At 41.6% G+C, this 57671-nt stretch carries 42 protein-coding genes and 1 tRNA gene (2 of these 43 only partly in view); 29 read left to right on the plus strand and 14 right to left on the minus strand.

Annotated features, from left to right (window positions below; all coding sequences use genetic code 11):
- The 4 genes in view from ABZP26_RS01110 to cysG are tightly spaced (at most 43 nt apart) and all read right to left on the minus strand, a layout consistent with a single transcriptional unit that may run on beyond the window.
- Positions 1–842, minus strand: the beginning of a protein-coding gene (locus ABZP26_RS01110; RefSeq protein ID WP_368485242.1) for an SLC13 family permease. 883 nt of this gene lie to the left of the window's left edge; the window shows 842 of its 1725 coding nt (coding positions 1–842); it begins with the start codon at positions 840–842; its stop codon lies beyond the left edge, outside the window.
- Positions 843–876: 34 nt separating this feature from the next.
- Positions 877–2301, minus strand: a complete 1425-nt coding sequence (cysN, locus tag ABZP26_RS01115) for a sulfate adenylyltransferase subunit CysN (protein ID WP_368485243.1) — start codon at positions 2299–2301, stop codon at positions 877–879.
- On the minus strand, positions 2301–3200 hold the full coding sequence (cysD, locus tag ABZP26_RS01120) for a sulfate adenylyltransferase subunit CysD (protein ID WP_013463837.1): 900 nt from the start codon (positions 3198–3200) through the stop codon (positions 2301–2303). The genes cysN and cysD overlap by 1 nt, the downstream gene beginning before the upstream one ends.
- Before the next feature lie 43 nt (positions 3201–3243).
- The gene (gene cysG, locus ABZP26_RS01125) at positions 3244–4665 is read right to left on the minus strand and encodes a siroheme synthase CysG (RefSeq protein ID WP_016900055.1); all 1422 of its coding nucleotides are present in this window, start codon (positions 4663–4665) and stop codon (positions 3244–3246) included.
- A 264-nt stretch (positions 4666–4929) separates the two neighbouring features.
- On the opposite strand from cysG, the gene deoC reads away from it, so the two are divergent.
- The gene (gene deoC, locus ABZP26_RS01130) at positions 4930–5682 is read left to right on the plus strand and encodes a deoxyribose-phosphate aldolase (protein WP_028835951.1); all 753 of its coding nucleotides are present in this window, start codon (positions 4930–4932) and stop codon (positions 5680–5682) included.
- On the plus strand, positions 5666–6166 hold the full coding sequence (locus tag ABZP26_RS01135; RefSeq protein ID WP_024602216.1) for a hypothetical protein: 501 nt from the start codon (positions 5666–5668) through the stop codon (positions 6164–6166). The genes deoC and ABZP26_RS01135 overlap by 17 nt, the downstream gene beginning before the upstream one ends.
- A gap of 56 nt (positions 6167–6222) precedes the next feature.
- Here ABZP26_RS01135 and ABZP26_RS01140 read toward each other — a convergent pair whose 3' ends face one another.
- A complete protein-coding gene (locus tag ABZP26_RS01140; RefSeq protein ID WP_290191524.1) occupies positions 6223–7353 on the minus strand; it encodes a CsgG/HfaB family protein in 1131 nt (376 codons plus the stop codon).
- Between the two features lie 133 nt (positions 7354–7486).
- The gene (locus ABZP26_RS01145) at positions 7487–11476 is read right to left on the minus strand and encodes a two-component regulator propeller domain-containing protein (RefSeq protein ID WP_368485244.1); all 3990 of its coding nucleotides are present in this window, start codon (positions 11474–11476) and stop codon (positions 7487–7489) included.
- A gap of 165 nt (positions 11477–11641) precedes the next feature.
- Here ABZP26_RS01145 and ABZP26_RS01150 point away from each other — a divergent pair.
- The 17 genes from ABZP26_RS01150 to modF all read left to right on the plus strand — a co-directional run bounded on the left by ABZP26_RS01150 (position 11642) and on the right by modF (position 35275).
- Positions 11642–11718: transfer RNA gene (locus ABZP26_RS01150), tRNA-Trp, on the plus strand.
- A gap of 130 nt (positions 11719–11848) precedes the next feature.
- Positions 11849–12226, plus strand: coding sequence for a preprotein translocase subunit SecE (secE, locus tag ABZP26_RS01155; RefSeq protein ID WP_013463843.1), 378 nt, complete (start codon positions 11849–11851; stop codon positions 12224–12226).
- Positions 12227–12230: 4 nt separating this feature from the next.
- Positions 12231–12788: a transcription termination/antitermination protein NusG gene (gene nusG / locus ABZP26_RS01160; protein ID WP_013463844.1), complete on the plus strand. Its 558-nt coding sequence runs from the start codon at positions 12231–12233 to the stop codon at positions 12786–12788.
- Between the two features lie 217 nt (positions 12789–13005).
- Positions 13006–13434 carry a 50S ribosomal protein L11 gene (gene rplK, locus ABZP26_RS01165; protein ID WP_008108462.1) on the plus strand — a complete coding sequence of 143 codons (429 nt, stop codon included), beginning with the start codon at positions 13006–13008 and terminating at the stop codon, positions 13432–13434.
- A gap of 4 nt (positions 13435–13438) precedes the next feature.
- Complete coding sequence (gene rplA, locus ABZP26_RS01170) at positions 13439–14143, plus strand: 50S ribosomal protein L1 (protein ID WP_013463845.1); 705 nt, start codon at positions 13439–13441, stop codon at positions 14141–14143.
- 320 nt (positions 14144–14463) lie between these two features.
- The gene (gene rplJ / locus ABZP26_RS01175) at positions 14464–14958 is read left to right on the plus strand and encodes a 50S ribosomal protein L10 (RefSeq protein ID WP_013463846.1); all 495 of its coding nucleotides are present in this window, start codon (positions 14464–14466) and stop codon (positions 14956–14958) included.
- Positions 14959–15032: 74 nt separating this feature from the next.
- Positions 15033–15395, plus strand: coding sequence for a 50S ribosomal protein L7/L12 (gene rplL / locus ABZP26_RS01180; RefSeq protein ID WP_013463847.1), 363 nt, complete (start codon positions 15033–15035; stop codon positions 15393–15395).
- 269 nt (positions 15396–15664) lie between these two features.
- Positions 15665–19690: a DNA-directed RNA polymerase subunit beta gene (gene rpoB, locus ABZP26_RS01185; protein ID WP_024602214.1), complete on the plus strand. Its 4026-nt coding sequence runs from the start codon at positions 15665–15667 to the stop codon at positions 19688–19690.
- Positions 19691–19794: 104 nt separating this feature from the next.
- Positions 19795–23967, plus strand: coding sequence for a DNA-directed RNA polymerase subunit beta' (gene rpoC, locus ABZP26_RS01190; protein ID WP_013463849.1), 4173 nt, complete (start codon positions 19795–19797; stop codon positions 23965–23967).
- Positions 23968–24161: 194 nt separating this feature from the next.
- Positions 24162–24536, plus strand: a complete 375-nt coding sequence (gene rpsL, locus ABZP26_RS01195) for a 30S ribosomal protein S12 (protein WP_002958885.1) — start codon at positions 24162–24164, stop codon at positions 24534–24536.
- Between the two features lie 97 nt (positions 24537–24633).
- Complete coding sequence (gene rpsG / locus ABZP26_RS01200) at positions 24634–25104, plus strand: 30S ribosomal protein S7 (protein ID WP_010392135.1); 471 nt, start codon at positions 24634–24636, stop codon at positions 25102–25104.
- A gap of 27 nt (positions 25105–25131) precedes the next feature.
- Positions 25132–27246: an elongation factor G gene (fusA, locus tag ABZP26_RS01205; RefSeq protein WP_013463850.1), complete on the plus strand. Its 2115-nt coding sequence runs from the start codon at positions 25132–25134 to the stop codon at positions 27244–27246.
- Positions 27247–27308: 62 nt separating this feature from the next.
- Positions 27309–28493, plus strand: a complete 1185-nt coding sequence (gene tuf / locus ABZP26_RS01210) for an elongation factor Tu (protein WP_013463851.1) — start codon at positions 27309–27311, stop codon at positions 28491–28493.
- 726 nt (positions 28494–29219) lie between these two features.
- A complete protein-coding gene (locus ABZP26_RS01215) occupies positions 29220–29582 on the plus strand; it encodes a hypothetical protein (protein WP_013463853.1) in 363 nt (120 codons plus the stop codon).
- Positions 29582–31912, plus strand: coding sequence for a fatty acid cis/trans isomerase (locus ABZP26_RS01220; protein ID WP_368485245.1), 2331 nt, complete (start codon positions 29582–29584; stop codon positions 31910–31912). The genes ABZP26_RS01215 and ABZP26_RS01220 overlap by 1 nt, the downstream gene beginning before the upstream one ends.
- 119 nt (positions 31913–32031) lie before the next feature.
- Entirely contained in the window at positions 32032–33756 is a 1725-nt protein-coding gene (locus tag ABZP26_RS01225; protein ID WP_368485246.1) for a response regulator, read from the plus strand.
- Positions 33757–33823: 67 nt separating this feature from the next.
- Positions 33824–35275, plus strand: a complete 1452-nt coding sequence (gene modF / locus ABZP26_RS01230) for a molybdate ABC transporter ATP-binding protein ModF (RefSeq protein ID WP_368485247.1) — start codon at positions 33824–33826, stop codon at positions 35273–35275.
- Positions 35276–35281: 6 nt separating this feature from the next.
- On the opposite strand, the gene ABZP26_RS01235 is transcribed toward modF, so the two are convergent.
- The 4 genes from ABZP26_RS01235 to ABZP26_RS01250 form a co-directional block, all read right to left on the minus strand.
- Positions 35282–36160: a TraB/GumN family protein gene (locus ABZP26_RS01235; RefSeq protein WP_033104319.1), complete on the minus strand. Its 879-nt coding sequence runs from the start codon at positions 36158–36160 to the stop codon at positions 35282–35284.
- 100 nt (positions 36161–36260) lie between these two features.
- Positions 36261–38195: an LTA synthase family protein gene (locus ABZP26_RS01240; RefSeq protein WP_013463858.1), complete on the minus strand. Its 1935-nt coding sequence runs from the start codon at positions 38193–38195 to the stop codon at positions 36261–36263.
- Positions 38186–38557, minus strand: coding sequence for a diacylglycerol kinase (locus tag ABZP26_RS01245; protein ID WP_008112748.1), 372 nt, complete (start codon positions 38555–38557; stop codon positions 38186–38188). The genes ABZP26_RS01240 and ABZP26_RS01245 overlap by 10 nt, the downstream gene beginning before the upstream one ends.
- A complete protein-coding gene (locus ABZP26_RS01250) occupies positions 38554–40227 on the minus strand; it encodes a phosphoethanolamine transferase (RefSeq protein WP_036955742.1) in 1674 nt (557 codons plus the stop codon). The genes ABZP26_RS01245 and ABZP26_RS01250 overlap by 4 nt, the downstream gene beginning before the upstream one ends.
- Before the next feature lie 529 nt (positions 40228–40756).
- On the opposite strand from ABZP26_RS01250, the gene ilvG reads away from it, so the two are divergent.
- From ilvG to ABZP26_RS01290, 8 genes are all read left to right on the plus strand, one after another.
- Complete coding sequence (gene ilvG / locus ABZP26_RS01255; RefSeq protein ID WP_368485248.1) at positions 40757–42406, plus strand: acetolactate synthase 2 catalytic subunit; 1650 nt, start codon at positions 40757–40759, stop codon at positions 42404–42406.
- Positions 42403–42645 (plus strand): acetolactate synthase 2 small subunit, encoded by a 243-nt coding sequence (gene ilvM / locus ABZP26_RS01260; protein ID WP_028834467.1) that lies wholly within the window; start codon positions 42403–42405, stop codon positions 42643–42645. The genes ilvG and ilvM overlap by 4 nt, the downstream gene beginning before the upstream one ends.
- Before the next feature lie 101 nt (positions 42646–42746).
- Complete coding sequence (gene ilvD / locus ABZP26_RS01265; RefSeq protein ID WP_013463862.1) at positions 42747–44603, plus strand: dihydroxy-acid dehydratase; 1857 nt, start codon at positions 42747–42749, stop codon at positions 44601–44603.
- 2 nt (positions 44604–44605) lie between these two features.
- Positions 44606–46159 carry a threonine ammonia-lyase, biosynthetic gene (gene ilvA, locus ABZP26_RS01270; protein ID WP_368485249.1) on the plus strand — a complete coding sequence of 518 codons (1554 nt, stop codon included), beginning with the start codon at positions 44606–44608 and terminating at the stop codon, positions 46157–46159.
- Positions 46160–46303: 144 nt separating this feature from the next.
- Entirely contained in the window at positions 46304–47287 is a 984-nt protein-coding gene (locus ABZP26_RS01275; protein WP_368485250.1) for an ABC transporter substrate-binding protein, read from the plus strand.
- Positions 47288–47420: 133 nt separating this feature from the next.
- Positions 47421–48605: a methyltransferase gene (locus ABZP26_RS01280; protein ID WP_368485251.1), complete on the plus strand. Its 1185-nt coding sequence runs from the start codon at positions 47421–47423 to the stop codon at positions 48603–48605.
- A 10-nt stretch (positions 48606–48615) separates the two neighbouring features.
- Positions 48616–49281, plus strand: a complete 666-nt coding sequence (gene can, locus ABZP26_RS01285) for a carbonate dehydratase (protein ID WP_024602124.1) — start codon at positions 48616–48618, stop codon at positions 49279–49281.
- 1 nt (position 49282) lies between these two features.
- A complete protein-coding gene (locus ABZP26_RS01290; RefSeq protein ID WP_368485252.1) occupies positions 49283–49927 on the plus strand; it encodes an NAD(P)H-binding protein in 645 nt (214 codons plus the stop codon).
- Between the two features lie 48 nt (positions 49928–49975).
- On the opposite strand, the gene ABZP26_RS01295 is transcribed toward ABZP26_RS01290, so the two are convergent.
- A complete protein-coding gene (locus tag ABZP26_RS01295; RefSeq protein WP_008112735.1) occupies positions 49976–50239 on the minus strand; it encodes an accessory factor UbiK family protein in 264 nt (87 codons plus the stop codon).
- Positions 50240–50352: 113 nt separating this feature from the next.
- Here ABZP26_RS01295 and rep point away from each other — a divergent pair, with 113 nt between their 5' ends.
- Positions 50353–52371 carry a DNA helicase Rep gene (gene rep, locus ABZP26_RS01300; RefSeq protein ID WP_016899315.1) on the plus strand — a complete coding sequence of 673 codons (2019 nt, stop codon included), beginning with the start codon at positions 50353–50355 and terminating at the stop codon, positions 52369–52371.
- Between the two features lie 13 nt (positions 52372–52384).
- Here rep and ABZP26_RS01305 read toward each other — a convergent pair whose 3' ends face one another.
- The 3 genes from ABZP26_RS01305 to elbB all read right to left on the minus strand — a co-directional run bounded on the left by ABZP26_RS01305 (position 52385) and on the right by elbB (position 56387).
- On the minus strand, positions 52385–54949 hold the full coding sequence (locus ABZP26_RS01305; RefSeq protein WP_013463870.1) for a diguanylate cyclase: 2565 nt from the start codon (positions 54947–54949) through the stop codon (positions 52385–52387).
- Between the two features lie 174 nt (positions 54950–55123).
- The gene (locus ABZP26_RS01310; RefSeq protein WP_024602126.1) at positions 55124–55516 is read right to left on the minus strand and encodes a cytochrome c5 family protein; all 393 of its coding nucleotides are present in this window, start codon (positions 55514–55516) and stop codon (positions 55124–55126) included.
- A 223-nt stretch (positions 55517–55739) separates the two neighbouring features.
- A complete protein-coding gene (elbB, locus tag ABZP26_RS01315) occupies positions 55740–56387 on the minus strand; it encodes an isoprenoid biosynthesis glyoxalase ElbB (protein WP_368485253.1) in 648 nt (215 codons plus the stop codon).
- 510 nt (positions 56388–56897) lie between these two features.
- On the opposite strand from elbB, the gene polA reads away from it, so the two are divergent.
- A protein-coding gene (gene polA, locus ABZP26_RS01320) for a DNA polymerase I (RefSeq protein WP_368485254.1) crosses the window boundary here: on the plus strand, positions 56898–57671 show its start. 1962 nt of this gene lie beyond the right edge of the window; 774 of the gene's 2736 nt are visible here — the first part of the coding sequence; its start codon is at positions 56898–56900; its stop codon lies beyond the right edge, outside the window.

Raw genomic sequence — 57671 nt, forward strand, 5'->3', positions numbered from 1 at the left:
ACTTTTAAGCCGTCAAAGCGAGTGAGCAAAGGTACCGACTTTATATCGCCTACAAACAGCAGTATGTCGTCTTGTTGAATAATATGTTGGGGGGTCACGGCGCAAATGCGATTGCCATCGCGAATAATTTCAGCCAAAAACAAGTCTTTTAAATCGCGTAAACCGTTTTCTTCTACGGTGCGGTTTATTAGTTTAGAGCCGGTTTGTACTTTCCCTTCTAAATAAAAAGGCACCACCTCTTGGCTATTTTTGCCGTTGTCGGGCAGGCATTTTAGCATCACTAAAATAGTGATTAAGCCCACACTGAGTGCGCCTAAACCCACTAAGGTAAAATCAAAAAAGCCTAATGGCGCCATCCCCGCATCTACTGCAAAGCCATTTACGATTAAGTTAGTAGAGGTACCGATGAGTGTAATAGTACCGCCTAAAATTGCGGTGTACGACAAGGGTAGCAACAGCTTTGAAGGGGAGTGGTTTGGGTTATCTTTTATGGCGGTAATTAAGGAGGCAACCACCGCGGTATTGTTAGTAAAGGAAGACAAAAACGCTGTAGAAAGCCCAAGCTTGGTCACTGATTTAACTAAACTGCCACTGGATAACGATTTAGCTAAGCGTTGAATAAGCGTGGTTTTTTCTATCGCTATCGACACTAAAATTAATAACACTAAGGTAATTAATGATGGGTTAGTATAATTAACCAGCATGTTTTCTAAGTCAATGAGCCCAGTTAGGTAGCTGGTGCCTATGGCACTGACAAATAACCACGCAGGGTTAATACGGGTGCCAAATAGGCACCCGACTAAAAGCAACATAATGCCTGTTAAAATGAGCTGTTCTACCATGCTTTAAATATTCCTAACAGGCGGTTATTAAACGTTATAGCTTTGAAATATCAAGCGCTTGCCAATGTGGAAAGTGCTTGCGTACGAGGGCATTAAACTCAACTTCAAAGTCGCTAAATTTACCCGCATTTTCTTCACTTTGTAGTACCTGTTCTATCATTCCTGCTGCAACCGTTAAGTTTGATAAACGGTCAATAAGAATAAACGAACCAGTTTCATGATTGTGATGGTACTGATCCGCTAAAATAGTCTCGGTCAGCTCGAGTGTCACAATCGCAATTTCGTTTAATTGTAATGAATCTGCGCTGCCATGCTCTAGGGTGTTTACATCAATAGTGTGGTCTATTTTTGTGACCATAGCCGAGGTGTTTTTGCTGCCTAGTTTTAGGTTATAGCTTTTACCTAGTACTAATGGCGATTCGTGCATCCACACAATTTTAGCCTGTAATTGGTTGGTTACTTGCGCTTGCGAATTCGCAGGCACAATAACGTCCCCTCGGCTAATATCTATTTCAGTATTAAGAGTAACCGTGATTGCTTGGCCTGCTTCGGCGGTGTCGAGGTTGCCATCAAAAGTCACAATCTCTTTAATATTGGATGTTTTACCTGAAGGCAGTACTTTTATCTCATCGCCAACGCGTAATTTACCTGAGGTCAGCGTGCCTTGAAAACCACGGAAGTTTAAATTAGGGCGTACCACATACTGCACCGGAAGGCGCGCTTCAAAACCAGTGTCGATTTCAGCTGCCGGAGAGTCTTCTAACAGCTCAAGCAATGGTTTGTCGGTGTAATAAGGAGTGTTTGCAGAGCGAGTTACTACATTATCGCCTTTAAGCGCCGACATAGGCACAAACTTGATGTTTGATACGTTAAGTTGCTCGGCAAATTTTAAATAATCGGCTTTAATTTTTTCATAAACGGTTTCGTCAAAATCAACAATATCCATTTTGTTAACCGCAACCACAAACTGTTTAATGCCTAATGAGTCACAAATAAAGCTATGGCGCTTAGTTTGTACCTGCACGCCATAACGTGCATCCACTAAAATAATGGCAATATCACTGGTTGATGCACCCGTTACCATGTTACGGGTGTACTGCTCATGCCCAGGGGTGTCGGCAATAATAAACTTACGCTTAGCGGTTGAGAAATAACGGTACGCTACGTCAATTGTTATGCCTTGCTCACGCTCAGCTTGTAGGCCATCAACTAACAATGCTAAATCAAGTTCTTCACCGGCATTACCTACTTTTTCGTTATCTTTATGAAGTGCAGCTAGCTGATCTTCATAAATTTGGTGACTATCGTGCAGTAGGCGTCCAATTAGGGTTGATTTACCGTCATCCACACTGCCACACGTTAGCATACGTAATAAGCTTTTATCTTGTTGACGTGCTAGGTAAGCGTCTATACCAATTTCTTTTACTTCGTTAAATGTATCGTTATTTAGGTTAGACATTAGAAATACCCCTCACGTTTTTTCTTCTCCATAGAGCCTGCTGAATCATGATCAATCACCCGACCTTCACGTTCAGATGACGACGATAGCAACATTTCTTCAATAATTTCTGTTAGGCTGCTTGCCGTTGATTCAACCGCGCCAGTGAGTGGATAACAGCCTAAGGTTCGAAAGCGAACCGACTTCATTTGCGGTACTTCACCTTCATTAAGCGGCATGCGATCGTCATCTACCATGATTAAGGTACCGTCGCGTTCTACTACTGGGCGCTCTTTAGCAAGGTACAGTGGCACCATTTCGATATTTTCTTGATAAATGTATTGCCAAATATCTAGTTCAGTCCAGTTAGATAATGGGAATACACGAATACTTTCACCTGGATTCACTTGGCTGTTATAGGTATTCCAAAGCTCAGGACGTTGGTTTTTAGGATCCCAGCGATGGTGTTTATCACGAAATGAATACACGCGCTCTTTAGCCCGTGATTTTTCTTCATCACGGCGTGCGCCACCAAATGCTGCATCAAAACCGTACTTATTCAGCGCTTGCTTTAAGCCTTGAGTTTTCATGATATCGGTATGTTTACCCGAACCATGGGTGAATGGGCCTACACCCATTTCGATGCCTTCAGGGTTTTTGTGTACGATTAAATCAAAGCCATACTCTTTGGCTAAACGGTCGCGAAACTCAATCATTTCACGAAACTTCCAGTTGGTGTCTACGTGTAATAACGGAAACGGAATTTTTGCAGGGTAAAATGCTTTACGAGCTAAATGCAAAAGTACCGATGAGTCTTTACCAATTGAGTAAAGCATAACTGGGTTCTCAAACTCAGCGGCGACTTCGCGCATGATTTTGATACTTTCAGCTTCAAGTTGCTGAAGGTGAGTTAAAGCCATTGTTGGTCGTCCTACTAAAATGATTAAATTAAAATCTGTTAAACTACGCTACGTCTGTCAGCGGTTGAGCAAAGCTACTGATCTGTGCTTTTTCGCCAAACCAGTGTAATTCTTGATGCAGCGAAGCTACTTCACCAATAATCAGTAAAGCGGGTGAAATAATTTGATGCTGCTCAATGAGCTGCGCTAATTGGTCTAACTGTCCTGTGACAACACGTTGATTTTTGCGTGTGCCGTTTTCAATTATGGCCACTGGTGTTGTTGCTGCTCGCCCATGTTTTAATAGCTCGGCTTGAATATGCGGCGATTTAATCACCCCCATATAAATAGCCAGTGTTTGGTTTTTTTGTGCAAGCGACTGCCAATTAAGCTCTTGGCCTTCCTTTTTGCAGTGGCCGGTAACAAATTGAATAGCTTGAGCATGGTCGCGATGCGTTAAAGGAATACCTGCGTAGGCACTACATCCCGCGGCTGCCGTTATACCTGGCACTATTTGGTAATTTACGTTATTGGCTGCCAGTACTTGGACTTCTTCGCCACCACGGCCATAAATAAATGGGTCGCCCCCTTTAATTCGGCACACTTTTTTACCTTGTTGTGCTAAATCAACCAACATCTTATTTGTATCTTCTTGAGCTACGCTGTGATCGCCTAAGCGTTTACCCACACAGATTAAATCGGCATCGCGACGCACTAATTCCATAATCTCATCGGATACCAAGTAATCATATACCACCACATCGGCTTGTTGCATTAGTTGCAGCGCTTTTAGTGTGAGTAGCTCTGGGTCGCCAGGGCCTGCACCGACTACGTATACTTCGCCTTCTGGTTCAACTTTGGCATCCAGCATTTGCTCTAGTTGTTGCTCAGCGCCATGGGTATCACCGGTTTGGACTTTGCTTACTACTGATGAATCAAACACGCCTTCCCAAAATTGGCGACGATCAGCAAAATGTTTAAAGCGTTGCTTTACTTTATGGCGAAAGCCACCGACCAAGTTAGCGAGTGGGCCGATATGCTGCGGAATAAGTGTTTCGAGCTTTTCACGTAAGCGCCTTGCTAAAACCGGCGCGGTACCTGCACTTGAAATCGCAATGGTAATTGGGTTGCGATCAACAATAGAGGGGAAAATAAAAGTACATTTAGGTTGATCATCCACCACGTTCACAAACACATTACGCGCATTGGCGAGTTCAAATACGGTGTTGTTTACTTCATCGTTGTCGGTGGCGGCAATAATCAAAATTTTGCCATCAAGATGCGACTCTTCAAAATAGGCATCTATTAATGTTACTTCATTATTATGCGCATGTTCTTTTAATTCTTCGCAAAACCAAGGGGCAACTAGCGTTACATCGGCACGTGCTTTTAAAAACGCACGGCATTTTCGCAAGGCAACCTCTCCACCGCCAACAACCAATACGGGTTTGTTGTCGAGTTTGGTAAAGATAGGTAAATATTGCACTGAATAACGCCCCTAAAAAATAATAAAGTGTTTAATACACAGGCAGAATATAGTGGCTATTGATAAGTAAAAAATAATTAAATCTTAGTTGATATTCTTAAAAGTTATATGAATCATGTTTTTTAGGTCTAAATCGTATTTAGTAAGGGGTAGAGTGACATTTAGTATAAAAAACGCGCTTATAGTGTTTGGTTATGAGCTATAGCAAGTTTAAGCTATGATGCTCTTATATAGTTTAAGGTCACACAATTTCATAGGCATAAAATGACAAACAATACTCAAAACGCCACGCTAGCCGTTAGCTTAATGGACTTAACCAGTTTAAACACTGATGATAGTCAAGCCAGTATTAACGCATTAGTAAACAGTATAAACCCTAAGCTAGGCACGCCTGCTGCGCTTTGTGTGTTTAGTGAATTTGTTGATGACGCTAAAATAGCACTTGCTAATCGCTTATTGAGCCATGTAAAGGTGGCCACCGTAACTAACTTTCCCTCTGGTGATGCGCCACTCAATGAAGTACTCAATGAAACCCTGATAGCCATAGAGCGGGGGGCCGATGAAATTGACCTAGTTATTCCTTATAAAGCGCTTTTAAAAGGTGAAGCCGATACCGTGCTGGAATACGTTAGTGAAAGTAAAAAGGTATGTGGCAGCCGTGCTAAGCTCAAAGTGATCATTGAAACTGGCGAGCTAAAAACAGCAGCATTTATTACTCAAGCAACCGAACTTGCCATCCAAGGCGGAGCTGATTTTGTAAAAACCAGTACAGGAAAAGTAGCAGTAAATGCCACGCTTGAAGCAACTGAAATAATGCTTAAAGCCATCAAAAAATCATCAAAGCGAGTTGGTTTTAAGGCTGCTGGTGGAGTCAAGACCGCAGTAGATGCAAATGCTTATTTGCAGCTAGCAACCGAGATTATGGGGCATGATTATTTAGCACCAGAAACATTTAGGTTTGGCGCTTCATCGCTGTTAAATGACGTTTATAAGGTGTTGAATGAAGCGCAGCAGTGATGCCGAAAAACAACAATTAGAGCACGATGCGGCCAAGTTGTTTTTGCGATGTTATGAACAGCAAATGGGAATTCATATGCGCCATATTTGGCACAATGAACCAAATAGACCCGATGTAAGCTGTTATCAAGAAAATCAGAAACTCGATATAGAGGTGGCGCATTTATACGCCAGTGAAACGGAAGCCATGGCCGTGTTAGGCCGGCCACTGTCGATACAAATGCAGCGTGATTTAGCCGACATGGCGCAACAACCAAGCGAACACCGGTTGCAATCAGCGTTGGAGCGCTTATTAAAACAAAAAGCGACTAAGCGTTATTATTCAAAGCGTACGTGGTTGTTAATTCGTAACGCTAGTACTATTTGGCATAAGAGCGACTTTGAAGCGGCAGTCAAAAAAGTATGTTTTCCAAATACCCATCAATTTGAACAAATATGGTTACTGTGTGATTTTTATCGCGGTGAGTTATTACGAGTAGATTAAAAGCGGCTATAGAGTAGCCGCTTTTTTATTGCTTAATTAAAAATCAAAGATGCTGATTAGTTAAACTTAAACATGTTGCCTAAGCTTTCTAGCCCTGACTGTTGAGTTTTTGCTAAACATTTTGAGTCATCTAAAGATTTCTTTGTTGTTTCATCGGCAAGGCCCGTTACTTTCAAGCTCTTCTCTTGTTGATACTCGCGCAGTGCTAATACAGTTTGACGGTCGTACTTAACGTCTTCAGTTTCAAACTCTTCATAATTAGGTTGGTTTTTTAAATACCCTAAGCAAACCAAGTTCATACGAGACATAGCCAAGTCCATTTTTTCGTAATGTGGCATTCTATGATTCGGCACATCGACAGCGACGGCAGCAGGTACTGCTTTTTTACTAGTTACTTTTGGCGGCGGTGGCGCTGTATAGCCTGCTGCAAGCGTGTTGTTTTGGTTATAACGATAGTAGGTATCTGGAATTTTAGTTTCTAAAAATTCAACGGCTTTAATTATTACTTCTCGTAGTGCCTTTTCTTTTGGAGTGTCTGACCAACCACTAAGGCTTCCTCCAACGAGTGCGCCACCAAAGTTAGTCGCTGCGCTGGTAAAATCAAAATCTTTGCTACCACCCTCAACGCTAGTAGCGGCCAGAATACGTGAAGTGCGCGTATCAATTAAGCGTAAATCAATAGCCATGTGCGATCCAGAAAAGCCAGCTGAAACAGAACTAAACACATCACCAATAAAGCCGCCTGAACCAACACTTGCACCTGAACTGTCATCATCAAATTCAGTAACCGCTGCAACGACGACAATCTCAGCGCCTTCAATTTCGCCATACGCTGCACCCGATTGTGCACTCACTCTGCCTGATACAGCTAAATCTTGCTCTGAAAGCACAGCATCTAGTGCTTGGCGCTCTAATACAATAAAGCGATTAGTACCAACAAGTGCGGTGGTAAGTTGATCTGCCATACCTTCACCAATTTCTTTTCGCCACCATCTAGAGTTATTCGACTTATCAGTGAAACGCGCCACGGCGATACGTGCTTTAGGGCCATTGTATTGCTGTTTGCTTACTTCATTAATGTCAGGCGAGTTTTGATTTGAAGTAACGTTTGTTGAGGTGCTTTGGCATGCGCTTAAGCTGGTTATTAATGCTGTGGCAAGTAGCGTTTTTTGTATGGATGAGAGCATAGGATTTTCCTTAATTTATGTGCTTAATTACATTTGTAGTTATTTTTTTAGCAATGGCTAATTAAGGTTAATTTAAATAAATCAGTAGCTTAAAAATAGTACTTAGGCGAAAGCTTTGAGTACACACGCGAAGCTAATTACTTTTACATGTTTTCGCTTCTCTATATTGTTTTGGTGTAAGTGAATATTTGGCTTTGAAACAACGGGCAAAGTAACTTTGAGAACTAAAGCCGGTGTTATCTGCAACTAAACCTATGGTTAAGTCGCTATCAGTTAATAATTTTGCTGCATATTCTAAGCGGGTATTGCGAATGTAATCGCTGGGTGTAATGTCAAAAAGTGCTTTCATTTTTAATTGCAGTGCACGAGGGCTCAAACACATTGCACTGGCAAACTCTTCCACGCTAAACAGTTCATTTTGGTAATTTTCACGCAAGATTGTTTTTAAGCGTTCTATAAACGTGTAATCTTTATTCTGCTCTATTTGTGCATCTAAGGTCACAGCATGTGCTTGAGCTGATAACTGTTTTATTAGGTGCTTATTTAACGCATCACGAATGCCTAATAAGCCATGAACCCGACTTTTTAATAATGATGCTTTAAAGGGTTTACACAGGTAGTCATCGGCCAGCAAATCAAGCCCCTTTATTCGACTGCGATTGTCTGCTTTGGCAGAGAGTAATAAAACAGGGATATGATTAATAGAGATATCTGAGCGAATGGCACTGAGAAGTTGATATCCATCCATCGTAGGCATCATTACGTCACTGAGCACTATATCGGGCATTTGAGTTTGGCACAGCACTAGCCCTTCTTCTCCATTATTAGCGGTGAGGCAGGTGTAGTTATCACTAAATAATGAAACCAGTAACTCACGCATTTCCTCGTTATCTTCAACAATGAGTAGTTTTTTGTTGTTTTCTACCAGCATAGTTTGAGAGGACGCTAGTTGTTTATCCGTTAATAAGTTATCTGATTCACACAATGGCAACGTGACTGTAAAACAACTTCCTTTGTTTATTTTACTGGCTAATGAAATTTGCCCGTCGTATTGCTCTACAAGCTGCTTAACCAGAGCGAGACCTATACCACTGCCTGTTTGATTGTGTGTTGCAATACGAGTAAAGCGTTCAAAAATAAGCGCTTGCTGGTGCTCTTCAATACCAATACCAGTATCTGATACCGTTATAACAGCATTATTGTTTGTGTTAGAAAGCGTTAGATTAACGGTTCCATCTGATGGGGTGTATTTAAGTGCATTGGTCAATAAATTATCAATAATAGATAAAGTATGTTTAGTTTCTAAATTTATGTAACTAGGCTGTTGCGTCGTGTCTTTAAAGGAAAAATTAATATTTTTTTGGGCAAACAAAATAGCAAAGTCGTCTACTATTTGCGCTACAAAAGGGCTTAAAGAATAAGCGGATACATACTCTGTAGCCGAACTTGGACGCTGACTTAACTGTAATAACTCATTGATTAAATTAAGAAGGCGGTGCCCGTTGCGCTTAATTATAGAAACTTGTTGTTGTGCTTGAGCACCAAGTTGTTGCTGTTGTAAGTTTTCTACTGGCGCTAAAATTAAGCTCAGTGGCGTTTTAAGTTCATGACTAATGTTATCTAAAAATTGGGTCTTTAGTTGATTGAGCTTTCTTTCTTGTTGAATGAGTTGCTCTGCGGTTTTAGCTCGATAGCGTGACGCTAAAATTAACCATGTAATAATCAAAACTATTATAAAATAAGCCGCATAGGCTAATTGCGTTTGCCACCAAGGAGGCGTTACTGTCAGCTTTAGCATAGTGTGAACTTTGCTCCATTGCCCGTATTGATCTTTTACTTTTAATTGTAATTGATAGTTACCTGCACTTAGCTGTGAATAGTTAACTTGTCGTTGGCTTGCATCGGTATAGATAAATTGCTTATCTAAACCATTTAGCTTGTAAGCATACTGGTATTGATTAGCAGATGAGGCGTTATTAACGGCGGCATATTTAAAGCCAATGACCCCTTGGCTGGTTGGAAAAGAGAGTTTTTTAGTATGGTTTATTAGTTTTGCGGGCTGTTTTTGATCTGTTAGATAGTTTTTTGTTTTACTTGCTTGGTTGTAAATTAATAGCTCAGTTAATACTGGGGTTGGGGCTGAAGTACTCAGTTGCAGTTTACTAGGGTAAAACTGATTAAAGCCATTGATTCCGCCAAAAAATAGCTCGCCATCAGGTGCTTGAAAAGCGGCACCTAAAATAAACGAATTATGCTGCACGCCGTCACGAGGTAAAAAATGCTGCATAGCTTGATTCGTGGGATTATAGCGAGTCAGTCCTTGGTTACTGCTTAGCCATAAGTAGCCTTTACTATCATCTTTAATGGCAAAAATATTATCGTTTAGTAATCCATCATGTTCGGTAATGTAAGAGATTTTTTGTGTTTTTTTATCAAGGCGGTTTAAACCACCAAAGGTACCCACCCATAAAGTATCGTTATTTTGCAGGTGCAAAGAGGTGACCATATTATGGCTTAAACCCGTTTGCGATGCCTGATTGGCGGGGTAATGAGTAAATGATTCATCTTCCATGCTTAGATAATCTAAACCTGCACGCGTCCCGACCCATAATCCGTTTGTATTTTGATCAAAAAGCAGAGTAAACACGGTATTGTTAGCAAGACTATTAGTCGAGTCGTCGTGCTTGTAATGTTGAACCTCTAAGGTGTCGGGATTAAAGCGTGTTAAACCTTGATTGCTACCTAGCCATAAATTTCCTTTAGGATCACTCGTTATCGCATAAACACGATCGCTGCTAAGCTGATGGCTTTGCATTGTATAGGTAATAAAATTATCTTCAGTTGGTTTATATTGCAGTAATCCGCCGCCATAAGTGCCAATCCAAAGTCGCTGCTTGTTATCTTCATGCAGGCTAAAGACATTATTATTGGTTAGGCCGCTTTGTAATTTTGAGTTAACTTTATAGTGCTTAAAACCTGTGTCGGTTTGTTTGTTTAAACCGTCACGAGTACCAACCCATAATTGGCCTTGTGTATCTTTGAGTAGAGCGCGAACAAAATTATGACTAATGGTATTGTCATCATCGCTCAAGTGCTGTTGATGCGAAAATTGATTTTGCTTTTTATCATAACGTTGTAACCCATAGCCATCTGTACCAATCCAAATGATACCGAACCGATCTTGATAAAGTGACAATAGGTAATCATTAGCAAGCCCATTTAGTTGCTGCTTATTGTGCGGTATGTGCTGAAAATTATTTTTAGATGTACTTTGCTCTGTTTTGTAAAATAAACCTTTACCATAACTTGTTAGCCACAAGGTATCGGTGTCGTCAACTAAGATATCGGTGATCCATACACCTGCAAACTGAGCAAACTCCCCAAAAGCCTCTGTTTTAGGGTTAAATAGGCTAAGCCCTTGTTTGCTTGCTACTAATAGCTGCCCTTGTGCATTTAATTGCAGCCGCCATAAATTTTTATGGCTCTTTGCTATGTGTTTAAACGTTTTTAGCTCGGGGTTAAATTTAATTAATCCCTCGTTGGTCGCTAACCAGATATTCTGTTGTGTATCTATAACAATATCTTGTATGACTGTATTAGCTTGCTCGGGGCTAGTATAGCTAAATGACTCTACTTCATTCTTGACTATATTTAATCGTGTTAACTTTCCATGTTCATGGCCTAACCAAATATTATTTAGACTATCTGAAGCCAATGACCAAATGCGATTATCAGTAATAGCCAACTCAGTTTGCGTATTAAAAACCTTAAATTGACCGGTTTGAGTATCAAGTAAGTTTAAACCATTACTGGCGGTAGAAAACCAGATAGCATGTTGATCGGCAGCAAGACAATCGGTGACCCAGTTTCCTGAAATACTAGCCTCAGTAGGGTGAGACTTGAAGCGTTTAAACTCATAACCATCAAAGCGATTAAGACCGCCTTGTGTCGAAAACCAGTGAAACCCTTGCTTGTCAGTGATACTGCAAGTAATCGAATTTTGCGATAACCCCTGTTCACTAGAATATGTATCTAAGTGAATAGGGCGCGCGACGAGTGCACTGTGAAATAAGCATAAAACGCTTAGAATCACGATTTTGTAAAGTGTATGAAGTAAATGCACCCGCTTCCTTGTGCTATTAATATTCCTAAAAGTGAAACAATCATAAACTGCTTTTTTATTAATGTTAAGTTTGATTTTGAGTGTGGCCAATGAGATTTTAAGTTATGGGTATCTTTTTACTCTTGTGTTAATGAATTGCGTAAGTATAATAGGCATCCACTTTGCAGGGGCGTAGTTCCAATTGGTAGAACAGCGGTCTCCAAAACCGACGGTTGGGAGTTCGAATCTCTCCGCCCCTGCCAATTTTTACAAAGTGAATAAAGTCTAGAACTAAAAATCGGTTTGAGTAAGCTTGTTTTTAAGTTTAGATTTTAATGGATTAACCCTGTCGACGTGCAGGGTTGTTGTGTCTGTAGTTAAGGTAATAATATTATGAGCACGAATATAGAAACACCATCAAGTGGGATGGAGTCAGTAAAGTGGTTAGTAGCAATTGCGCTACTTGCAGGCGCAGTCGTTGGTAATCATATGTTTGCAGATCAGTCTGTATTACTACGTGCTATTGGCGTTGTGGTTGCAATAGCGGCGGGTTTAGCTATTGCTTCGCAAACTTTTAAGGGACGTACATTCCTTGCTTTTGCTAAAGAAGCGCGTATTGAAGTACGCAAAGTAATTTGGCCAACGCGTCAAGAAACAACGCACACGACATTAATCGTAATGGTTGCAACAGTGATTATGGCACTTATCCTTTGGGGATTAGATGGCATTTTATTCCGCGCTGTAGGCTTTTTAACTGGATTGGAGATCTGATCCCATGTCGGATGAGAATAACGAAAAGAAACTACGTTGGTACGTAGTACAAGCTTTCTCAGGTTATGAGAAGCGTGTTGCTCAAACATTATTAGAGCACATTAAAATCAAAGGCCTAGAAGATAGCTTTGGTGAAGTATTAGTTCCTACTGAAGAAGTAGTTGAGATGCGTGCTGGTCAAAAGCGTAAGTCTGAGCGTAAATTCTTCCCAGGTTACGTACTAGTACAAATGGATATGAACGATGCAAGCTGGCACTTAGTAAATAGCACTGAACGTGTTATGGGCTTTATTGGTGGCACATCAGACCGTCCTGCACCAATTAGTTCTAAAGAAGCTGATCGCATTCTTAATCGCCTACAAGAAAACGCTGAAGCGCCTAAACCAGCAACATTATTTGAACCAGGTGAAGTGGTTCGTGTTACTGATGGTCCATTTGCTGACTTTAGTGGTGTGGTTGAAGAAGTTGACTACGAAAAGAGCCGCGTAAAAGTATCGGTACTTATTTTTGGTCGTTCTACGCCAGTTGAACTTGAGTTTGGTCAAGTTGAACAAGATAAGTAATTGATTTAAAGCGTTGTGTTAAAAGTTTCTTAATTTTTGGCACGAAGCTTGAAAAAGGCCGCTGATTAACTTATAATCAGCGGCCTTTTTGTATTCAGGGAAAACGTTTGTTTAACTGTTTACTAAAAAGTGAGAAACCAATTTTTAAACTGGGAAGCCGCTAGAGTACGCGTCCTCGCGCGCACAAGGCTAAGACCCACCTAATGAGGTATTTATAATGGCTAAGAAAGTTGAAGCTCTAATCAAGCTACAAGTTGCTGCTGGTATGGCTAACCCTAGTCCTCCAGTAGGTCCAGCACTAGGTCAACACGGTGTAAACATCATGGAATTCTGTAAAGCGTTCAACGCACGTACAGAATCTATCGAAAAAGGCGCTCCAGTTCCTGTAGTGATCTCTGTTTACGGCGACCGTTCATTTACGTTCGACATGAAAACGCCACCGGCTGCTTACTTACTTAAGAAAGCTGCAGGTATCAAATCTGGTTCAGGCCGTCCTAACACTGAAAAAGTAGGCACAGTAACTCGTGCTCAACTTGAAGAAATCGTTGAGACAAAGAAACCAGACCTTACAGCTTCTGATTTAGAAGCTGCGGTTCGCACTATCGCAGGTTCTGCGCGTGCGATGGGCTTGAACGTAGAGGACTAAGATAATGGCTAAATTAACTAAACGTATGCGTACTATCCGCGAAAAAGTGGAAGTAACTAAAGATTACGAAATTAACGAAGCAGTTGCTCTTTTAAAAGAATTAGCGACAGCTAAATTCGTAGAAAGTGTTGACGTTGCTGTTAACCTTGGTATCGATGCTCGTAAATCTGATCAAAACGTTCGTGGTGCGACTGTATTACCTAACGGTACTGGTCGTGATGTTCGTGTTGCTGTATTCACTCAAGGCGCTAATGCAGAAGCTGCAAAAGAAGCCGGTGCTGAATTAGTAGGCATGGAAGATCTTGCTGAACTAGTTAAGAAAGGCGAGATGAATTTTGACGTTGTTGTTGCATCACCAGACGCTATGCGTGTTGTTGGTCAACTAGGTCAAATCTTAGGCCCACGTGGTCTAATGCCAAACCCTAAAACTGGTACTGTAACACCTAACGTTGCAGAAGCAGTTAAAAATGCGAAAGCAGGTCAAGTGCGTTACCGCAATGACAAAAATGGTATCATCCATACTACGATTGGTAAGGTTGATTTCACTGCTGAGCAGTTACAACAAAACCTTGAAGCTTTAATTGTTGCGCTTAAGAAGGCTAAACCTTCTCAAGCTAAAGGTGTTTACTTGAAGAAAGTAACTATCTCTACAACAATGGGCGCAGGTGTTTCTGTTGACCAAAGCACTTTAAGCACAGTTGTTGCTTAATTGAGTGTTTACATGGCGTGAAATTTGTACTATAATTTTGCGCCATTTTGTTGATTAATTTAGTTAATCGCAAAGTAAAGAATTCGGGTTGAAGTCCATAATTTCGAAGCGCCTTTGGGCAACGCGATAAATTGGGCTTCCGTCCAAGACCGTAGGCGGCTTCGGCCTTAATATTACCTACGTAGACGGTGTGAATCCCCAGATAGATTTTTCCTAATCTTCTGGCTCTCGCCGTAAAAAGCATCTCCATCTTTATTGATGGGGAAGAGTAAAACAGGGAAGCCGATAAACGGTAACCCATTAAACCAGGAGTAACACCCATGGCTTTAAATCTTCAAGGCAAAAAAGCAATTGTTGCTGAAGTCAACGAAGCAGCCAATGGTGCTCTTTCTGCAGTTGTTGCAGATTCTCGTGGTGTAACAGTTGGTGCAATCACTGCCCTTCGTAAAGAAGCTCGTGCAAATGGTGTTTGGATGAAAGTTGTCCGTAACACTTTAGCAAAACGTGCTTTTGAAGGTACAGAGTTTGAGTGCCTTTCTGACTCATTAGTTGGTCCAAGCTTAATCGCTTTCTCATCAGAGCACCCAGGTGCTGCTGCGCGTATCTTCTCAGATTTCGCGAAAAAGAATGAGCATTTCGAACTTAAGATGGCCGCTTTTGAAGGTAATGTAGTAGACGCAGCTATGCTTGCAACTCTACCTACATACGACGAAGCTGTTGCACGCTTAATGAGCGCTATGAAAGAAGCGTCTGCTGGCAAATTGTGTAAAACAATTGAAGCAGTACGTGTACAGAAAGAAGAGCAAGCTGCTTAATTTTAAGTTGTTTAATCCCTTTCGGTGTAAATTTATTTGGACCTTAGAGTCCGTTAATTATTAGGAAATTTGTAATGTCTGTAACTAAAGACCAAATCCTTGACGCAATTGCTGAAATGTCAGTAATGGACGTTGTTGCTCTAGTTGAAGCAATGGAAGAAAAATTCGGCGTAACTGCTGCAGCTGCTATGGTAGCAGGTCCTGCTGCTGAAGCTGCTGAAGAGAAAACAGAATTTGACGTAATCCTTACTGGCGCTGGCGCTAATAAAGTTGCGGCAATCAAAGCTGTTCGTGGCGCAACTGGTCTTGGCTTAAAAGAAGCTAAAGCACTTGTTGAAGCTGCTCCAACTCCAGTTAAAGAAGGTATTTCTAAGGAAGAAGCTGAAGCTCTTGCTAAAGAACTTACTGAAGCTGGTGCTGAAGTTGAGGTTAAGTAATCTAGCTTTTGCTAGGTTCGCTGCCTGAGAAATCAGGCAAGGGCTGGTGATTATTTAATCACCGGCCTTTTTGCGCTATAGAGCGACTATTCTTATAGCGCAAATAAAATCTGATTTATTCTTTAATTTCAACGCTTTATAGTTTGCTAGTGTTGAGGTGGGATTAAGTTGGAACAACAGTTAAATGTTGTACATCTTGGCATAGATGCCAGTTAAGTCTGTTCTTACTAGAACAGGTCGGGTCAAAGATCAGCAAGCTGAGGAACCCCATGGCTTACTCTTATTCTGAAAAGAAACGTATCCGTAAGGATTTTGGTAAACGTCCACAAGTTTTGGATATACCTTTCTTACTGTCGACGCAGTTAGAATCGTTTAAAAAATTCTTAGTCCCGGACGCTGATGGCGATCATGGTTTGGAAGCTGCCTTCCGTTCTGTGTTCCCAATTAAAAGCTACTCGGGAAATTCTGAGCTTCAATACGTAAGTTATCGTATTGGTGAGCCAGTATTCGATGTAAAAGAATGTCAAATTCGCGGTGTGACTTATTCTGCTCCACTTCGCGTGAAACTGCGTCTTGTAGTAATGGACAAAGAAGCTCCAGGCACAGTTAAAGACATTAAAGAGCAAGAAGTTTACATGGGCGAAATTCCGCTCATGACCGATACCGGTACTTTTGTAATCAATGGTACAGAGCGTGTTATCGTTTCTCAGCTACACCGTAGCCCTGGTGTATTCTTTGATAACGACCGCGGTAAAACTCACTCGTCAGGTAAAGTGCTTTATAACGCACGCGTAATTCCTTACCGTGGTTCATGGTTAGACTTCGAATTTGATGCAAAAGATAACTTATATGTACGTATTGACCGTCGTCGTAAATTACCGGCGTCTATCATCTTACGTGCACTTGAGTACACGAGTGAAGAAATCCTAGATATCTTCTTCGATACTACTGCGTTTGAAATTGCTGACGGTAAAGTTCTTATGGAACTTGTGCCTTCACGTTTACGTGGTGAAACTGCCGCTTTTGATATCAAGAGCGAAGACGGTGAAGTCCTTGTTGAAAGCGGTCGTCGTGTTACGGCTCGCCACATCAAGAGCATCGAGAAAAAAGGCATTAATCAATTAGAAGTACCACATGAGTACATCATTGGCCGTGTATTAGCGAAGAACTATGTTGATGAGTCAACAGGTGAAATCATCGCGACTGCAAATGACGAGCTAACGCTTGAAATGATGGCTGAATTGGTTAAAGCAGGTCACACTACTATTGATACATTATATATCAATGAAGTGGACAGCGGCGCTTATATGTCAAATACATTAAACATTGACTCGTCAAGCAACCGTTTAGAAGCACTAGTAGAAATTTATCGCATGATGCGCCCAGGCGAGCCACCGACGAAAGACGCGGCTGAAGCCTTATTTGAGAACTTATTTTTCTCAGAAGAACGCTATGACTTATCAACAGTAGGTCGTATGAAGTTCAATAGCCGTGTTGGTTACGATTCAGACACAGGCCCTGGCACATTAAGCAAAGAAGACATCGTAGCGGTTATGAAAGTATTGATTGCTATTCGTAACGGTGTTGGCGATGTTGATGATATAGACCACTTAGGCAACCGTCGTATACGTAGTGTTGGCGAAATGGCTGAGAACCAATTCCGTGTAGGTTTAGTACGTGTAGAACGTGCTGTACGTGAGCGTTTAAGCTTAGGTGACCTAGACGCAATCATGCCACAAGATCTTATTAATGCTAAGCCTATTTCGGCAGCAGTTAAAGAGTTCTTCGGCTCGTCTCAGTTATCACAGTTTATGGACCAAAATAACCCGCTATCAGAAGTAACGCACAAGCGTCGTATTTCTGCATTAGGTCCGGGCGGTCTAACTCGTGAGCGTGCTGGCTTTGAAGTACGTGACGTTCACGTAACTCACTACGGTCGTGTATGTCCAATCGAGACTCCTGAGGGTCCAAACATCGGTCTAATTAACTCATTGTCTACGTATGCACGTACCAATGACTACGGTTTCTTAGAAACACCTTACCGCAAAGTGGTAGACGGTGTAGTAACTGATGAAGTTGATTACCTATCAGCCATTGAAGAAGGTCAGTTTGTTATCGCACAGGCGAACTCAAACTTAACTGAAACCAATGAGTTTGTAGATGAACTTATTCCATGTCGTCACAAAGGTGAATCAACCTTTATGGGTCGCATGGACCAACAATATATGGATGTATCACCACAACAGGTGATCTCTGTAGCGGCCGCACTTATCCCGTTCCTAGAACACGATGATGCTAACCGTGCATTGATGGGTTCAAACATGCAACGTCAAGCAGTACCAACATTGAAAGCGGACAAACCGTTAGTAGGTACTGGTATTGAGTTAACACTAGCGAAAGACTCTGGTGTAACGATTGTTGCAAAACGTGGTGGTGAAGTAATGTATGCCGACGCAAGTCGCATCGTTGTTAATGTACATGAAGAAGAACGCATTCCTGGTGAAGCGGGCATCGACATCTACAACTTAACCAAGTACACACGTTCTAACCAAAATACATGTATTAACCAAAAACCAACATGCATGGTTGGTGAACCGGTTACTCGTGGCGATGTGTTAGCAGATGGTCCTTCGACTGACTTAGGTGACTTAGCCCTTGGTCAAAACCTTCGCGTGGCATTCATGCCATGGAACGGTTACAACTTCGAGGATTCAATCTTACTATCAGAGCGCGTAGTTGAAGAAGATCGTCTAACGACTATTCATATTCAAGAACTACAGTGTATTGCCCGTGATACTAAATTAGGCTCAGAAGAGATCACAGCAGATATCCCGAACGTGGGTGAATCTGCACTAGGCAAGCTTGATGAATCAGGTGTTGTATATATTGGTGCTGAAGTTAAAGGCGGCGATATCCTAGTAGGTAAAGTGACTCCGAAAGGCGAAACGCAATTAACACCAGAAGAAAAGCTACTACGTGCTATCTTCGGTGAAAAAGCGTCTGACGTTAAAGACAGCTCTTTACGTGTACCAAACTCTGTAACTGGTACTGTAATCGACGTACAAGTTTTCACCCGTGATGGTGTTGAAAAAGATAAACGTGCGTTAGAAGTTGAAGACATGCAGCTTCGCGAAGCGAAGAAAGACTTCAACGAAGAGTTCCGTATTCTAGAAGCCGGTGTTTTAGACCGTGCACGCAAGTTACTTGTGGCAGCTGGTTTCGATGAAGACAACTTAGCGTCACTGAATGCTGAAAAGTTACTAACTCAAAGCCTTGCTGAAGAAGACAAGCAAGCTGAACTTGAGCAACTAGCTGCACAGTACGATGAGCTTAAAGCTGAATACGATAAGAAGTTTGAAAACAAACGTCGTAAAATTACCCAAGGTGATGACTTAGCACCAGGCGTACTTAAGATTGTTAAAGTATACCTAGCTGTTAAACGTCGTATCCAACCGGGTGATAAAATGGCGGGTCGTCACGGTAACAAAGGTGTTATCTCGACTATCGTACCAGTAGAAGATATGCCATACGATGACAAAGGTCGTACGGTAGATATCGTACTAAATCCACTAGGTGTACCATCACGTATGAACATCGGTCAGATCCTTGAAACACATATGGGTCTAGCTGCACGTGGTATTGGTGAGCGCTTAGAAGAAATGATGAAAGAGCAACGCGAGCTTCATGAGCTACGCGAATTCATCAAACAAGCTTATGAGATCGGTGAATCTCGTCAGGTTGTGGATATTGCTAGTTTCTCTGATGACGAAATTCGTCGTTTAGCTGAAAACTTGAAAGGTGGTTTACCGATTGCTACTCCTGCATTTGATGGCGCGAAAGAAAGCGAAATCAAAGACATGCTAGAGCTAGGCGGCTACCCTAGAAGTGGTCAGGTTACACTTTATGATGGCCGTACTGGCGATCAGTTTGAACGTCAAGTAACTGTAGGTTACATGTACATGCTTAAACTTAACCACTTGGTTGACGATAAGATGCACGCTCGTTCTACTGGTTCTTACAGCCTTGTTACTCAGCAACCGCTGGGTGGTAAAGCACAGTTCGGTGGCCAGCGTTTTGGTGAGATGGAAGTATGGGCACTTGAAGCTTACGGTGCTGCTTACACGCTACAAGAAATGCTAACAGTGAAATCGGATGACGTGAACGGTCGTACTAAGATGTATAAAAACATCGTTGATGGTAACCATAAAATGGAACCAGGTATGCCAGAATCGTTCAACGTATTGTTGAAAGAAATCCGCTCACTGGGTATCAACATCGAGTTGGAAGAAAATTAAGCCAATTAGATGCTGCAGTTAGCGCTGCAGCATCTGTTATGGCTGAATAGAATGTAGGGACGAGAACATCCGTCCTCAAGATTAACTCCGACAGGAGAGCTAAGGTGAAAGACTTACTTAAGTTTCTGAAGCAACAAAATAAGACCGAAGAATTCGATGCAATTCGCATTGGTCTTGCTTCACCAGACATGGTTCGCTCATGGTCATACGGTGAAGTAAAGAAACCTGAGACTATTAACTACCGTACTTTCAAGCCTGAGCGCGATGGCTTATTCTGTGCCCGTATTTTCGGCCCAGTGAAAGATTATGAGTGTTTATGTGGTAAATATAAACGCCTTAAACACCGTGGTGTGATCTGTGAAAAGTGTGGCGTTGAAGTAACACTCACTAAAGTGCGTCGTGACCGTATGGGTCATATAGAACTGGCAAGTCCAGTTGCGCATATATGGTTTTTAAAATCATTACCGTCACGTATCGGCTTAATGCTTGATATGACGCTTCGTGATATTGAACGTGTTCTTTACTTCGAATCATTCGTAGTAACTGAGCCTGGCATGACAACGCTTGAGCGTGGTCAGCTATTAGGTGAAGAAGAATACCTAGATGCACTTGAAGAGCACGGTGATGAATTTGAAGCGAAGATGGGTGCTGAAGCAGTATTAGACTTACTGCGTGAGCTCGATCTTGCTCAATTAATTGCAGAAATGCGTGAAGAGTTACCTACAATTAACTCTGAAACTAAGCGTAAAAAGATCACTAAACGTCTTAAGTTAATGGAATCGTTCCACCAATCAGGTAATAACCCTGAGTGGATGATCATGACAGTACTTCCAGTATTGCCACCTGACTTACGTCCATTAGTACCACTAGACGGTGGTCGTTTTGCGACATCTGATCTAAATGACCTTTACCGTCGTGTTATTAACCGTAATAACCGTCTTAAGCGTCTACTAGATTTAGCTGCACCAGATATTATCGTACGCAACGAAAAACGTATGTTACAAGAAGCGGTCGATGCGCTACTTGATAACGGTCGTCGTGGTCGTGCAATTACAGGTTCTAACAAACGTCCTCTTAAATCGCTTGCTGATATGATCAAAGGTAAGCAAGGTCGTTTCCGTCAGAACTTACTTGGTAAGCGTGTAGATTACTCTGGCCGTTCTGTAATCACGGTTGGTCCTACACTTAAGCTTCATCAGTGTGGTCTTCCTAAGAAGATGGCATTAGAGCTTTTCAAACCATTCATCTATGGCAAATTAGAGCGTCGCGGCATGGCTACGACAATCAAAGCTGCTAAAAAGATGGTTGAGCGTGAAGTAGCGGAAGTATGGGATGTACTAGACGAAGTAATTCGTGAACATCCAGTATTACTTAACCGTGCACCAACACTTCACCGTTTGGGTATCCAAGCGTTTGAACCTGTGCTTATCGAAGGTAAAGCGATTCATTTGCACCCATTAGTATGTGCGGCGTACAACGCCGATTTCGATGGTGACCAAATGGCGGTACACGTACCGCTAACAATTGAAGCGCAACTTGAAGCTCGCGCGTTAATGATGTCTACAAACAACATCTTATCGCCTGCTAATGGTGAGCCAATCATCGTTCCTTCACAGGACGTTGTATTAGGTCTTTATTACATGACGCGTGATCGTATTAACGCGAAAGGCGAAGGCGCCGTATTTAAAGATCCTAAAGAAGCAGAAAAAGCATACCGTAGTGGTAATGCCGACCTTCACGCTATCGTGAAAGTACGTATTAGCCAATCAGTTAAAAACGAAGAAGGTGTTGTTGAAGACACTGTAACCGTAATTGATACTACTGTTGGTCGTGCGATTCTGTCTTTAATTTTACCAAAAGGCATGCCGTATGAGTCAATCAACCAAGCCCTAGGTAAAAAGCAGATTTCTGGCTTAATTAATGAGTGTTACCGTCGTCTTGGTCTAAAAGACACAGTTATGTTTGCTGACCAAATCATGTACACCGGTTTCCACTATGCAATGAAGTCAGGTGTTTCAATTGGTATCGATGACTTAGTTATCCCACCAGTTAAAGCAGCAATCATTGAATCAGCTGAAGCTGAAGTAACTGAAATCAACCAACAATTCCAATCAGGTCTTGTAACGGCTGGTGAAAAGTACAACAAAGTTATCGATATCTGGTCACGTGTAAATGAAAACTTATCACGTGAAATGATGGCCAACTTGTCAAAAGACACGGTTATCAATGCAAAAGGTGAAGAAGTAGAGCAACCGTCATTTAACTCAGTGTTTATGATGGCCGACTCAGGTGCTCGTGGTAGTGCCGCTCAGATCCGTCAGCTAGCAGGTATGCGTGGCCTAATGGCACGTCCAGATGGTTCAATCATCGAGACGCCAATCACGGCTAACTTCCGTGAAGGTCTAAACGTACTTCAGTACTTCATCTCAACGCACGGTGCGCGTAAAGGTCTTGCCGATACAGCACTGAAAACAGCGAACTCGGGTTACCTAACGCGTCGTCTAGTAGACGTTGCACAAGATTTGGTAATCAACGAGGACGATTGTGGCACAGAAGATGGCTTAACAATGAAACCGCTAATTGAAGGTGGTGACGTTGTAGAAGCACTTCGCGAACGTGTACTAGGTCGTGTTGTCGCTGAAGACGTTGTGATCCCAGGTACTAATACAGTACTTGTTGAACGTAACATCATGCTTGACGAAAAACTGTGTGACCTTTTAGAAGAGCACTCAGTTGATGAAGTTCGCGTACGTTCAGTTATCACTTGTGATAACGACTTTGGTGTATGTGCTAAGTGTTATGGTCGTGACCTTGCACGTGGTCATATCATCAACGCGGGTGAATCAGTAGGTGTTATCGCGGCACAGTCAATCGGTGAGCCGGGTACACAGCTTACGATGCGTACTTTCCACATCGGTGGTGCGGCATCAAGAGCGTCTGCTGAAAATAATGTACAAGTTAAAACAAACGGTACATTAAAACTTCACAACGCTAAATATGTATTAAATACAGACGGTAAGATTGTTATTACCTCTCGTTCTACCGAGATCACTATCATTGATAGCTATGGTCGTGAGAAAGAGCGTTATAAAGTACCTTACGGTGCGGTATTAACAGTGCAAGACAATGCAGAAGTTCAAGGTAACGACATCGTTGCTACTTGGGACCCGCATAGTCACCCAATCGTTCTTGAGCATAAATCAAAAGTATCGTTCAGCGATATCGATGATTCAAACACTGAAGCACAGACTGACGAACTAACGGGTTTAACTCGTGTAGTTGTTAAAGATCTTGCTAAAGCGAATGCGAAAGAGCCAAAGCTTATCATTGAAAGTGATGAGCGTGGCTTGCAAGAAACGCGTCTTCCTTCATTCACTACGATTGAAGTAACAGACGGCGCGACTGCAAACCCAGGTGACGTGTTAGCACGTATTCCGCAAGAAGGTTCGAAAACTCGTGATATCACGGGTGGTCTACCACGCGTAGCCGACTTATTTGAAGCACGTAAGCCGAAAGATCCAGCTATCTTAGCTGAAATCACCGGTACGATTAGCTTCGGTAAAGAGACTAAAGGTAAGAAACGTTTAGTTATTACACCAGCTGAAGGCGATCATTACGAAGAAATGATTCCTAAGTGGCGTCAACTTAACGTGTTTGAAGGTGAACAAGTGTCTAAAGGTGAAGTTATCGCCGATGGTCCAGAATCACCGCATGACATCTTACGCCTACGTGGTGTGACTCATGTTGCTAATTACATTGTTAACGAAGTGCAAGAGGTTTACCGTTTGCAGGGCGTTAAGATCAATGATAAGCACATTGAAACTATTATTCGTCAAATGCTACGTAAATGTATCATTCTAGACGGTGGTGATACTGAGTTCTTAGCCGGTGAGCAAATTGAAGTGGCACGCGTTAATATCGCAAACCGCGACCTTGAAGCTCAAGGTAAGATCCCAGCTAAGTTTGAAATCCAGTTAATGGGTATCACAAAAGCATCACTAGCGACAGAATCTTTCATCTCAGCAGCCTCGTTCCAGGAGACAACTCGTGTCCTAACAGAAGCCGCTGTAAATGGTAAGAGCGATGAACTACGCGGTCTGAAAGAAAACGTAATTGTGGGTCGATTGATCCCAGCCGGTACCGGTTTTGCGTATCATCAAGAGCGTATGGCTCGTCGTAAGCAAAAAGACGTTGTTGAAGAGCAAACGGTAAGTGCGGAAGAGGCAACTCAAGCACTCACTGATGCTTTAAACGCGGATTTATCTGGAAATCAATAAACCGAATCTAATCAATAGATTAGAGTTTCACAAGGCAGTTATCTACTGCCTTGTGAGCGGTTTAGGTTGACAGGTCAATCTTTGCTCATTAAAATTCCGCCACCCATTTACTTGCACGTTTAAAACATGCTGGTAAAACAAGGGCGGATTTTTTATTTTTTTCAGTAGTAATTTTAATTTCAGGAGCTATTTAAATGGCAACTATTAACCAGCTAGTGCGTAAGCCACGTCGTAGCAAGGTTACTAAAAGTAACTCAGCTGCGCTTAAAGCGTGTCCGCAAAAGCGTGGTGTATGTACTCGCGTATATACAACTACACCTAAGAAACCAAACTCGGCGTTACGTAAAGTAGCTCGTGTACGTTTAACTAACGGTTTCGAAGTAACTTCATACATCGGTGGTGAAGGTCATAACCTTCAAGAGCACAGTGTAATCCTAATCCGTGGTGGTCGTGTTAAAGATTTACCAGGTGTGCGTTTTCACACTGTACGTGGTGCACTTGACTGTGCAGGCGTTAGCGACCGTCGTCAAGCTCGTTCTAAATACGGTGCAAAACGCCCTAAAGGCTAATTGTTTTCCGTTAGTAAGGCCAAGCACTAAATATTATTAATTATTGTTTTGGGTGATTGACTCGAAAGAGCAAACCTGAATAAACCGGAGATACAAAATGCCTAGAAGACGCGTAATAGGTCAACGTAAAATTCTTCCAGATCCTAAGTTCGGATCGGAACTTCTTGCTAAGTTCGTTAACATCGTAATGTTAGACGGCAAGAAATCTACTGCTGAAAAAATCGTTTATGGTGCGCTAGACGTGGCTGCTGAGAAATCAGGCAAGTCGCACCTAGAAATCTTTGAAACTGCACTTGATAACATCCGTCCACAGGTAGAGGTTAAATCTCGCCGTGTTGGTGGTTCAACTTATCAAGTACCAGTTGAAGTACGTCCAGTACGTCGCAACGCATTAGGTATGCGTTGGTTAGTAGACGCTGCACGTAAGCGTGGCGAAAAATCTATGGGCTTACGTTTAGCTCAAGAAATCGTTGACGCTGCTGACAACAAAGGCACTGCGGTTAAGAAACGTGAAGACGTTCACCGTATGGCTGAAGCGAATAAAGCATTCGCTCATTACCGTTGGTAATCTGTCCTTAACCTTTAAGAGGATTTTATGGCACGTACAACTCCACTTGAGCGTTACCGCAATATCGGTATTTGTGCTCACGTAGATGCAGGCAAAACCACCACAACAGAACGTGTTCTGTTCTACACAGGTCTTTCTCATAAGATCGGTGAAGTACATGATGGCGCCGCAACTATGGATTGGATGGAGCAGGAACAAGAGCGTGGTATCACAATCACTTCTGCTGCAACAACGTGTTTCTGGAAAGGGATGGACGCGCAATTTGACGACCATCGCATCAATATCATTGATACCCCAGGACACGTAGATTTCACTATCGAAGTAGAGCGTTCTTTACGTGTACTAGATGGTGCGGTAGTTGTTCTTTGTGCTTCATCTGGTGTACAGCCGCAAACTGAGACAGTTTGGCGTCAAGCGAACAAATACGAAGTTCCGAGAATGATCTTCGTAAATAAAATGGATCGCACAGGCGCTGACTTCTTAACGGTTGTCGGCCAGGTGAAATCTCGTCTTGGAGCAACGCCTGTTCCAGTCCAGTTACCAATTGGCGCTGAAGACGACTTTAAAGGTGTTATTGACCTTATCAAAATGAAAGCTATTAACTGGAATGATGAAGACCAGGGTATGACTTTCTCTTATGAGGCAATACCGGCAGAACTTCAGGATTTAGCTGAAGAATGGCGCTCTCATTTAGTTGAAAGCGCTGCTGAAGCCTCTGAAGAACTAATGGATAAATACTTAGAAGGTGAAGAGTTAAGCGAAGCAGAAATTAAAAATGCTTTGCGTCAACGCACATTAGCGAACGAAATTGTTCCCATGACCTGTGGTAGTGCATTTAAAAACAAAGGCGTTCAAGCTGTGCTTGATTGCGTTGTTGAATATATGCCATCACCCACACAAGTGAAACAAATCCAAGGTATCCTCGAAGATGGTACCGAGGAAGAGCGTCCTGCTGATGATAAAGCGCCGTTTGCTGCACTTGCTTTTAAGATTGCAACAGACCCGTTTGTTGGCACCTTGACCTTTTTCCGTGTTTACTCTGGTACTGTTAAACAGGGTGATGCGGTATATAACCCAGTAAAAAGTAAGCGTGAGCGTCTTGGTCGTATCGTTCAGATGCATTCAAACTCACGTGAAGAGATCAAAGAAGTCTACGCAGGCGACATCGCGGCGGCTATTGGTCTCAAAGACGTAACAACAGGCGAGACACTGTGTGATCCGAATTCTATTATTACGCTAGAGCGTATGGAATTCCCAGAACCAGTTATCTCTGTTGCGGTTGAGCCTCGCACAATCGCTGACCAGGATAAAATGGGTATCGCGCTAGGAAAACTAGCTGCAGAAGATCCATCTTTCCGCGTACAAACTGACGAAGAATCAGGCCAGACGATTATCTCTGGCATGGGTGAACTTCACCTTGATATCATTGTCGACCGTATGAAACGTGAATTCAGTGTTGAATGTAACGTTGGTAAGCCGCAGGTTGCATACCGAGAAGCTATTCGTTCAACTGTTGAAGTTGAAGGGAAGTTCATACGTCAATCAGGTGGTCGTGGTCAATATGGTCACGTCTGGCTTAAACTTGAACCGATGGATATTTCGGATGATGAAGCCCCAATTTACGAGTTCGTTAACGAAACCGTAGGTGGGTCAGTTCCGAAAGAATACATCCCTGCGGTAGACAAAGGTATCCAAGAGCAAATGGCTCAAGGTGTACTGGCAGGCTACCCATTACTTGGCGTGAAAGCGACTTTATATGATGGTTCATTCCATGATGTAGATTCGAATGAAATGGCATTTAAAATAGCAGGTTCACTCGCTATGAAGCAAGGTGCGCTAGATGCAAACCCTGCTTTATTAGAGCCAGTAATGAAGGTTGAAGTACTCACTCCTGAAGCAAACATGGGTGATGTAGTTGGCGACCTAAACCGTCGTCGCGGCATGATCGAAGGCATGGAAGATGCACTTGGTGGACTTAAGCAAATTAATGCTCAGGTTCCGTTATCTGAAATGTTTGGTTATGCGACTGCTTTACGATCTGCAACACAGGGCCGTGCCTCATACTCTATGGAGTTTTTGAAGTACGCTGAAGCCTCTAAACAGGTTGCAGATACAATAATTTCAGCTCGCGCTGTTATATGATTTTAGCTTGTCTGGCTCAATACTGAGTCAGGCTTTAATTTCTTTATTAGGAATTTTTTAAGATGGCAAAAGAAAAGTTTGAACGCGTAAAACCGCACGTAAACGTTGGTACAATCGGCCACGTTGACCACGGTAAAACTACACTAACTGCAGCAATCACTAACGTACTTGCAAAAGTATACGGCGGTGTTGCTAAAGATTTCGCATCAATCGATAACGCTCCAGAAGAGCGCGAGCGTGGTATCACAATCTCAACTTCACACGTTGAGTACGATACTCCTACTCGTCACTACGCACACGTAGATTGTCCTGGTCACGCCGATTATGTTAAAAACATGATCACTGGTGCTGCTCAAATGGATGGCGCTATCTTAGTAGTAGCTGCGACTGATGGCCCTATGCCACAAACTCGTGAGCACATCCTACTTTCTCGCCAAGTTGGTGTTCCTTACATCGTTGTGTTCATGAACAAATGTGACATGGTTGATGATGAAGAGCTACTTGAGCTAGTAGAAATGGAAGTTCGTGAACTTCTTTCTGAATACGACTTCCCAGGTGATGACTTACCACTAATTCAAGGTTCTGCACTTAAAGCACTTGAAGGCGAAGAGCAATGGGAAGCTAAAATCGTAGAGCTTGCAGAAGCACTAGATACTTACATTCCAGAGCCAGAGCGTGACATCGATAAGCCATTCATCATGCCTATCGAAGACGTTTTCTCAATCCAAGGTCGTGGTACTGTTGTAACTGGCCGTGTTGAAGCTGGTATCATCAACGTGAACGACGAAGTTGAAATCGTTGGTATCAAAGAGACGACTAAGTCTACTTGTACTGGTGTTGAGATGTTCCGTAAGCTTCTTGACGAAGGTCGTGCTGGTGAGAACATTGGTGCACTTTTACGTGGTACTAAGCGTGAAGACGTTGAACGTGGTCAAGTACTAGCTAAGCCTGGTTCAATCAAGCCACACACTACATTCACTTCAGAAGTATACGTACTTTCGAAAGATGAAGGTGGTCGTCATACTCCATTCTTCAAAGGTTACCGTCCACAGTTCTACTTCCGTACAACTGACGTAACAGGTGACGTACAGTTACCAGAAGGCGTAGAAATGGTAATGCCTGGTGATAACGTTAAGATGACTGTAACGCTAATCGCGCCAATCGCGATGGACGAAGGTCTTCGTTTCGCTATCCGTGAAGGTGGCCGTACTGTAGGTGCTGGTGTTGTAGCAACTATCGTAGAGTAATAATTAACGTTTAAGTTAATTGTTAGAAAAAGGTCACTTAGGTGGCCTTTTTTAATGGCTGCGATTTACATCATGTGAAGGTGGCGCAGTTACCTTAGGCGTAGGTGCTTTGTAGCAACTATCGTAGAGTAATAATTAGCCTAGCTAATTAATACGAAAAAACCCGAGCTTAGCCTCGGGTTTTTTAATGCCTGCAATAAAATAAAGGTTTCAGGTGCAAGGTTTAAGATTTTAGGTAATACCAATTCGCTTAATTAAGCGGTCTATTTTGAGGCAGGAAAAACGGGGTGATAGCTAGGCAAAAAATTCGCTATTTAGTTGTTCTAAATGAGAATTTTTTAACACAGGTAGCGGCACGTTTAGCCCCGCAAAATGATTGAGTATTATTGCGGATTGGTATAAAGCAGCTCGGTGTAAATTTAACACTGTCACTTGGGTTGAGTTTTATCGCACTTAGAGGGTAAAGCATGAAGGTTCTACACTTACCTTATGCATTGGTGCTTAGTAGCAACGATCGTTGAGTTCTCAATTACTGTAATGCTGCAGGTTTCAGGTTTTAATGAGTGAAGTTTGGCGTTCTTGTTGTTGTCGTAACGAAGTTTAAAGCAGCATTGATACCGCTGCTTAAAAATTAACGAGGCTATTTTAAGGCTTGTTTATCGTTATTTAAGTTGGAACGTTGTTATAATAGGTAATAATTAAATAGTCAGTAGCGCAGAGAGTCCAATGGAACTTGAACAAGATAGCAATTTAACACTTCCTTTATTTATTCTAGATGAAACACTAAGTACCCGTGACTTAGCGCAGCCTGACTTGGAAATTTCAGTTATCTTAAGTGATGAGCTGCTTACTCAACTATGCCAGAACCCCAGTGCTGACAGTAGTATAGGCATTAGCATTGCAGACTATGAGTTGAATATCATCAATTCAAGCTTTGCTACCATAGCGCATAGCGAGCATGACGCTCAATTAACCATAACACAGGGCCCTCTATTAAGCGCTGTGGTGACTACTGTTGAAAACCTAACATTCGTATCACCGCAAATCGATATGATGCCTACGTTCGATTTAGGTGATGAGACTGAATAATGAAAAAAAATATTATAGGTACTTTTGTACTGATTATCTTAAGTGGTTGTGCTTACTTAGGTAATGCACATTACAATGAATTATTCGGTCCTGAGCAAACACAAGATCGTATGGTTGCTCATAATAGCGGTGCTGGGGCTGAGTTTTTACAGCAAGTAAAGCCTGTACTCGATAACCGCTGCGTGGTTTGTCATGGCTGTTATGATGCGCCTTGCCAATTAAAACTCTCTTCTCCTGAAGGTATCGACAGAGGCCTCAGTAAAGAGTTGGTTTACGATGGTACTCGGTTGTTAGCCTCAACGCCGAGCCGATTATTATTTGATGCAACCACGACTGAGCAATGGCGTGATAAAGAATTTAGCCCGGTATTAAACGAGCGAGCACAAACTGAAGAAGCCAATTTAGCGGGTAGTGTGTTATTTAATACGCTGGTATTAAAGCAAAGTTCACCCTTGCCAGAAGATGGAGTATTAGATGAACGTTTTGATTTTTCGCTTAGCCGCAACCAAAGTTGTGCGACGATGGGTGAGTTTGACCAATTAGCGGATGAGCAACCGCATGCGGGTATGCCTTATGGCTTGCCTGGAGTGACTGCTGCTGAATTTCAGCACTTACAAAACTGGATTAAAAAAGGCGGGAAAATGGCGCACATCAAGCCGCCATCAGCCGGTGAGCTTGCGCAAGTAAAAAACTGGGAAGCATTTTTAAATCAAGATGGTTTGAAGTACCAATTATCAGCGCGCTATATTTATGAGCATTGGTTTTTAGCTCACATCTATTTTAGTGATGCACAATCACCTAACTTTTTTAAGTTGGTACGCTCTAGTACTCCCCCTGGTGAAGACATTAAATTAATAAGTTCTCGTCGCCCTTACGATAATCCAAACGTTGAGCGTGTTTATTATCGACTGCTTCACGACCGTTCTACTATTTTATCAAAAACGCATTTACCGCTTAAACTTAATGATGAAAAGTTGGCACGTATTTATCAGCAATTTATTGCGCCAAATTACACTGTATCTAGTTTACCAAGCTACGAGCCTACCCTTGCATCAAACCCGTTTAAAACGTTTGAAGCACTGCCTATAGATGCAAAATATCAATTTATGCTAGATGAAGCTGAGCTAATTATTATGGGCTTTATTAAAGGCCCTGTTTGTCGTGGTCAAATAGCACTCAATGTGATTAATGATCATTTTTGGGTGGCGTTTGCTGATCCTAAAAAGGTAGCGACTCCGGCGGTAGGTAAAATGCTGGTACAACATGAGGATGCATTAGAGTTGCCCGCAGCCGAGGAGAGTAATGCGTTACCGATTTCTAATTGGGTCAAATACTCGGTTCGCGAAAAACGTTACTTAAAAGCCAAGGTAGAGCTTGCTAATAATCTGTTCAAAAACGGTGAGCATTTAACCACCGACTTATTGTGGAAAGGGGATGGGCACAATCAAAATGCGGCACTGACTATTTTTCGACACTTTGATAGTGCAACTGTAGTTAAAGGCTTTATTGGCCAACAACCTAAAACTATGTGGGTGCTTGATTACGCGCTGTTTGAGCGTATTCATTACTTGTTAGTTGCGGGCTTTGATGTGTATGGCAATATTGGCCATCAATTAATAACGCGCTTATACATGGACTTTTTACGTTTAGAGGGTGAGCACAACTTTTTAGCTTTGTTACCTGAAACTCAGCGAGAGACAATTAAACAGAGTTGGTATCGAAAATCACCACCTAGTTTGTCGACCTTTTTTGAAAACAATCGTGAGTTTAGTCAACCCAGCGGTATTAACTATCAAACAGATGAACCGCAATCAGAGCTATATGGCTTAATTAAACAAACGCTTGAGCCGGTATTAAGTCCTCGTTATGACTATAAAAAAGTACCCGCACCATTAAGTGCGATCAATACCATGCCTGCTAAAGCAGTTAACTTACTGCCACAGCTATCGTATGTGCTAGTGAAAGAGCAGGATGGACACACAGGCTATACAATTATTCACCATAACGCGCACTATAATATTTCGAGTCTACTAAACGAAGACGGACAGCGCGCTTATGAAGAAGATACGGTGACAATTGTTCCGGGCTTTATTGGTGATTACCCTTCTGCAATTTGGTATTTAAATAACGCCCAACAGGTTTCGGCCTTTGCCGAACAGTTACCGCTAATGCAAGTGGAAGCTGATTATCGCGCTTTAAAGTCTAAGTTTGCGATTCGTCGAACTCACCCGCAATTTTGGCAATACAGCGATATTTTACATCAGGTTGCCCGCCAGTACCGAGGTGTTGAATTTGGTATGTTTGATTATAATCGACTAGAAAATCGTTAGGTACACGCTAAACGGTTACAAGAGCCCAGCTTAACTAGCTGGGTTTTTTATATTTAATAATTTAGTGATTAGTTTGCTAAGCTTTGGCTACAGTTAAAACAAAAAAAGTAACCTAGTGTATGTTCAACATTGTTAAGAGTATTCGCAAACGTTACCGTTGGGCTTTAGTTGCTATTGCCTTGTTGGTCAGCGTATCTGCATTACTGATGCAATACTTCTTTTCAGTGCAAAAATACGATGCAAAAATTATCAATATAGCTGGCAAGCAACGTATGCTTTCGCAAAAAATAGCTTGGCATAGCAATGCATTAATTAATCAAACGGATAACCACGCACAACATCTTCAATCGTTAAAACACTCCCTTGAGTTATTTGAACAAGCCCATGAATATTTACTCACTAAGGATGAACAAGGTGACGCAGTTTATCTAAATACACCTTTATTTGATTTATATTATGCCCCCCCAAGCAACTTAGATGCAGAAGTGTTGGCCTTTATAACGCAAGCTAAAAATTTGGTTTCTCAAAAGGAGCCTATTAATTTGGCTTCGTTTTCTGTGAGCGAAGTTGAAGCATTACTCAAAAAATTAGACACTGCGGTGAGCTTATTTGAGCAACAAGCGGTAAAAAAGGTTGATTGGATCTCTAGTATTGAACTGCTTTGTTGGTTTTTTACTCTGGCATTATTGTTTTTAGAACTTAGATTTGTGTTTATGCCGATGGAAAAACGAGTTCTAGAGACCTTACAAAAGTATCAACAACAAAAAGAATTTGCAGAGCAGGTAAGTAATAACAAAGAGCACTTTATTGCACGAGCCAGTCATGAATTTAGAACCCCATTACAGGGGTTAATTACCTCGATCGATGAGCTAAAAATTCCCACTTCACAGCAGGATATACAACGCCAAGCTCGGTATTGCTCGGCGAGGTTGTTGGCGATGTTAGATGAATTACAAGATTTACAAGCGCTGAGTTTAAATCGTTGGTCGTTAAACCCGACCTCTGACAACTTAATAACCACCATAAATAAAGTGTTAGTTGTGTATGAATATGGTTGTACTGAAAAAGGGTTAAAGTTAATCAGAGAGCTAGCAGCGAGCTTAGACTGCGCGGTGATTGTAGATCATGCACGCCTACAACAAATAGTTAATGAGCTACTTAGTAATGCATTAAAGTTTACAGAGCAAGGAGAGGTCACCGTCATTGCTACGCTCAATAACCATCAGTTAGAGTTAAGCATAAAAGACAGTGGCTGTGGCTTTAGCCACCCGGTTGGTCAGCTCGAATTAGATAACAATCAACAAAGTAACCATTTTCAAGGCCTCAGAACAGGGCTTACCCGCGTGCAATATATTGTTAATGCGCTTAATGGCGACATTCGTTTTGAGAATAATCATCCACAAGGCGCCATTGTATTTTTAAGCCTACCATTAGAGATGGACACAAGCGAAACTAAGCCAACGCGCTTGCCTGATGATCTTAAGTGTTTAGTGGTTGAAGATAACCCGCTCAACATGTTGGTACTAACAAAGTTATTAAGTTCTTTGAACATACAGGTTGAATCGGCTGAAAATGGCAAAGTCGCTTGTGAAATGGCGGCTGAAAATAGCTATGATGTTATATTTATGGATTTAAATATGCCGGTTATGGATGGCTTTGAAGCCACAAAGCTGCTGCATGAAAAAGACAAAACACGACCCATTATTGTGGTTACCGCAAACACTTCTGATAGTGATATAGCTCGCGCTAAAGCTTGTGGAGCAATAAGTCATATTCATAAACCCATAGATCAGCAAAGTATAATAGCGGCACTAAACGATGCTCTTCTAACAGAGGTTGATTAAATCTCACTTGCCTAATTGTTATTTTGTACGTTAATTTGAATTTTTAAGCCTTATTTTGGGATCTAGTGTGCGCTCAATTTTACTTCAGCAATTTAGTGGTTATTTATCTACCGATGACAGTGCTCGGTATTGTATCGACGATTTAACTTGGCAAGTAAAGCAGGGTGAACATTGGGTCTTACTCGGGGGGAATGGTGCTGGAAAATCAGCACTCGCAGCAGCGTTAATTGGTGAAGCAAAACAACAAAGCGGGCAACGTCATAGTACCTTTAACAAGCTACAATTAGTGTCAAGTGATCTACAAAAGCAGTTACTTAACACGCATCGTAAAAGTGAAAAGCCACAAAAAGTAACAGACATGCTCTTTGCTGAGCCTGAAATAAATAGCGATTTATGCCAACTGTTAATCACCGCTTTTAATTTTGATGCCTTACTTAATCGTGATTTTACTGATTTATCTACTGGCGAAACGCGTAAATTATTATTAATTAAAGCGCTATCTGCTAACAGTGATTTAGTTGTGCTTGATGAACCATTTGATGGCTTAGACTCTGAATCGGTTGGGCAGCTAAACCGCCTATTACAGCAGTTGAGCGCACAAACCTGCTTTGTGTTTGTGCTAAACCGTGTTGACGAAATTCCAGCGTTTGTTGATCACTTTGCTTATGTGAATAATGGTCGTTTACAACATAGCTTGGCAAAACCGTGTGCAGCAAAACAAGCGGATTTATTCAAATTACTTCATTTAGAGCATACATCATTAAGTATTCCCGATGCGCCTGAGCGCTGTTTTAAATCAGCGACAAACACGCCACTTGTTAAGCTCACTAATGCTCATGTGCGTTACAGCGAACAAACAATTTTTGAAAATTTAAACTGGACGATTAACCAATATCAGCACTGGCAACTCACCGGGAAAAATGGCTCAGGTAAAACTTGTTTATTAAATTTAATTACCGGTGATAACCCTCAGTGCTATAACAATGAGATTGAAGTGTTTGGTTTTAAGCGTGGCACAGGGGAGAGTATTTGGGATATAAAACAGCACATTGGTTATATTTCAAATACGCTACATTTGCAGTATCGAGTGAGTATTTCGGCGCTTAATACTATTATTTCAGGGTTTTTCGATAGTATAGGTTTATATCAACAAGCCAGTGAGTTACAAACGCGTTTAGCTAAAGAGTGGTTGGCACTAATAGGTTTAAGTGACAAAACAAATAGCGCTTTTACACAGCTATCGTATGGCGATCAGCGACTATTACTGATTGTGCGCGCAATGGTTAAACATCCTGCTTTGCTTATCTTAGATGAGCCATGTTTAGGCCTTGATGAGGCAAATCGTCAACGCGTTTTACTGCTGATTGAAAAGGTGTGTGCTGCAAAAACGAGTACCGTTATTTATGTAAACCATCATGCAGCAGATACCATTAAAGGGATTGAACACACCTTAAAAATGGAAGATTTTAAACCGGCTCACTATGGGCAACAAGCTGCTCATAGTGAGACGCTTATATAAGCTTGTTTATAACTGAGTAACCTTAAACCCTTGGTCGCGAAGTTGTTTAATTAAACCATGCTGCTCAACTAAGTGCAGAGCACCTACCGCAATAAACACCTTACCTTGTTCAAGTTTAGGCGTGAGCTGAGTGACCCAATTATTATTGCGCTCAATCAGCATCACTTGCTCGCTTTGTTGACCGTATTGGCTGTCATCAAAACTGGTGTGGTAATAGCTGGTTAGGGTTTGCATATCGCCCTTTTTCCATGCATCCACTAGGGTGATAAAGTAGGTATTAATATCGCTTAGTTGCTCAAAGGTTTCTGCCATCATGGCATTGCTTAATGACTCTAAGCCATTAAACATCTGTAGTTGTTGCTCTATGGTTTCAAGCTCCGCAATGTTAATACTGTGCTTTTGCGCGTACTCGAGTATTTGCTTATCGATGCCGTTTTTATCTGAATAGCCCGCGTTTTGAAACTCAATTTGCATCATGGTCAACATGACAGCCCAGGGTTTAAAACTGTTGAACATGGCAATATCAATCGATTTTTTAGCAAAGTAGTCTTTGAGGAGTTGATAATTTTTTTCTGAAAGCTCGCTCTGTAGCGTACGCCCGTTAGTAAGCAGCATAAACGGCATAGAACGTTGTTGCATTTGTAATGGTGATAGTTTACTTATATCCACTTCAACAACAACTTGATTACTGTTATCCAGTGCGTGAGTCACTTTTTGTGGTAGCCCTTTCATGCTGGCATCACCCACATGCACGGTGCCAAATAAATACGAGCTAGCGCCTTGTTTTTCTATTTTGAATAGAGCCGGTGCTGCATAGCCATTGACGCTAAAGGCTAAAAGTAATAACACCATAAATAAATGACTAATACGTAATGACACGTTCATAAAATCCTATCCAAGTTTAAGTCGTTTTATAAATACTAACTTAGTTTACTTTATAGGTAACGTAAAAATGCCTGATTAATCAATCAGGCATTTTTCGGTGTTATTGATACCAATTATTGCTGTAGGCCATGTTGCCATAATTAGCCAGCGCACGAGCTTGCTTGATGAGTGCGCTATCGTTATGTTTGGGGTGTAATTGCTTATTTTTATAAATATAGGTGGTTGCCGGTTTATCTGGCTGCAAAATAACAACGTTATCATTTTGCATGTAAGCAAAGTTTTTATCGTACTGCATCATTGCACGCTGCTTATTTTTGGCCACAGGGCGAGTGAGATCGTGACCAATCATTGGGTGTTCACCGCTGGCGCCAATAAGCGACAGTAAGGTGGTAGGAATATCCAGCTGACTGGCTAATTGATGATCGCGTTTGGGCTTAATACCGTTTCCAAAAATAACCGCAGGAATTCTAAAGTGATCAATAGGTACAAGGCTGGAACCAGACACGCGTGAGTCGTGATCAGCAATCACTATAAACACAGTATCGTCCCAGTAAGATGATTTTTTCGCCTTTTCAATGAATGTGCCTAGGGCATAATCTGCATATTTAGCTGCGTTATTACGGCTTTGCTTTGGTTGCTCAAACAGGGCTATTTTACCGTCCGGAAATTCATAAGGGCTATGATTAGAACTACTAAAAATCAGACTAAAAAATGGCTTTTGCTGTTGTTGTAATTTATTCAGCTCTTTATCTGCTTGAGTAAATAAATCTTCGTCAGATGCGCCCCATGAACCATTAAAGTTAATGTTATCGAAGCTTTCACTATCAACAATATCACTAAAGCCGTTACCCAAAAAGAAGCTACGCATGTTGTCAAAGTGACTTTCTCCACCATAAATAAACTGAGTATGGTAGTCCTGCTTTGCTAAAAAACTAGCCAAGGTAAAAAAGTCACGTTGTGATTTATCGAGTTTTACAACCGCGCGTGAGGGAGTCGGTGTAAAACCGGTTATAACTGCTTCAATACCGCGTACAGAGCGAGTGCCGGTCGCGTATAAGTTATCAAATCCCCAGCCCTGTTGATAAAGTGCATCTATATTAGGCGTTAAGGGTAAGCCACCTAAGGTACCTACATAACGAGCGCCCAAGCTTTCTTGCAGAATAATAACCAGGTTTTTCTTTTTACCTTGGTAGCTTGCCTGATGAAAAGTGCGGGTAGGGGCATTTGGATTATTAAATATTGCTTGAGGATTTTGCATGGTACTGCGTACTGTGGCGAGTAACTCCTCTTGAGGGACCTTGCCATAATATGCCTGACTTGATTGCTCATTGGAGAGCTGTTTTAACGCAAATGCTACGCTATATGATGAATTAAGCGTGAGGTCATTCAGCAAGTGGTCGGTCGAAAATGCCACCATAGCGGGGTTTAATGGACGATGGCCTAATGAATTTCGAGCGCCTAACAGTGTTAGGCTACATATAATAACAGCTAATAGTGATAGTTTTATTGCCCCTAGGGACGAGCGGTTTTGCCATTGCTGAGTAAGAATTTTGTTAGCAAATTTAATGGTGAAAACGAGCGCTAAAACAGCGAAGAGGACTTCGAGTTTGTAACCTGAAAAAATCATTTTAGAGACTTCTTTAGGATAAATAAGGTATTCAATAAATAGGCGATTAGGGCGTAAGTCGTATTCGTTAATAAACGTGGGTGTAATAACCTCAAAAAACACTAACATTGCAGCCATTATTACTAAATACCACTTTACGACTCCTCGAATATAAGCAGTTAATTTGAGAGCATGTGCTGCAAGTGTTAGTAACAAAGCGGGGGTTATGATGTAGCATAATGTTGCTATATCAACACGTAAACCGCCTACAAAAACAAAGTGCCAGGCGCCTTCGGTAAATACACGGCCACTTTGCCACAAACTTAAACCTAATCGCGCAAAAGTTAGCAAGCATAGGAGTGCGAAAAAAAATACCGCTAAAACCCACAATGGCCCCAGTACTTTTTTAGTGCTACTGATTAAGTCCATAGCACAGACCACCAAACTAAAATAGCAATAAGCATGGCGATAAAGACACTGGCGGATGCAATATCTTTAGCTAGGCCTGATAGTTCATGATATTCGCTACCGATGCGATCAACCACCACTTCGACTGCGGTATTGACCAACTCAGCAAATAACACAAACAATAAGCTGGCAATCAAGATTAATTTGCTACTTAAAGTAATTTCTTGCAAGCAGGCAAATACGCCTAGCAAACTAAATAAAACCAACTCTTGCTGAAAAGCAGCCTCAAATCGGCTCATCCATTTTAGGCCGTTAAATGTATGGCTTAAGGTAAAAATTAGGCGCATTAGGCCTTGGCGTTTTATAACGGTTTTATTATTCATATTTTAGTTTCGCTATGGTTAATCGTTTGACATGACGCGAGTAAATCTTCAGAGGTTTGGTAGGTTTTACTCGCAACACCGGTTAAGCTTAAAAGGGTATGAAAAATAGCATCGTGTGATTGCGCTAAAGTGCTATTTAAGTTGTTTAGACACTTGGCTGTAATGCGCTGATTATGCTCATCAGCCCAGATGTAAAGAGGCACATGGGTTTGAGCTGTTGGTGCAAATGCATAGGGAAAGCCATGTAAGTATGCGCCATTTTCACCGAGCGACTCGCCATGGTCTGACACATACAGTAATTGCTTATCAATATTAGCTGGCAGTGCCTTTAACTGTTCAATAACTTGAGCGTTGATAAAATCACTATAAGCAATTGTATTATCGTAGGTGTTAACCAGTTCTTCAGCGCTACAGTTTTGAATATCGCTGCGGTCGCAGGTTGGACTAAACTGTTTAAATTTTTCAGGGTAGCGCTTAAAGTAAGTAGGGCCATGTGAACCCATCATATGCAGCACTATAACCGTATTAGCCTGACTCAAATTGGCAAGCTTGTGCTTTAAAGGGGCTAGTAACGCTTCATCAAAACAGTATTTACCATCACATAGTTCAGATGCTTTGGTATCAATATTAATGGTAGGTACGCGCGTGCAGACGTTTTTACAGCCACTGTTATTATCAACCCACAAGACATCTGTGCCTGCTTGTTGTATCAAATCAATTACGTTTTGCTGGTTATCACTGTCTAAACGAGAAAAATTGGCATGAGTTTGCAGTGAAAACATACATGGTACTGACACTGCTGTGGCCGTGCCACACGACGATACGTTATCGAAATAAGTGACATTATGTTTTTGCGTGTATTGGTTGGTATTACGCTCATAGCCTTGGTAGGAAAAATTTTCAGCTCGAGCGGTTTCACCTACCACGATGACAGTAACTCGTGTTGTGCTTGGCGATGCTAAAGTTGGCGTGGTATCAATATTTTTAAATTCAATATCGCTATAAAGTAACTGGTCACGGGCGTATTTGTAGCCACTAGAGAGATATTGAAATGGAATAATTTCTTTTTTAAGAATACGGTTATTACGACCCGTTGCCGCGTAATCGGCGTAAAAGTTAACGACCACTAATGCAATCAGTGCAAAGCTTGCTAAAAGCAGTTTAAGACGGCTAATAACTTCTTTGTATGGACGAGCGCAGTTTATTTTTATTCTACTCAAAATAAAGACAGGTAATGCGGCAAAAAGCAGTAAAAAGCCAACAAGTTGCAAGTTTAAATAGCTTAACGCTTCACTAGAGTCAGTTTCGACGGTGTTTTGTATCATGGAATAATCAAACACCACACCATAGTTCAATGAGCCATATAACGCCGCACTCGAGAGCACTAGCAGCAAGTAGTTAATGGGTTTTAGTATTCCCCGAATAGAAACCACTGAAAAGAATATGATTAGCAAACAAATCAGTAGTAACGGCACAGAAAACAAAAATAGCCATGAAAATGTGTGCAACGAGGTAATAGCGCTAAACGCACCATGCATAAATGGAATATTAATAACTAAGCCGTAATAACAAGCCATAAAAATAATGAATGCATTAGCACTGCAATTAAAATAAAAGCGTTTTTTAGTATTTTCTTGCGGTTGCTTACTGAGTTTGAAAGTTGGGTTCATAACACGCCTCTTTTTCGTGAACGTTGTTATGCTAGGCTGCCAGACTTAAGAAACTCTTAAGAAATCGATTTATTTTAATTTTGTTAGATAAAAATGAGGTGGCTTACTAAAAATTAATCAAACCAGAATTCAGTGTTATAAGAATAGTGAATTTCCTGAGTTGAAATGACGGGATAAAAAATCTATTTAACCTGGTTTAATTGAATTTTAAAACCTGAGTAAGCGTGTTTTTATAATTATTTTGAATTGAATTTGGTGTTGACTTACCGCCCTGAGCGCGGTACTAATATAAAAAGACAGCGAAACAAGATGTTCGCAATGACTAAATCTTAAATGGTACTGAATTTTATGCTTAAAAATGCACTTAACCTAGTCCTGATTATTATCGTGGTGATTATTCCCGCGAGGGCTTCGTAGTGCTTTAAAAAACTAAGCATTGAAAAGCCCTCCGCACTTAACCGTCCGGGGGGCTTTTTAGTTTTAGAGTTAAATTTTTAATGGGTTGTCACACAGGAATGAGGATTTACTAATGACAGGCGCAGAACTAACAATAGATTTACTCGCCAAACACGGCGTAGATGAAGTATTTGGCTACCCAGGTGGTGCTATTATGCCCATTTACGATGCCTTGTATGGTGCGCCTGTAAAACATTATCTTACTCGCCATGAGCAAGGTGCAGGGTTTGCCGCCGTGGGCTATGCACGCAGTACTGGACGTTTAGGTGTGTGCTTGGCAACATCAGGCCCTGGAGCTACTAATTTAATTACCGCATTGGCAGATGCCATGATGGACTCAGTGCCTTTACTTGCTATTACAGGGCAAGTACCAACCGCCGCTATTGGCTCTGATGCTTTTCAGGAAATTGACGTGCTTGGCATGTCGCTTTCGTGTACTAAACACAGTTACATGGTTGAGCGAGCAGAAGATTTAGCCGAAATATTACAAGAAGCGATGCATTTAGCACAAAGCGGCCGTCCAGGCCCCGTTTTAGTTGATATCCCCAAAGACATTCAAATGGCGCAGGTGCCTTTTAAACCTTGGTTAGCGGCAGATGAATACTTACCTCAACTTGATTTAAACCAAGTTGCTATCGCCAATCAATTACTTAGTGAAGCCAAACGGCCTGTTGCCTATGTTGGTGGGGGCGTTCATGCCGCTGATGCGCAAAATGAATTAATGCAATTTTTAAATAAAACGCAAATGCCTGCGGTTTCAACCCTTAAAGCATTGGGCAGTGTATTACCTGATTACGAATATGATTTAGGCATGCTAGGTATGCATGGCGGTCAAGCGGCTAATTTAGCCGTGCAAGAATGTGATGTATTAGTGTGTATTGGCGCTCGCTTTGATGATCGTGTAACAGGCAACTTAGCTAAGTTTGCTGCAAAAGCAAACGTGATTCATTTAGACATAGATGCAGCCGAGGTCGGTAAACGTAAACCCGCAAAGGCTTCTTTAATTGCTGATTTAAAAACCTCACTTCCCGCCCTTGAGTGCGTCGTTACGCCAAAAGCGTGGTGTGATCATAATAAACAAATGATGGTTAAGCACGCATGGCGCTACGACTACCCTGGTGAAAAAGTATTTGCCCCTTATTTACTTAATCAACTAAGCCAGCGTATGCCAAGCACCAGTGTTGTTTGCTGCGATGTGGGTCAGCACCAAATGTGGGTTGCGCAGCATATGAAATTTAACCATCCATGCAACCACTTAAGCAGTGGCGGTGCAGGCACCATGGGATTTGGTTTACCTGCGGCAATCGGTGCACAAATAGCGAGAAAAGATGACTTTGTGATCACCGTATCAGGTGATGGTTCAATCATGATGAATATTCAAGAGCTTGCCACTATACGTCGTAATAATTTACCAGTAAAAATACTGATACTTGATAACCAGCGCTTGGGCATGGTGCGCCAATGGCAAGAACTATTTTTTGAAGGGCGTTACAGCGAAACTAACCTGTCAGACAACCCTGACTTTGTACAACTTGCTGCTGTGTTTGGCATTCCTGGGCAAACAATTACCCATGCCAACCAAGTGGATGATGCAATCACTGCTTTATTAAATAGCGATGGACCTTATATTGTTCATGCTTGTATCGATGATAAAGAAAACGTATGGCCACTTGTTCCACCTGGGGCTGCTAACGATGAAATGATGACGGAGAAAGCACAATGAAACACAGTTTAACTATTGCCTTAAAAAGCCAAAGTGTCGCAATCGAGCGCTTTTTACGTGTGGTGCGTCATCGTGGTTTTGATTTAACTCACTTACAGCTCAATATGGACGATGGTCAATATAATATGGCGATGACGGTTGATAGCGATAAGCCAATTTACTTGCTTACCAGCCAGTTAAATAAATTGGTTGATGTGAAACATGTAACGCTACAAAGCTTACAGCAACAGGCTGTATAAAATAAATTTAACGAATTTTACGAATAACCGATTATTTGGTTATTCATCAATTTTTAGAATGAGGAATGCCCGCATTAATTGCGGCAAACACTGAGGTAACTATGGCTAAATTAAGAAGTGCAACGACTACTGAAGGGCGTAAACGCGCAGGCGCAAGAGCATTATGGCGTGCAACAGGCATGACTGATACCGACTTTGGTAAGCCAATTATTGCTGTGGTTAACTCATTTACGCAATTTGTACCGGGGCATGTGCATCTTAATCAGCTTAGTGAACTGATGGCTGAAACCATTACTCAGGCCGGTGGTGTACCAAAAGAATTTAATACCATCGCCATAGATGACGGTATTGCCATGGGGCACGGCGGTATGCTTTATTCACTGCCATCGCGCGATTTAATAGCCGACTCAGTAGAGTACATGGTGAACGGCCATTGTGCCGATGCGATGATTTGTATTTCTAACTGCGACAAAATCACCCCTGGGATGATGTTAGCGGCGCTGCGTTTAAATATACCGGTTATTTTTGTATCGGGTGGCCCTATGGAAGCGGGTAAAACTAAATTAGCCAATATCGATATTAAACTCGATTTAGTAGATGCCATGGTTAAAGGTGCCGATGAATCGGTAAGTGATGCCGACTCAGAGCAAGTTGAACGCTCTGCATGCCCTACCTGTGGGTCGTGTTCAGGGATGTTTACTGCCAACTCAATGAACTGTTTATTAGAAGCAATAGGCCTTGCGCTGCCGGGTAACGGTACCACGCTTGCGACCCACAAAGACCGTAAACAATTGTATGTTGAAGCAGGTGCTCGCATCGTTGATTTATGCCGCGAGTATTACCAAAAAGATAACCAAGACGTACTGCCTCGTGCCATCGCTAATAAAACCGCATTTATGAACTCTATGGTGGTTGATATTGCCATGGGCGGCTCATCAAATACGGTATTACATTTACTCGCAGCGGCACAAGAAGCTGGCGTTGATTTTGATATGTCACACATTGATGAACTTTCACGTAAAACCCCGTTTTTATGTAAAGTTGCCCCAGCTACCGCGCAATACCATATTGAAGACGTACACCGCGCTGGTGGCATGATGGCCATAGTACGCGAGCTTGGTAAAGCCGGCTTGGTTGATTTATCGGTTAATCATGTTGCCGGCATGACCATGGGTGAGCTGGTAAAAAAATGGGATGCAACGGATCCTAATAACGAAGTGGCGCGAAAGTTTTACCGCGCGGGTCCCGCTGGTATTCGTACTACTAAAGCCATGAGCCAAGATTGCCGTTGGGACGAAGGGGATAATGACCGTGAACATGGTTGTATTCGCAGTGTTGAACATGCATTTCGTCAAGATGGCGGCCTCGCGGTACTTTCAGGTAATTTAGCGGTTGATGGCTGTATTGTTAAAAGTGCCGGCGTTGTCGATGAAATGCTGCACTTTGAAGGCACTGCTGTTGTTTATGAGTCTCAAGATGACTCTGTAGAAGGGATTTTAAATGGTGAAGTAAAAGCCGGCGATGTAGTTGTAATTCGTTACGAAGGCCCTAAAGGCGGCCCAGGCATGCAAGAAATGCTATACCCAACCAGCTACTTAAAATCAAAAGGTTTGGCAGAGAAGTGCGCATTAATTACTGATGGGCGTTTTTCAGGGGGCACATCGGGTTTATCAATTGGTCATGTGTCTCCCGAGGCTGCCAGCGGTGGAGCGATAGCTTATGTTGAAAATGGCGATAAAATTATCATCGATATCGCTACTCGAGAAATCACTTTAGCATTAAGCGATGAGGAACTCGAAGCTCGCAGGCAAAAACAATTGGCTCGTGGTAAACAAGCTTATAAGCCGCTTAACCGCGATCGTTATGTGTCATCTGCGCTTAAAGCGTATGCGCTACTTGCAACCAGTGCCGATAAAGGTGCGGTGCGTGATTTAGCCAAACTGGAGGAGCTTAGTTAGGTATGGTTTCTCAAGAACTCGATTATTTTCGCGCTATTATCCAAGCCAATATGGAGCCTTTAGCTAAGGTGACTGAGGTGAGTGAAATGGCCGAATTGAGTGCACGATTAGGTAATCGTGTTTGGTTAAAGCGTGAAGATCAGCAACCGGTGTACTCGTTTAAATTACGCGGTGCTTTTAATAAATTAAATAAGCTGCCAAAGGGCTCGGTCGTGATAACCGCATCGGCAGGCAATCATGCTCAAGGGGTGGCGCTGAGTGCTTCACACCTAGGGCATAAAGCCACCATTGTTATGCCCGTAACGACGCCTGAAATTAAGGTTAATGCGGTAAGGGCATTGGGCGGGGAAGTCGTGTTACATGGTCATCAATTTGATGCCGCAAAGGCGTATGCGCTTGAATTAACTGAGCAGCGAAACGGCGTATTTGTCCCTCCATTTGATGACCCCGATGTCATTGTTGGTCAAGGCACAGTTGCCCGTGAACTAATGCAACAGCTGAACGACTTAGACGTGGTATTTATTCCTGTTGGCGGCGGCGGATTGCTGGCGGGTATGGCGGTATACATTAAATCGCTGCGCCCAGATATCAAAGTGATTGGGGTCGAGGCTAATGAAAGCGCTTGTTTAAAAGCTGCCATGGAAGCGGGAGAGCCTGTAGAGCTAGAAAGAGTAGGAAGCTTTGCCGATGGTGTTGCCGTAAAAATAATTGGTAGCGAAACATTTAGACTGGCGCAAAAGTTTTGCGATGAAGTGGTGACCGTGTCAGATGATGAAATATGTGCTGCCATGCAAGATATTTTTGTATCAACCCGTGCTATTGCCGAACCTTCAGGCGCACTTGCAACTGCAGGGCTTAAAAAATGGTCTCAGCAGTCGGGTTTAAAGGGGTTAAACTTAGCGGCTATTTTGTCTGGTGCTAATTTAAATTTTGATCGCTTACGCTATGTAGCTGAACGTACTGCATTGGGTGAGAAGAACGAAGCATTATTAGCGGTAACAATTGATGAAAAACGCGGTAGCTTTAAACAGTTTTGTGCATCTTTAGGTGGGCGCGCTATTACCGAATTTAACTACCGATATGCGGGGCCTGGCGAGGCGCAAATTTTTGTTGGTATTGCACTGCGCCAAGGATTAGCAGAACTTGAGGAGCTTAAACAAAGCCTAACCGATAATGGCTATTCGTTTTGCGACTTGTCAGATAACGAATTAGCAAAACTTCATGTACGGTATATGGTTGGTGGTAAAGCGCCAGAGCAGCTACATGAACGCTTACTGCGGTTTGAGTTTCCAGAGTACCCAGGTGCATTAGCGCGCTTTTTAGATACACTGGGTAGTAATTGGAATATCACTTTATTTCACTACCGTAATCATGGCGGTTCAACGGGTAATGTATTGGCAGGTTTTGCTATTGAGCCAAGTCAATATGAGATGTTTAATGAGCACTTAAAACGCCTAGGTTACAGTGTTCAAGACGAAACCCATAACCCGTGTTTCACCCAGTTTTTAACCACACAACCTCAAGCAGAAAAGCTTGAAAAGCTCGCCTTAGCTTAATCCTATTTTAAGCAGGCATCTTCTGTGGATGCTTGCTTTATCAGCTGCTTTACATATAGTTACGTTAATCACTACGTTTTTTGGAAACTCTCTTTGTTACTTAAAGGAATGATAATTAGCGCCTGCCTTTTTTGTAGCCAGTTAATGGCGCAGGAATCAGTCACACTACAATTAAAGTGGACACATCAATTTCAATTTGCGGGTTATTATATGGCTCAGCAAAAAGGGTATTATGATGAGGCCGGTTTAGACGTCACTATTGTGCCTGCAGATCAAAAACGACCCAATAGTTTTGGCGCGGTAGAGCGTGGTGAAGCCCAGTTTGGGGTTGCGCATTCTGGTATTTTACAGCAGCGTATTGCAGGTAAACCCTTTGTCGCCATGGCTGCCATATTACAGTTTTCTCCTTATTGCTGGATGGTCAAAGAAAGCTCTGATATTTTTCATGCCCGTGATTTTGTCAATAAACGTGTAAGTGAAGTGAGTAAAGAGAGCAATTCTGAGTTGTTAACTATGCTCAAGCGCAGCGGTATAAATATCGAAAAGTTGGCTATATACAAAGGCGATAAATTACAAAAAGCATGGATGGAAAATAAAATAGATGCCATCGAAGTCTATGTTACCGACTTACCTTATTATATGGATCAGCAAGGTATTGCTCATCGACTTATATGTCCACAACGTTATGGTATGGACGTATACGCAGATATTTTATTTACCAGTGATAACATGATTAAGTACCACCCCGATACGGTAGAAAAGTTTTACCAAGCGAGTTTAAAAGGGTGGCGTTATGCGGTAATGAATATGGATGAAGCCATCGCCATTACTCAGCAGTTTTATGCCCCTGAGCGTAGTTTTCATCAATTAGCTTATGAGGCCGAAGTGCTAAAAGACTATATTGCGCCGCCAAGCACCAATGTGGGTAATATGTCGATGGCCAAATGGCGTTTAATTGCTGATTTATATGAGATTGACCAAACAAAGTTTGACGAAGTAAAAGCCGATTTTATTTATAAATATAAAAAACAAGAAACGTTGCAGCTTTCTTGGATGCTGATTGCGGCCATTATTATTAGTATTATTTCTATTCCCCTTTATTTACGGTTAATGTTCAAAGCACGCTAATGGCTAATTTAACCAATAGAAAAGGTGGGAAAGTTAAGTAATCCCCTTGCTCTGCGAGGTTAAAAAAATAACCGCTTAATTAGGCGCGAGTGTACTGGTATAATTTATTGCCTTTTTAATATTTTAAGCTGTTATGACCTTAACTGAGCAATTTACTGCCCTCGATTCGTTACTGATGAATACGCGCTCGTATTGGCAATGTACTGCGTTTGATTTTGACTGTTTACCGTGGCCTGAATTACACGACCCCCTAACTGCTTTAACTGATCAGGACGTTGCTGAGTTAGATACTGATCAAGCGCAACTTTATCAGTTTTTTTCACCTTACATACCCGGTATTGAGCAATTAAGCCAATTAGCTTCACTCCCTGTCATAACAAGCAGTCGAACGGATTATCCGTTTTGGATTAGTAACGGTATTAAAGGACGAAAGTTTACACAGCTACAAGACTTTGTTGGTGCGCTACCTGCCAATGATCAGCCTATTTTAGAGTGGTGTGCAGGCAAAGGCCATTTAGGACGAATGTTAGCTTTTAATGGTGCGCCGAGCGTGCACAGTATTGAGCTACAATCTCACTTATGTGAGCAAGGACAAAAAAGTGCGCAGCAACAGGGGCTTGCTATGCAATTTAGCCAAGCTGATGTACTCACAGATAACACTCAGGATTTTTTTAACCCACAAACCCATGCCGTTGCTTTACATGCCTGCGGTGCGTTACATCAAACTTTTATGCATCAAGCCAGTGCGGCCAAAGTAACACAAATTAGTTTTTCACCTTGTTGCTATCACTTGTTTACCGAGAATAATTATCAAGCAATGAGCGAACAGGCGAAGCGAAGTGCGCTTAATTTAACTCATCGAGATTTAAAACTCGCCTTGCAAGAAACCGTCACGGCTCCATCGCGAGTGGGCAAAGTACGAAAAACAGAAGTTGAGTGGCGACTCGGGTTTGATGCTTTAAGAAAATCACTCACCGGTGAGTCGGCGTATGTTAGTGTGCCCTCAGTGAATAAAGCAATATTTTCAGATTCGTTTGAATCATTTTGTAAGTGGGCGGCAGATAAAAAAGCCTTCAAACTGCCAAAAGATATTGATTACAATAAATTTTTATTGATTGGGCAGGCGCGAAAAAAGATAACCGAGCGAGTTGAACTGGTTCGACATGTGTTTAGAAGAGCAATAGAAGTTTGGCTTGTGCTCGATCGTGCTTTATATTTGCAACAGCAAGGCTATAACGTCAGTGTTAGTACATTTTGTGAGAAGCAATTAACACCCCGTAATATTTTAATTTTAGCCAGTTTAACGCCCTCGACCTAAAAGAGATGTAATGAGAAATTTAAATAACCTACTAGAAAATAATAAACGCTGGGCATCTAGAACGAGCGAAGCTAATCCCGAATTTTTTAAAATTTTATCGATGCAACAAAATCCAGAATATTTATGGATTGGTTGTTCTGACTCACGAGTTCCTGCTAATCAAATTGTTGATTTATTACCAGGTGAATTGTTTGTGCATCGTAATGTTGCCAACGTGGTAGTGCACACAGATCATAATTGCTTATCGGTTATGCAGTATGCGGTTGAAGTATTAAAAGTTAAACATATTATGGTTGTTGGCCACTACGGTTGTGGTGGTGTACAAGCGGTATTAAACGAAGATCGCTTTGGCTTTATTGATAACTGGCTACGCCACGTTGGTGATGTAAAAGAAAAGCATTTAGAGCAACTTAATGCTCTACCAGAAAAACAGCGTCTTGATCGTTTAATTGAGCTTAATGTGATTGAGCAAGTGCGTAACGTATCGCGCACTAGCATTGTTCAAGATGCTTGGTTACGAGGTCAAGAGCTCACAGTGCATGGCTGGGTATATGGATTAGAAAACGGTCACCTGCATGATTTAGAGTCGGTAGTTAGCTGCGCTGAAGAAGAATGCACTAGCTATAAAAAGGCAGTACACCATGTACTGAACAAGTCAGCGGGTAGTCACGCTTAATATGGCTAAAACGGCGTTAATAATCGGCAGTACCGGCTTAGTGGGCAGCCAGTTATTACAACAGCTGTTAGCATCTCCTTGCTATACGAAAGTAGTGAGCTTATCGCGCCGCCAATTAGACTTTTCTCATCCTAAATTAACTAGCCATGTTATTGATTTTGAGAACCTGACACATTACGTTGAGTTATTCAAAGGTGACGTGTTTTTTTCCTGCTTAGGCACCACGTTAAAGCAAGCTGGAAGCGAAGCAGGACAGCGTAAAGTTGATTTTGAATACCAATTTATTTGTGCGCAAATGGCGGCCAATAACGGTGTTCCTCATTATTGTTTGGTGTCATCAAGTGGCGCAAATGCGCATAGCATGAGCCGTTACCTAAAAATCAAAGGGGAACTTGAGCAGCAGGTAAAGCAGCTTGGTTTTTCGCGCTTGAGTATATTGCAACCGTCTTTGTTAGTCGGCGAGCGATCAGAGCTTAGAATTGCAGAAAAGTTAGGTGAGGTAGTACTGCCACTGTTAACGCGTTTTGGCATCTTCAAACGGTATAGACCAATAACCGGTGAGCAAGTAGCTAATAAATTGCTAAGGGTGAGCATAGAGCAGCAACAAGCAACGGGTTACTATGTGCTCGACGAGCTATTTGAATAACTGAGTGATTAGCGCCATAAAGCAGGTTCGTCTATGGCGTTATATTTATTATTCTGCGTCTGTTTTTGCCGATAATTGCTGTTCAAGTATCGCTACTTTTGCTTCTAATTCAGTTAGCTTTTCACGGGTGCGGATCAGCACTTGGCTTTGAATATCAAACTCTTCACGGCTTACAAAGTCCATTTCGGCAAGCTTATTTTGTAACACTTGCTTGGTTTTACCTTCAAGTGTATCAGCCAGGTTTTTTACACCTTGTGGCATGTTATTAGTGATCTGTTTCGCAATTTCTTCAAGTTTTGCTGGGTTAATCATAGTCGTCCCTTGCCTGTTGCCTAAAATGATAATAACTAATATTACCTTATTGGCTAGGCGTATTGTAGTGATTACGTTAAAATTGCCCGTCTTTTTGCAATCAGCTGGTCGTTATGAAACTCAATCCTAAACAAGATGAAGCGGTAAAGTACATTAGTGGTCCTTGCTTAGTATTAGCTGGCGCAGGCTCGGGTAAAACACGAGTTATCACCAACAAAATTGCTTACTTAGTACAGAAGTGTGAGTATCAAGCGCGTAATATTGCGGCGGTTACCTTTACCAATAAAGCGGCTAAAGAAATGCGCGAGCGGGTTTTGCAAACCTTAGGAAAGCAAGAGTCTAAAGGTTTATGGGTCTCTACATTTCATACACTCGGGCTTGAAATCATCAAAAAAGAGTTAAAAACACTGGGTTTTAAGCCTGGTTTTTCGCTGTTTGACGACCAAGATACGAATCAACTACTCGGTGATTTAACCGAAGATGAGCTTAAAAAAGACAAAGACTTACTTAATCTACTTAAAATGCAAATTGGTAGCTGGAAGAATGAACTCATTTTACCAGAGCAAGCTATTCGCGAAGCCAGAGAGCCACAAAAAGCCTTGTTCGCTCAATTGTACGCACGCTATCAAAACCAACTTCGCGCTTATAATGCACTCGACTTTGATGATTTAATTATGATCCCCACGCTGCTTTTAAGCAGTAACGCCACTTCACGTGAACGTTGGCAGCAGCGTTTTCGGTATTTACTGGTGGATGAATACCAAGATACTAATACCAGCCAATACCAATTAGTAAAATTGCTGGTTGGTGAACGTGCACGCTTTACTGTGGTAGGAGATGACGATCAGTCAATTTACTCTTGGCGTGGTGCTCGCCCACAAAACTTGGTGCTATTAAGTAAAGACTATCCAGGATTAAGATTAATAAAACTAGAGCAAAATTACCGTAGTGCAGGGCGCATTCTTAAAGCGGCTAATATATTAATTGCAAATAACCCCCATGAGTTTGAAAAAAAGCTCTTTAGTGAACTTGGCTATGGTGAGCAAATTAAAGTCATTGGTTGTCGCGATGAAGAGCATGAGTCTGAGCGTGTGGTTGCAGAGATTATTTCTCATAAGTTTATGAAGCGCACCAGCTATAAAGATTACGCGATTTTGTACCGGGGTAATCACCAAGCGCGTGGTTTTGAAAAGTCGTTAATGAGTAACCGTATACCTTATAAAATTAGCGGCGGGATGTCGTTTTTTTCACGTTCTGAAATTAAAGATATCATGGCTTACTTACGTCTTTTAGTGAACCAAGATGATGACAATGCCTTTTTAAGAATCGTGAATACGCCACGGCGTGAAATAGGCACGGTGACGCTTGAAAAACTAGGCACCTTAGCCAATGAAAAACATCAAAGCTTGTTTGCCACCTGTTTTGATAACGACTTAGGATACAGACTAAAAGGACGTGGTTTTAATGCGTTAGCTGGGTTTGCCCGTTGGGTGGTTGAGCTGTCGGATAACGCAGTACGCAGCGATACCTTAGAAGCGGTCAAAGATTTAGTGCGAAATATTAATTATGAAGCCTATTTATATGAATCATCACCGAGTGCCAAAGCCGCCGAAATGCGGATGAAAAATGTCTCGGAGCTGTACCGTTGGATCACCGATATGCTGACTGGCGATGCCGATAATCCGCCAATGACGTTAGCTGAAGTGGTTAGTAAATTGACCCTGCGCGATATGCTAGAGCGTAACGAGGAAGAAGATGAAGCAGATGCAGTACAATTACTTACGCTGCATGCTTCAAAGGGACTCGAGTACCCTTATGTATTTATGGTAGGCATGGAAGAGGGGCTATTACCACACCAAGTAAGCATTGATGAGGATAATGTAGATGAAGAGCGCCGCCTTGCCTATGTAGGTATTACCCGCGCGCAGCAAGAGCTAACCTTAACGTATGCTAAAATTCGTCGTCAATTTGGTGAAACATCGCAAACGGAGCTCAGCCGGTTTGTGCAAGAGCTACCACAAGATGACTTAGCCTTTGAAAACAAAAAAGCGCCTAATACTCAAGCTGAACGCATGGAAAAAGGCCAAGCTCGGGTTGCAAATTTAAGGGCAATGCTAAAAAAACCACAATAGCATGTGTTTAGCGTTATTTTGATTCTGAGCTTATAAGTGTTGAACGTATCGCGCTTTTAAGTGGGTGCTGTTTGGCAACAAACAAGTTCAAGCCATGCTTATCTAAAAGGGCTCTGAAGTTTAATATTGACGGGCCTTTAGCAATCACTTTAATGTGTTTAAGTTTAGTGATAGCCAGCAAACCTTGTAGCTGCAAGTCATAGCATTCCTGCTGCAATATTCGTTTACTGAAAGTGGAGCTTAATAGTAAGTAATCAAATTCTATCTCGGTCACTAAATTAAGCTCGCATTTATCCTTTGCGAAATTATTTAGACCAATAGAGTAGCCCAGCGCTTTAAGCTGTTTTAAGTTTTCTAGTTGCAGCGCACTGGCGTAACGTAATTCTTGATCATCAAACAACAAACAAAGTGGATCAATGTTTAATGGCTGCTTTAGTGCAGCAGTTAATAAAGAGAACTCATGCTTTTCTAAAAGCAGACTTGAGCAAGGCAGAAGAGCAACGCTTATTTCAGAGTCTTTCGCTTGTTGATACGCTTGTAAAATCAGTTGGAGTTCTACTTTTATATGCTGTTCTTTATCACTTGCAAATTTCTTTAAAATATCAAAACTAGTAAAGCCAAGTACAGGGTGTTCACCAAACGCTTCAAATAATGAGGCATATTGATAATGCTCATCCATAGAAATAATATCTGAGCTACGAAACGTCATAGGTAATACATCAAGATGGTGCAATGTTTGTGACTCATGTTGCAGCATTGGCTCTGTGAGTAACGGGTGAAATAATTCGAAGCGATTTTTACCAGAGTTTTTAGCGTAATACATTGCGGCATCAGCATCTCTAATAATTTCATCTGTATGTTTATAGCTTTGTTTTGAATAAGTGATACCAATACTCGCGCCGCTTTGCACACAAATACCTTTTGTACAAAAAGGTTTTCGCATGATGTTGATGATTCGATTTGCAACATCTTCAGCTTGGTTTGGCTCGGTTAAATGAGTGAGTAAAATTACAAATTCATCTCCCCCTAAGCGTGCTAATAAATCATGCTCACGGATACATTGAGAGAACAACTGACCCACGCTAATTAAAAATTCGTCTCCGGCATGGTGCCCAAGCTGGTCGTTTATATCTTTAAATTTATCAAGATCAATAAACAGTACCGCAAAGTGCTCATCAGGGTGACGTTGGTAAAACTGTAGCGTTTTTTCTAGCTGCGTTAAAAATAAATTACGATTAGGCAAGCTTGTTAATGAGTCATGGTGCGCATCGTGATACAGCTGCTGCTCTATTTTTTTACGCTCATCAATTTGCATCTGTAAATGCAAATTTGCTTGGCTTAGCTCTTTGGTTTTTTCGTTTACTCGAGAAGCGAGCTCTTGGTGGCTCTTTTTCAGCGCCTGTGAGGCTAATTTTGTTTGTAATACCGTGGCAATTTGATGCGATACAAAGGTTATGAGTTCTGCATCATCTTGTGTGAAAAGGTGTTCGTTATTATAAGCTTGGCAAACAATTAAGCCTATAACTCCTTGCGATGTTTTTAGCGGAGCGCCAAGCCAGCTGGTGGCTCTTCTAGATTCATCAATTGGTTTTTCACGCTCTACAATGCCACTATCTAATAACTCTTGTGCTCTTTGCGGGTGAATTATTTGTGTTTCTTCGGTGCTGATCACCAGCTCACTGTACCCTTTTGCAAAGCGCCTTGGTTGGGTGCTGCCTTGAAATTCGTCAACACTGTAAGGAAAACTAATCCAGCCCGTTTCTTTATCATACAAGGCAATATAAAGATTTTTTGCGTAAGTGATGGTTTTTATTATTTCGTGTATTTGAAAATAAGCATCATCTAGGTTTTTAGCTTGAGTTGTCAGCTCTGAAATTTTAAATAATATTTGCTGGCGTTGCAGGGCGCTTTTTCGCTGTTGTATTTCAACATTTAAAGCATCATTGCTTTGCGTTAATGCACGGGTTCTTAGTTTTACTTCTGATTCGAGCAACTCTCGTTTCTTAACGCGTTCAATAGCTGTCGCTAAATAAAGTGACATTGCTTCAAGTAGGTTTATTTGTTGCGAACTATAACCCTGCTCAGTGTCGTAACTTTGCGCTGCTAATACGCCAATAATATTTTTTTCTTGATAAACTGGAACGCCTACCCAGTGTTCTGCAGGTGTACCTAATGCTTTGAATAAGCCTTGCTGTGCAGCATCATGCATTTGTTGCTTAGTGAAATAAGTGGTCTTTCCTTGCTTAAACACATAACCCGTTGCGCCTTCTTCAAAATTATTCTCCCGATTAAGTGGTACAGAAATTCCATCTTTTTCATCAGAAAAATAAGACAGTTCCAACTGTTGTGATTGCGGCTCAACAAGTACCACATAAAAGCTTTTACTCGGGACATACTTTTGTAAAATGTCATGAATAGCTGGGTAAAGTAAGGTTAATTCGGCAACAGTACTTGCTTGCTCTGATAGCTGTATCAGGGCATTGTGGAGGTGGTAGGCATGTTTGTACTTTTTCAATAGTGCTTTTAGTCGTTTATTTTGGCGCACTACGCTACTCGGTACAATGAGTTTATCTTCCAATGATGTTTAACCAGTTATAATTTTTTGTATAGTTATTAATCATTATAGTTCCACTTTTAACATTTTGCGTCAAGTAGATATTTATCTTAATTATGCTGCGAAAAGTCGATAATTAGAAACAAAAAAGGCTTACTGTGAGTAAGCCTTTCATTTATAGTTTTAGCCTGACTGATTTTATTTAGCAGTCATAAAGTCGATTGCTGCGCTTATTTCATCATCAGAACAATCCATACATGTACCACGTGGCGGCATTGCATTGAAGCCGTTGATTGCATGATCTAATAAGGTATCTTTTCCTTTAGCAATACGAGGAGCCCAATCGTCAGCTGATTTAGGAGCGCCTAAAGCACCTGTACCATGACAAGCAAAACAGGCCGCTTGATATACTTGCTCGCCTGAACGAGGCCCTGTTGGTGCAGCAACCTCTACTTTTTCACCTTCAAGGTAAACAGCACCGATAGGCGCTAAACGTTTTTTAATTGCATCTTCAGTCATAGAGTTATCATATGGCTGTGCGTATGCGGTGGTTGCTAGCACAAGTAATGCTGCAGCTGATAGTTTTTTCATTTTGCCTTGCCCACTTCAATTTGAACGTGATCAATCACGATTTTAAATGACGGAATTTAAACCAATTATAACTCCACTAAGTCATTTATAAAATGCTCAGAGTCGATTTTATTTAGAAATACGACTAATGATTGTCTTAACTCAATAAAATTACATGGTTTAGCGCATAGTTAAATTATAAAACGGGATCATCACGCCTTTAATGCGATCAAAGCCCTTACGACTAACTCATAGCTAATACGTTACGCACTAACTTATCGATTCCTGCATCTGCATCCATAATAGACTGTGCCAACATATAGGCCGGTGTCGTAACGAGTTTATTGCTTTTATCAATAACAATATCATCCACTTTACACTCTACGTGTTCAGCGCCTAATGTGCTAAGAGCCTTGGCTGTGTCGCTATCATTACCAATAGTAAGCTGAGGTTTATGATAAATAAAAGGCAATAGAGCCGGTGCAATACACATGTAACCCGTGGCTTTTTTTGCATCCGCAAACGCTTTACAAGCGCTAAGTACTGCCTCGTTTACTTTAGCGTTAGTGCCATTAATAGCAAAGTCAGATAGATTTTTAGCTACCCCGAAGCCCCCAGGGATAATGAGTGCATCAAATTGTGTAACGTCTAATTCAGCGAGTGACTTTATATTGCCACGGGTGATGCGAGCTGATTCAACTAATACATTTCGCGGCTGTGCTATTTCTTCACCAGTGATGTGATTAATGGTGTGGTACTGCTCTATATCAGGTGCAAAGCACTGATACTGAGCATTATTTTTTTCAATGTGTAATAAAGTCAGTACCACCTCATTAATTTCACTACCATCAAACACACCACAACCTGCTAAAATTACAGCTATATTTTTCATATCATTTCGCTCCATTAAAGTCTCTTAAATAAAGTTTAACACGATGAATCAGCCGATTTAAAAATTTATTTGCTCGTTTTTTAGGCGCAAAGCACGTTGTTATGCGCTATATGCCATTTAGTGATTAGTAGCCATGAAAAAAATTATAAAGGATCGCTATGATCTTTGATCCATTATGCTAGAATGCTCATCCAGTTATTTAAATGGACGTAAATAATTAAGGTGGGTTATAAAACCAGTGACGGTATAAATGCTTTTTCCACATTAATAAAAAAATAATAAAAAAGAACCTCGAATTATCTTTTTTTAAACAAAACAATAAATTACAAATTAATCTAGGCATTTCAAGATGCTTCGGATGAATTGCCTGTGGGTGTTATCTACATAGTTATCCACAACTTACTAAAAATGTAGCGCGATTACTCACATTAATTCACAGTCGTTTTATTTACTGCCTTATGGCATGCTTACACTCATATTACTTTTTTGTATTTAGGATCCAATTTTACCATGGCTCAGATCCCCGAAAACCCGCTTATTTTAGTTGATGGCTCTTCATATTTGTTTCGTGCTTATCATTCACCACCACATCTAACGAACTCTAAGGGTGAGGCCACCGGTGCCATTTATGGCGTGGTAAACATGCTTAAAAGTTTGATCAAACAATATGATCCCTCACATATGGTGGTGGTATTTGACGCCAAAGGTAAAACCTTCAGAAATGATATGTACAGTGAGTATAAAGCGAACCGTCCGCCAATGCCTGATGATCTGCGTACTCAAATAGCGCCGCTGCACAGTATTATCAAAGCAATGGGTTTTCCGTTAATTAGTATTGAGGGCGTGGAAGCCGATGACGTAATCGGTACTTTTGCACGGATTGCCTCTGAGCAACAACGTCATGTGCTGGTATCGACTGGTGATAAAGATATGGCGCAGTTGGTCAATGAGCATGTAACCTTGATTAATACCATGACCGACAGTATTTCAGATCCCGAAACTGTGGTTGAAAAGTTTGGTGTTGGACCTGAACTTATTATCGATTATTTAGCTTTAATGGGCGACAAAGTAGATAATATTCCTGGCGTTGAGGGTTGTGGACCTAAAACAGCAGTTAAATGGTTACAAAAGTACGGATCGCTTCAGGGCGTGATTGATAATGCTTCTGATATAAAAGGTAAAATAGGCGAGAAACTGGCAAAAGCGATTGATCATTTACCGTTAAGCTATGAGCTTGCCACTATTAAATGTGATGTTGAGGTTGAATCTGATCTTGATACTTTT

The sequence above is a fragment of the Pseudoalteromonas sp. SD03 genome (assembly GCF_040937955.1).
Taxonomy (GTDB): domain Bacteria; phylum Pseudomonadota; class Gammaproteobacteria; order Enterobacterales; family Alteromonadaceae; genus Pseudoalteromonas; species Pseudoalteromonas tetraodonis.

Coding starts and splice junctions, on each gene's coding strand:
- ilvM (WP_028834467.1), top strand. CDS start 42,403: ATGAAACACAGTTTAACTATTGCCTTAAAAAGCCAAAGTGTCGCAATC.
- can (WP_024602124.1), top strand. CDS start 48,616: ATGAGAAATTTAAATAACCTACTAGAAAATAATAAACGCTGGGCATCT.
- secE (WP_013463843.1), top strand. CDS start 11,849: ATGAGCACGAATATAGAAACACCATCAAGTGGGATGGAGTCAGTAAAG.
- ABZP26_RS01290 (WP_368485252.1), top strand. CDS start 49,283: ATGGCTAAAACGGCGTTAATAATCGGCAGTACCGGCTTAGTGGGCAGC.
- ilvD (WP_013463862.1), top strand. CDS start 42,747: ATGGCTAAATTAAGAAGTGCAACGACTACTGAAGGGCGTAAACGCGCA.
- ABZP26_RS01245 (WP_008112748.1), bottom strand. CDS start 38,557: ATGAATAATAAAACCGTTATAAAACGCCAAGGCCTAATGCGCCTAATT.
- ABZP26_RS01275 (WP_368485250.1), top strand. CDS start 46,304: ATGGCGCAGGAATCAGTCACACTACAATTAAAGTGGACACATCAATTT.
- elbB (WP_368485253.1), bottom strand. CDS start 56,387: ATGAAAAATATAGCTGTAATTTTAGCAGGTTGTGGTGTGTTTGATGGT.
- cysN (WP_368485243.1), bottom strand. CDS start 2,301: ATGTCTAACCTAAATAACGATACATTTAACGAAGTAAAAGAAATTGGT.
- ABZP26_RS01225 (WP_368485246.1), top strand. CDS start 32,032: ATGTTCAACATTGTTAAGAGTATTCGCAAACGTTACCGTTGGGCTTTA.
- ABZP26_RS01235 (WP_033104319.1), bottom strand. CDS start 36,160: ATGAACGTGTCATTACGTATTAGTCATTTATTTATGGTGTTATTACTT.
- ABZP26_RS01140 (WP_290191524.1), bottom strand. CDS start 7,353: ATGCTCTCATCCATACAAAAAACGCTACTTGCCACAGCATTAATAACC.
- rpsL (WP_002958885.1), top strand. CDS start 24,162: ATGGCAACTATTAACCAGCTAGTGCGTAAGCCACGTCGTAGCAAGGTT.
- rplL (WP_013463847.1), top strand. CDS start 15,033: ATGTCTGTAACTAAAGACCAAATCCTTGACGCAATTGCTGAAATGTCA.
- deoC (WP_028835951.1), top strand. CDS start 4,930: ATGACAAACAATACTCAAAACGCCACGCTAGCCGTTAGCTTAATGGAC.
- ABZP26_RS01250 (WP_036955742.1), bottom strand. CDS start 40,227: ATGAACCCAACTTTCAAACTCAGTAAGCAACCGCAAGAAAATACTAAA.
- ABZP26_RS01220 (WP_368485245.1), top strand. CDS start 29,582: ATGAAAAAAAATATTATAGGTACTTTTGTACTGATTATCTTAAGTGGT.
- tuf (WP_013463851.1), top strand. CDS start 27,309: ATGGCAAAAGAAAAGTTTGAACGCGTAAAACCGCACGTAAACGTTGGT.
- fusA (WP_013463850.1), top strand. CDS start 25,132: ATGGCACGTACAACTCCACTTGAGCGTTACCGCAATATCGGTATTTGT.
- ilvG (WP_368485248.1), top strand. CDS start 40,757: ATGACAGGCGCAGAACTAACAATAGATTTACTCGCCAAACACGGCGTA.
- nusG (WP_013463844.1), top strand. CDS start 12,231: ATGTCGGATGAGAATAACGAAAAGAAACTACGTTGGTACGTAGTACAA.
- ABZP26_RS01310 (WP_024602126.1), bottom strand. CDS start 55,516: ATGAAAAAACTATCAGCTGCAGCATTACTTGTGCTAGCAACCACCGCA.
- rpsG (WP_010392135.1), top strand. CDS start 24,634: ATGCCTAGAAGACGCGTAATAGGTCAACGTAAAATTCTTCCAGATCCT.
- rplK (WP_008108462.1), top strand. CDS start 13,006: ATGGCTAAGAAAGTTGAAGCTCTAATCAAGCTACAAGTTGCTGCTGGT.
- rplA (WP_013463845.1), top strand. CDS start 13,439: ATGGCTAAATTAACTAAACGTATGCGTACTATCCGCGAAAAAGTGGAA.
- ABZP26_RS01280 (WP_368485251.1), top strand. CDS start 47,421: ATGACCTTAACTGAGCAATTTACTGCCCTCGATTCGTTACTGATGAAT.
- ABZP26_RS01295 (WP_008112735.1), bottom strand. CDS start 50,239: ATGATTAACCCAGCAAAACTTGAAGAAATTGCGAAACAGATCACTAAT.
- cysD (WP_013463837.1), bottom strand. CDS start 3,200: ATGGCTTTAACTCACCTTCAGCAACTTGAAGCTGAAAGTATCAAAATC.
- ABZP26_RS01135 (WP_024602216.1), top strand. CDS start 5,666: ATGAAGCGCAGCAGTGATGCCGAAAAACAACAATTAGAGCACGATGCG.
- ABZP26_RS01215 (WP_013463853.1), top strand. CDS start 29,220: ATGGAACTTGAACAAGATAGCAATTTAACACTTCCTTTATTTATTCTA.
- rplJ (WP_013463846.1), top strand. CDS start 14,464: ATGGCTTTAAATCTTCAAGGCAAAAAAGCAATTGTTGCTGAAGTCAAC.
- ABZP26_RS01240 (WP_013463858.1), bottom strand. CDS start 38,195: ATGGACTTAATCAGTAGCACTAAAAAAGTACTGGGGCCATTGTGGGTT.
- ilvA (WP_368485249.1), top strand. CDS start 44,606: ATGGTTTCTCAAGAACTCGATTATTTTCGCGCTATTATCCAAGCCAAT.
- rpoB (WP_024602214.1), top strand. CDS start 15,665: ATGGCTTACTCTTATTCTGAAAAGAAACGTATCCGTAAGGATTTTGGT.
- rep (WP_016899315.1), top strand. CDS start 50,353: ATGAAACTCAATCCTAAACAAGATGAAGCGGTAAAGTACATTAGTGGT.